Below are 57671 nucleotides of genomic sequence, written 5' to 3' on the forward strand. Positions count from 1 at the left end.
TTCATCACATGAATCGTTATTATCGTTACAGCATATACAAAATGTTTTTTGAACAAATAAACTAACTTCACTATTAGAACCTTCCTGCTTTGTAAGAGTAAGACTTTGAAAATCTTCAACTTGAAATATTTTTGTTTGAACAGGTTGTAATGTAGTAGTAATTGGTACGCTAGATCTTCTTGTTAGAATAGTTACTTGAACGGGTGCACTCATACCGACAACGAATAACTGAATTAATGTTTTATTATGATTGTTTGTAAAATCCTCAAATACAGTTTGTGGAGCGGTGGTTTGAAGGAAAACAGACACAGGTATATTTCCATTTGCATTTTCTGCAAAACCAGCTATCGTATGAGTTTCAATAAAACAGTTGTTTTTTTGATTGTTGGAATGTGATTGGTTTTTATAATATTTTTTACCATCTTTATAAAAGTAATCAGCCATATGAATTTAAAGCTCCCTTCTTTTAGATATCTATATAGTCTATTTAATAAAGTGAAGTAGTGCTTGTACAACATAATAAAATCCGCTCTCGTAATTACCTAAAAATGTTATTTAGAAATTAAAGAGCGCCTTGAGAGGAAGGCGCTCTGACCAAAACTAATGTTGAAAAAGGATACCCAAGATATTGTATGTATGTTTTTTAGATAGGTGAAATTTTATAACAAAATCTTTATTTAAATAAAAAGAGCGCTAATCGAGAGCGCTCCTTATACCTCATTATAACGACAGTGACGAGCTCACATTATATAGAAAGGCACTATTATTGTATGTCAAAGTATGAGGTTAGTGAATGAATTTAGATAAAATCGTTATTTTAAATTGTTTAGCCCCTTGAAGGGCGCTCCAAGGGGCTAAGATTCGAGAATTTTTAAACTCTTGTTTAATTATATGAAAACTCCCTAAAGATTATCTATGGAATTTTAACACTTAACTGATTATTTTTACAGACATATATTGAAACTCGAATGTTAATAAAAGAAACCCCGTTTATTCACGGGGCTTCTAAGGGTAATTGTCAAGTAATGACGTACTCGACTAAATAACCATATCATGAATTTTTTGGTAAAAATATTGGTAAATGCGTCCAAATGGATGGGAGCATTATTTTAAACAAAAATGCTATTTTGTACTTAGTAAATGACAAAGCAGCTAGCTCAATGAACTAACTGCTTTATCGTCCAAGAAGAACAATACCCACAATACATTGTAACTAAAGGTTACAACTATAGTATGAGCAGAATCTAAAAAGTTATGCAAGAAAGCTAAATAAAAATTTCATTAAGCACAACAAAGCAGCTAGTTAATAAAACTAACTGCTTGCTGTACAAAAGAAATGCTCGCTTACAGAAGTAATTTGTAACTAAGAGTTACAAAAATAGTATGAACAGGATTGAAAAAATTATTCGGAAATGAAAGAAAACCCAACAAAAACACTATTTTATACAATAAAACAGCTAGCGTGATTAGCTAGCTGTCCTGGTAAGAAAAGAAAACGGTGCTTATCAAATGATGCTTTTGTAATTGCGAGTTACAAACATAGTATGAGCAGAATCGAAAATATTATGCAAAAAAGAAAACCAAATAAAAACTTCATTTTACATAACAAAGCAGCTAGCTAATCTAGCTAGCCGCTCCATTGTAATGCACTGAGGAGTCCTACTAAGCATACATATTATGAGTTGTAACAAAAAGTTACAACTATAGTATAAACAAATCACAAAATAGTATGCATGAAAGAAAACTAAATAAAAATTTCATTTTGTAGAAATAAGGAAACTAAAAAAGAGCACCATGCATCAGTGCTCTTTAAGATAGGAGGTAACACTTTGAGCTGGCTCTAGGTTAGAAGTATATGGTGTAAAAAAAGAAATAAGAACAAGATTGTATTAACTCAGTACAAAAAGCAGCTAGCAAAAGCTAACTGCTTCCCACAAGCACTGCTAAAAGGAACTGCTTTGGGGAAAAAGTAGTTTGTACTTAGTGTTACCGGAAAATTGGAGTTTATTCGAGAAAATGAAAAGTTGAAATACTAAATAAAGTCCATATAAAGAGCAGATAGCAAAAGCTAACTGCTTTATCATCCAACAATGACGGTACCACAATACACTGTAACAAAAGGTTACAACTATAGTATGAGCAGAAGCGAAAATGTTATGCAAGAAAGCTAAATAAAAATTTCAATAAACGTAACAAAACAGCTAGCTAAAGTATCTAACTGTTCGGCTCTATAATGTGTAAAAAAAGAATGATGAATACAACATTAAAAATAATACAATTCATCCAATTGTAAGGGCTATGTATTTTAGAGCTTTCACATAAGCTCTGTTAAATAATAATATTGATATTTATCAAAAGAAAAAGAATCATTTTTTGGTTCTAGCTTGTTAGTATCTTCATTTTCTGTCCATCCTAAGCTTTAATATGTATGTTAGACAATTATCCAATTATGTATGGACAATTTTCAAAAAAATATATAGCTAAATATAATGTCGAGAAAAGTAAAGTTATGATGAGGAGTGATTGTTTTGTATCGTCAGCAATGTATTCATGTTCCTTATACCTATGAACAATGTATGATAGATTGTCAAAATGCAGGAGGGTATCCATATGAATGTAAGGTACCCTGTCAACAGTATAAAACCAGACCTTGGTATATATCATGCCCAGCACATATGACATATACACCTTCAGTTCCTACCACACCTTACGGCTTAAGTCCAATAGCGCCAACAGCAGGATTCCCATGGCAAAATGATCCTTGTTATAGCGCATGCAAAAAAATGGGCGGGGATAGTTTGCACTGTTGCTTTAAATGCGGATTCTGTTAATAAACAAATTTGGAACACGAAATATGAAATCCAGCTTAAACTAAGGTGGGTTTCAATTTTAATGAATATATATTTATCTGAAAAAGCGCTTCTCTTGATTTATATGTCTAGCTTTTATATAGGGATTAAAAATATAAGATATTGTGACTGTTGGAGTTTTTTTGAATAGAAGGAAAGTTTGGTATATGTGAATCAGAAGGTATTCAATTACATTATAAATCCTTCTTGATAAGTAGCATGTAAAGGATGTTAGGGCTATTCAGCGAGTATTTTATTTGGAGAAATAGTAGGTTAATTGAACAAAATAATCCTTTTAAAGTAAAACAAACAGAATATAGTCCGGCTAGAAAACTAGAGGACACCAATTCATTAAAGCAGCAATTCAAGCTGTTTTAGGAATAGGTGTCCTTTTTATTTTGAAAAGGGAGATGGAGAAATGAAGGGATTAAAGGATCAGTTACGTGAATGGAAAAAGCAATCGAATCAAGCAAAAAAGAAAAAAAGAAAAGAGAAATTTAGCACTCGTGAAATTGAAGAGTTAATGGGAGTTCATGGACCACGTTATGAACGCAGACGTGGAGCAGTAAGACAAAAATAATAACAATGGAGGAATTAAATATGAATAAACAATTATCATTTAAAATGCCAATCGTGGATGGAAAAAGAACAAAACAAGAAATTGAAAAAGTATTCAACGAGTATCGTACATATTTAGCAACAATGCCATGTGATATGCTGCCAAAAGTGACACCATCATATTCTATTGTTCCTCCATCAACTACAAACGAGTTTAATAGTTCAACTGAAAATATTGCAATTGAAAGAATAGAGTATGAACAAGAAAGAAACAAATTTATGAATTGGTTATATGATGCTGTGAATCGCTTAAGGGATGATGAACGTGAGGTAATTGTGAAATTTTATATGGAAGATGATATTGGATATGATCCAGATATCTGGATGGATTTAGGTATAGGTAAAACAAAGTATTATAAATTGAAAGGACGTGCGATATTACGTTTAGCTTTCAATCTAAAGAAAGAGGTATTTATAAAAACACGTAAACAAAAAGAGGGGCAAAGTGTATGAACATTGTACAGCCAATTCGAGATAAAGAAATAATACGAGAAATAAAAGAATTCTATAAGCAGCAGAATGAGAGGAACTACATTCTGTTTCTTCTTGGTATTAATACAGGATTCAGAATATCGGACATATTACGTTTACGTGTTCGTGATGTAGAGGGCTGGAATATTGTGATACGTGAAAAGAAAACAAGGAAGATTAAAGATGTGAAGATGCCTTCAGAATTGAAGAGAGCTATAAGGAACTATACGGAAGGAAAGCCGAAGAATGAATATTTGATTAAGAGTAGAAGTGGAAAGAATAAGCCAATTACTCGTGCTATGGCTTATTTAATATTAAATCAAGCTGCAGAAGAATTTGGGTTAGAACGTATAGGGACTCATTCACTTAGAAAAACATATGGGTATCATCATTATAAGCAATTTAAAGATGTAGTTGCTTTACAAAAGATGTTAAATCATACAGATCAGAAAGAGACTTTAAGATATATAGGGATTGAACAAGATACATTAAATGATTATCAGAGAAAATTTAAAATATAATGATAAATTTAATTGGTAATTTGTATTCTTAATATTTAGGTTATTTAGTTGCCAAAAATAACTAAAAAGGGTAAAATGGTTGCAAAGGGTAGAACCTTAAATTTAAAATGAGGTGTTGCTTATTATGGATATCGGTGTGCCAATCGATGTGAAGAAATTTATTGATAAAGAGATATCTAAGGGAGTTAGGAGACAAATTGTCCCATTGATTCAGCAGGCCTATGAATTAGTGGATGCTTCGATAAAAGATATTTCTTTTTTTCAATGGGATTTAGGAAAAAAACATATAGGATATCTTGACAATATAGCTGCTCAGTTTACCTTATATGAAGCAGCAAATAAGGGCATACTTAAGGACATTACAACTCAAATAGTACCTAATAAAAACAAATCAGCTTATCATGTCGAACTGCAAACAGAAAATGTAGTTATTACAATAAATAGAGTACAAAGTAAAGATAAGACGGCGAGAAAAGCGATGTACAGATCTCTATTACAAAGAGACAATCAGTATTATATTAATTTTGATAAACAAGAAATTATTGAGGAACCTGGTTATTTAGAGCTTACACACCATCAAATTAATAGAAGAGTTGCTTTTGTAAATTTAGGAGTTCCTGATGGAAGCGGAAAATGGTTTAGTTGTATTGATCTTACTAAAGAATTACATCTAGTTGGCACATCGGAAGAAGATAAACAGAAGAATGAAATTTCAAGAGAACAATTAGTTAGATTTAAAAATTTTGCCCAAGGAGTGCACGAAAATGGGGGTAAGAATTAACGTAAATAGATCCTTTTGTCCTGATAAGTTAAAAGAGGGCCGCGAATCAAGAGGATTAACAATAAGAGAACTATCAGAGAAAATTGGGTTGAGGACTCATCAAGCTCTCTCCAAATATGAAAATGGTAAATCAATACCGCCTGCTGAAGTTCTATTAAGCATCATGAATATATTAAATCTTCCATATGATTACTTCTTTGAAGATGGATATAGGCAAATAGAAAAAGAAATCGTGTATTTTAGAAGTAAAGCTAACGCAACAGCAAAGTTAAAAAGAATTCACGAAATCAAGATTTCATGGCTAATAAGTATATTTGATTATTTGGAGACAATATTAGAATTTCCAAAATCTGATCTTCCAGAAACGAATATAAACCATCAAGAACATTTTATGCCTACAGATTTTAATGATATTGAAAATATAGCATCAGAATTAAGAAGGCAATGGGATTTAAATGAGGGGCCGATTTCAGATATTACACATTTATTTGAAAAGCATGGAATAGTAGTAAGTCTGATAAAATCTGAGGACTTTGCAATAGATGCCTGCTCTAGGTGGATTGGAAATAAACTTTTTATACTTGTTGGTAATGAAAGGTCTACTCCTTCAAGAATAAAGTTTACATTAGCGCATGAATTAGGACATTATCTATTACACAAACATGTAAAAAAAGAAGACTTTAATAAAAAAGAAGTTTATAAGCGTATGGAGGATGAAGCTAACTATTTTGCATCTTCGTTTTTAATGCCTGCTAAATCCTTTTCAGAGGAACTTATTAGTCATACATTGGATTATTACTTACTTTTAAAAAAAAGATGGCAGATTTCTATACAAGCTATGATATATCGTTCAAGAGAGTTAAATATAATAAATGATTATCAAGCAAGTTATTTGTGGAAGCAAATAGCGAAAAAAGGTTGGAGAACTCAAGAGCCGTATGATGATTTATTACAAAGTGAATCACCATTATTATTAAAAGAAGCAATTGATTTAATTATAGATAATCACGTTAAGACGAAGAAGCAAATTTGTGAGGAAGTTAGATTATGTCAATCAGATATAGAGGCTATAGTAAATTTACCTGTAGGATATCTAGATGAAAACAAAGGAAAAGGAACGGTTATTTCTTTTAAAAAAATTTAATCATGAAGATAAAGGAAGAGGATTGAATAAAAGGTTTATAATTTTATTCAATCCTCTTTTTATTGTGTAGATAATTTGGATTTATATAAACGTAATTAAAATTGAGTAAAGTTTGTGTGTACGCTTACTTTTTCGGAATTAGCTACAAAAGAAAAGTGTCAAATTCATTTTTATAAAATACGAAAAAGATTGATATATCTAAGGTGAAACGGAATAGGTGAATTTAACACAATCCAGATTATAGCTAATTCATTTTCAAGGATTAAAGAACATATTTATTCAAAACTATGCGAAAAGAGGCTGAAAAACGATGTGAAAAAATACAAAAATAAAAAACGCGAACTATTTGTGAACTATCTGCGGACTATTTGCGAACGATTTACGGACACGTTTTGGTTTTTAACATGATATATTTGTATTGTGAGAAGTGACGGAAAACACAACTCATAATGTTCCTTTATAATCTATATGTTGTCTAAACGGTTTCATAATGATGGCACATAAAATCCGAAACCAGCAGATGGTAATGATTGAATGGTACCGTTGTTAGGGAGAGCTTTTGCTCTTCTTCCAGTTACTTAAGAATGTTGAAATGAATGTATTGATATTAGGTAATTGGAAGAAGGTTAAAACTTCATTTACCGCAATTGAAGTATTAGTTAATAATTGCAACTAAAAGCATCTATTTGGATGTTTTATTTTAATTTATTAAGTATCCTAATTATTTATCGGTAAACGTTGTTTTGATAGTATAATTAGTTGTATATTTTACCAAATGATTAGGGGGATTGGCTGGTTTTGAAAAAGCTGAGTGATATAAAAAAATATAAAGATAGCTATTTTTTAATTAAGTTTTTAGAAGAAAAGTATCTTAAAGATTTACTAGAAGGTAAATTTTATATGAAGAATCTTGGTTTTTTTATAGACTTGGAGAAGAAGAAAAAAAACAAAGGGCAAGGAGATAAATATGAAGGTGCTCTTGTGAGAAAGCAGCAGGATACTCAGCTTGTTATTAATGGAAAGCATGTTATTAATGCCCAGCAGTTTACTGAGGTGAGGAGGTATAGAGATGTAAAGAAAATGCCTGTGTTTTGTTGTACAATCTTTAGAGCCTCAGATTTTGAAGTGGTTAATGAAACAGATTTAGCGGTATATGTAAAAATTATATTGAACGAACAACAAAAAAATAAGTTATTAGATGACTTTGGTAAAAAGGCAGTGCGTCTTCCAAAGGGTTTAATGGATAGAGTGGATGTAGAGTTAAGTAACCTAGGGTTAAGTGGGGAATATGGACCTGTAAAATATATAGATAATAATATAGGTTATATTGAAAGGGAGAAAGCGTTTAAAGAGTCTCAACCAGATATGTTATTTTGGAAAGATAAATATTTTGAGTATCAAAAAGAATATCGGTTTGTTATCACGGGTAAATTTATTGAAGACCATTGCATATTAAATATTGGTGATATTAGTCAAAGGGTAACTGTAATGGATACTACAGAGTTCTTTGAAGCATTAATTGAATTACCAAAATAAAAGCACCCTTTGGGTGTTTTTATTTTTGGTTTATAACAAGCATAATCAATAAGTCGATGGATAATTTGATAGAGGGTAATAAGGGGGGAAGGAATGGAATTGAACAAGATTGAAAAGGGAATAGTTATCGGAATAATCCTTCGTGCTTTTCGTAGTAGAAAGAAAATAAAACAGTATGTTGGATTAGAGCGATTGCCAGATGTAATCAAAGTGTTAGATGAATTACAAGCGAATACAACACTTGAAGAGAAAGAAGAAGCTATAACAAGTGTAATCAATAAGTTGATGGATGATTTGTTAGAGAAAGGTAAGGGGTGAGGTAATGAAGATTGATATTGAATTACTTCAGGAAGCCTTTATTAAGTTAGCAACTGAAGTGTATAAGAGAATTGTTCAGTTTGTTTCAGATTACTGGGAACAAATTGAAGAACTTACAGTAAAGTATATGGAGTATAAGCTAGAACAACCGCAACCGAAAGTATATGGATACGTTAAACATAAAGTAATGAAGTCACAGATTATAGATCGTAAGCCTAGATGTATAAGAGCAAGGACGGTGTGTTAACGATGGACTATATTAAGCTCATAAGAGAAGGTAAGCTTATGAAGTTCTATAAGTCTAAAGAATGGAGAGCACTAAGACTCAAGGCTTTACAGCGTGATAATCACGAGTGTCAAATGTGTAAGTCGAAAGGTAAATATAAAGCTGCTGAGAATGTGCATCACCTTAAAGAAGTGAAGACACATCCGTACTTAGCAATGGACTTAGATAACTTACAATGCTTATGTATTCGATGTCATAATGAAGTGCATGATCGATTAGATAAGAACGAGAAGAAGTTACCTAAGTTTGTTAATGAGGAACGGTGGTAGCTATGATAATTGTGGATGGTAGTTGGACATTCGATACCGATTTAATGACTCAATATGCTGATACTGGTAAGGATGAACGTACTTCATATGAACGTGACATGCTCACTCAGTTCAGAAAGTATTCTTATTGGCGTTATTGTCAGATAAGAGATTGCGTAAATCCAAGAAAGTGCAAACGTCTTAAACTTACTGATGTGAGAGAAAGATTACAAGAAGTGGAGAACTTAATATTCACAACAGACATTCTAAAGATTTCTAGTGAAGAAGTCTTTTTTATTTTGGATTTTATTGAAACTTATTTTGAATTAGTTTCTTAAACACCCCCCGGTCAAAAAGTTTGGCTTTTAGTAGGAGGACCATTCAACGGGGGGAGGAGAGCGGTTAAAACATTTTTGCGAATTAAAAAGTAAGAGGGGGGGTACTTGTGCGGAAACTATCAAAAAAAGCACAGATAAAGCAAGATTTATTACAACAATTGGAAAACAGTGATTTGCATGGCATGCACTACATTGATCTTGTTGATGACTACATGACGATGTTTGATGCAAAAAATAAATTAGCAAGAGAAATGAAAAAGAATGGACCAATGATTGAATGGAAAAATAGCGAGAGTCAAAAAGGGGTCAAAGCGAATCCAGCTACAAAAGAATTTCGTGAGACAAACAAGCGCATGACAGAATTATTAAAAGTGCTTGGTTTGAAAGAATCAGTATATGAAGGTAATGATGATGATGACGATATCTAGAAATCCAACTACATATAATTATCATCCTTACATCGATGAGTATATGCGGATGGTTGAGAGAGGAGAAATTCAAAGTTGTGAAGAACAAAAGCTACTTATGAAGTTTCTTCGTTGGAAGTTAGATCAATCGGATGTGGTAATTGATGCGGAAGCTATTGAAAAATCAGTGGAGAAGCCAGCCCCTTATTTTCCTTTTTCACTTTTTGCTTGGCAAAGGTTTTGTAATGCATTTTTTTACGGTGTACGTTATGCAGATGGGCGTCTTATGTTTGATAGGTATTTGCTATTACTTGGACGTGGTGCAGGTAAAAACGGATATATAAGTTATGACAGCTTTTATATGATGAGTGGACACCATGGGATTAAAAATTATGATATAGACATTGTAGCAACATCCGAAGATCAAGCTAAGACATCATTTCAAGATGTTTACGATATTTTAGAAGCACCAAAATTCGCGAGGAAGTTAAAAAAGGTTTTTTACAAATCAAAAATACTTATAAAACATTTAAAAACAAAATCAAAGTTTGAATTTAACACATCAAATGCTCGTACAAAAGATGGTAAGAGAAGTGGAGCTGTTATATTTGATGAGTTACATGAGTATGAAGATTATTCCAATATTAAAGTTTTTACATCTGGTTTAGGTAAAAAGAAAGACCCAAGGATTTTTTATATTACAACCGATGGAAATGTCCGTGGTGGAGTGCTAGATGATATGAAAGAAGAAGCTCAAATGGTATTAAATAAAGAATTACCAGACTCCACACTATTTCCTTTTATATGCAAACTTGATAATGAACAAGAAGTTCATGATGAGTCTATGTGGGAAAAAGCTAATCCTTCATATAGGTATAACGAAAATTTACAGCATAAAATGCGCAAAGAATACCACGATATGAAACGGAATAGCGCATTACGAATTGAGTTCATGACGAAAAGAATGAATTTACCTGTTGAAGATACAAGGAAAGAAGTTGCTACTTATGATGAACGATTAGCAACAAATCAACCATTCCCTGAAAATGTCCAAGGGATAGAATGTATTGGAGCAGTTGACTTCGCGCAAATTCGTGATTTCTGTTCAGTTGGAATCTTATTTAAAAAAGATGGGAAACGATATTGGAAGCAGCATACGTTTATGCATCATACAGCGCCTAAGTTGCAAGATATTAATCCAGATATCATTCGAATTGCAATTGAAAAGGGATTACTTACTGTTGTTTATGACAAATCAATTAGTGCGGAACATGTACGAGATTGGTTCGTAATGATGAATAAAGAATACCGTATAAAAAAAGTCAGTATGGATTTATATCGTTCAGCTATTTTAAAAGAATCGCTTGAAGAGGCTGGCTTTGAAATTGAAATTGTTCGTCGTGGTCCAGCGACGCATAGTAAGCTTGCTCCACTTGTAGAAGAAGTTTTTATCAAACATACTATTATTTTTGGTGATGATCCGTTAATGCGTTGGTATGTTGGAAATGTCTATAAAGAAGAAAAAATGAATGGCAATATTGAATATAAAAAGGTTGATAAAGAGAAGCGAAAAACAGATGGTTTTTTCGCTTTTTTACATGCACTTAATTGTGACGGTGAGTTAAAAGAGGCAAATACTTTAACAAAAGAAAATGTTAGAAAGATATTTAAATCATTTAGTGTATAAAAGGTGGTGAGAATGTGGGATTAAGAGATTGGGTAAGAGGTTTTTTTGGAAGCAAGAAGACTCTGACTTTAGATTCATGTTTTTATGAGTTAGGAGTTGACTATTTCTATAAAAAGCTTGCTGTAGAAAGTTGTATAGATTTAATTGCAAATGCTTTAACAAGGTGTGAATTTCAAACTTTTGAAAAAGGGAAAGAAAAACGTGGTGAAAATCACTATTTATTAAACGTGCAACCAAATCAAAATCAAAATGCATCGGAATTTATGCATAGTTTGGTAAATCATTTAATCATGGAAAATGAATGTGTAGTTATTATGCAAAATAAGCAATTGTACATTGCAGATTCTTTTAATGTTAATAAGTTTGCATTAAAAGAAAATATATACAAGGACATAACTGTTGGTGAGCTTACTTTTGACAAATCATTTAATGAATCAGAAGTGTTTCACTTTAAACTCAATGATCGTAATATTATGCAAATTATAGATGGAATGTATAGTAGTTTTGGAAAATTGCTTGCATCTTCAATTGATTATTATAAAAGAAAGAATAATAAACGTTTGTTAATCAAAGGTGATTTTTTAAGGCCGCAAGATCCAGAAACGCAGGCAGCAATCGATGAAATGTTCGAGGGGCAGTTAAAAAATTGGTTTAATGCTGATAAAGTGGGTTCAGCTTTTCAATTACAAGATGGCTATACAATTGAAGACATGAGTGATAGTAAAAACGGTGTAGCAAATAACAGTACGAGCCGTGATATTAGTGATTTGATCAATGACATATTTAACTATGTAGCAGTTGCTTTTCATGTCCCAATAGGAATTTTAAAAGGTGATGTAGCGGACATTGAAAAGCAATTAGATTCGTTCTTAGCTTTTTGCATTAATCCAATTGCTGAATTGATCCAAGATGAATTTAACCGGAAGATGTACAGCAAAAAAGAATATATAGACCGCACATATTTAAAGATTGATACAACAAAAATTAAGGTTGTAGATATTACGAAACTAGCAACAGCATTAGATAAGCTCTTTGCAATCGGTGGTTTATCTATTAATGACATCTTAATTATTCTTGGTAGAGAGCCGATTGAAGAAAAATGGGCAAACAAGCGCTTTGTTACAAAGAATTATCAAGAAGCTGATTCATTGGAGGGAGGTGAAAAGAATGAGACGTTACAAAAATGAACAGTATAATCATCTAGCTAATGTCCAACATGCCTTTAAAGCAGAAACAAAAGCTGATTCGCTGGACATAACGATTTATGGTGATATTGGTGAATCATGGTGGAGTGATTCTACATCCGCAGTTGATATTGAAAGAACATTGAAAGCTACTTCAGCAAATGTTATTAATATCAATCTGAATAGTCCTGGTGGGGATGTATTTGATGGGATTGCGATTTATAATCAACTTAAAAACCATCCGGCAAAAATCATCATTAACGTAGATGGACTGGCAGCAAGCGCCGCATCTATTATTGCGATGGCAGCAGACGAATTAATTATGAATACAGGTTCTATGTTAATGATTCATGAAGCTTCTACATGGACGTGGGGGACAAAATTAGATATTCGTAAGACATTGAATGCTCTTGAGGGAATTGACAAATCGCTTGCGGATATTTATATGACCCGTTATCAAGGGGAACGTTCAGAAATTGAGACAATGATTGCGAATGAAACATGGTTTACCGCCAATGAGGCAGTAGAGATTGGATTAGCTCATAAAGTAAATGAACATGTAGAAGATGACGATGTGGTAGATCCAGAGGAATTTAAAAATAATGTACTTCAGAAATTCCGAAATAAAAATAAACAGCAGAATGAACCAGTAGCAGCAGGTTCAACTGAAAATATACTTAACAAATTTAAGCGCGCGTAAAGCAGTGCTTTTTTTATTGTCTTAAAAACAGGAGGGAATAAGATGACTATTAAAAATTTAGATCGTCCGGTAATCGAAAATAAAGATCAACAAATTAATAATGTAAAAGAGGCGCTTGAAACAGGTGATGCACAAGCGGTAGCGGCACGTATTGTTGCAAATATGGAGAACAATATGCAGCATTTTCAGGATATGATGAACGATGTAATTAATGAAGCACAACAAGCCAAAAATGAAAATTGGGATGCTCAAGTGTTGGCCTCTCGCGGTGTGCGTGTTTTAACAAATGAAGAAAAGAAATTTTATAATGCAGCAATTGAAGTTAAATCATTTAGCGAAACACATCAATTGATGCCGCCCACTGTTTTCGAACGAGTTTTTGAAGATTTAGAAAAGGAACATCCATTACTTTCTCTTGTTAATTTCCAAACCGTAGGAGCAAAGACACAATGGGTTGTTAGAAAAGAGGGCACTACGACAGCGTTTTGGGGTGATGTATGTGACTCAATTAGAGAAATGATTGACGAAGGTTTTGAAACAATTGAAGAAGGAATGTACAAACTTAGCGGGTTTTTAGTTGTATGTAAAGCTATGTTTGAACTAGGTCCTGAGTGGTTAGATAAGTATGTGCGTGCATTTATGAAAGAAGTTGTAGCAGAAGAATTAGAAAAAGTTATTGTTATGGGGACAGGGAAAAAACAACCAATTGGTATGATCAAAGATTTAAAAGGATCAGTAACAGATGGTATTTATCCAGATAAAAAGAAAGTTGTTTTAGAAGACTTTACTCCTGTAACAATCGGTAAAAAAATCTTAGCTCCTACTACTAAAGGAGGAACGAAACGCTATACAGGGGTAACGCTTATTGTGAATCCTTTGGATTATGCAACAAAATTTTTCCCGATTGGTGCAAAACGTAAAGATGATGGTACTTGGACATATGATAATTTTGGAGTGCCAGGTTTAACGATGGTCCAGTCGCCAGCCGTCCCATTAAATACAATGATCTCTGGTAAACCGAAAGATTACTTTATGGGAGTTGCTTCAGAACAACGTTTAGAGTCAGACGATACAATCCGTTTAATTGAAGATCAACGTTTATATCTAGTTCGTCAACTTGCAAATGGTCGTCCGTTAGATCCTGATTCGTTCACTGTATTTGACATTACAGCGCTAGAAGTGAAAGAAGGCACTACAACGCCCTAATCCATCCTCTCCTGTTGAAGAGAGGAATTATTCAGCATTAACGAAGGTAGAGATTCAGTCTTTATTAGATCAAAGTGGTATTGAATACAAGTCTAATGCAACAAAGGCTGAACTAATCACTTTATTAGAAGGTGATGCGAATGGATGAGCTTTTGAATGAACTAAAAGATGTTCTTAAAATCACCTGGAATGAAGAGGATGCTAGTTTAATAAAACTTTTAGAAAAAGGAGAGGCGTATTTGTCAGGGTTAACAAATGCGTCTTTTGATTTTTCAAAAGAGGTAATACCGAAAGATTTGCTGTTAGAACGGTGTCGGTATGTTTATAACAATGCAGGTGATGAGTTTGAAAAGAATTATAAAAATGAATTATCCAGGCTTATTTTAGATGTGGCTTTAGGAAAAGTTGGTGTAATCAATGGTTCAAAAATCGTATAGAGAGGCCTTAAATGACGGGTTTCTACAATATGGATATAAAAAAACAGAGCGTTCAGAAGAGGGGAAAAGAATAGGTGAGAAGTTTCGTGAAGAAGGAAAGCTTGCCTATAAAGTGATGTCTTTACGGGACAGTGATTACAAAATGGTGGGCGTTTTAACAACGGGATTAGATTTAAAAGTTAAAACACTGTATCCACCTTCTTTTAGAAAGATAAATAAAAATAAACTTAAGGTATTAATGGATGGAATCGAATATGACGTGATTAAAGCGGATCATGATTCTAACAAACAATACCTTTTCTTTTATTTGCAGCAGGCGGTGAAATCTCGTGAATGAAAAATCTAAAAAGCTTATGAAGGAGCAGAGAAGTGGTATTAAAAAAGCTCTTGAAGACGGATTTAAGCTTTTAGTTGTTGAGGATGAACTAGCAGAAGATGAGGAATCGCAATTAACAGAAGAGGGATACAACTGTTTTATTTTGGAATATGGTGAGTTTCAACCGTCTTCTAATGATCGTACAATTTCTCAAAGCATATATGTTAGTTATTTATCGGAAAATCAATCGAATTTAGATGAGCAGGTCATTGATATTATTTCGTGGGTTGGCAAGGTGAAAATGGTATCCTTTGTAGTTTCTAAAAGCGATCGTCTTCAAGTGAAAGATACAGATCGTTTTATTGATCGTGTTGTTTTTACGTTTAAGAGGGTGATTCCAATTGAGTGCATTTGAGCTTGATTATGAAGCGATAGAAAAGCTTGAAGAAAAAATGCGGTTATTACCAAATAAGATGGAACCTACAATCAATACCATTCTCCACACGGAAGGTATACGAATTGCAATAGAAGAGATTACAAAGCTTATTCCGGTATCTCGTTCTAAATGGAGTGTTCGAAATAAAACCCATGCCAAAGATAGCAACTGGTCCAAAAGCGAAAAGATGGATTTAGGTTTTAGGATATTAGCCCGTGGTGGGGCAGCTAATAAAAAAGGATCGTTTGGTTATCTAGTATTTCCGAACGAAGGAAGAGGTTCACATAATCCCTTAGAACAACGATTTGCGGAGCGTGGGATTGTAAACGCTAGACCAAGAATTTTAGCAGAACTACACAAAGGTGTAGATAAAGTATTGGAGGAGGAATTTTAAATGGTTAAAGTAATTGAAGAATTTGATTCCGTGTCGATTGCGAATGCAAGTATTCAATTTAAGAAGAAAGGAACGCAAGAGCCAGGAACGAAATTTGGATGTGTAGGATCAATTGAAGGGGAACCAGAAAACAAGGAAATGAAAAAAACATGTGGTGGCGTGACGTTGAAAAAGAAATCGAAAACCACGGAACTTAAAGTAACTGTTTCAGCGCATATTCCTGTTAAAGTAGCAAGAGATTATTTTGGTTTTAATACAACTGGATTAAAGCCGGGTGTATGGGCGTTCGGTAGTGATTCAAAGGGATATGATTTTGTATTTACGGCTGATGTAGTAGATGAGTATCAAGATGTTGTAAAACTTATTGCGTTTCCGAATTGCTCAAACTCCACTGGTTTTAAATTTGCTATTGCGAATGGTGAGGAAGAATTAGCAATGATGGAATTGGAATTTACAGCCTTACCAGATGATTTAAAGAATTTCTTCTATGAGGCGTTTGTGGATGAATTAGCAGATGCGACAGTTGCTCAAAAATGGCATACACAATTTAATTCAGCTCTTGTTAAAGGAACAACTTCAGCTTAAAGCCCTAGTTTCATACAGGGCTTTTTCTTTTGGATTTAAATGAGAAGAAAATGAAAGTGAGGAAATAGCAGATGAAAGTACAAAAAATAACATTAAAAGAAGTCGAATTTGTAGAAGTAGAAGGTGAGTATGAAAAACGTTTTATTAATAAACAGAACTATCCGGCGTTTTTAACCAATTACGCTTTGAAAAAAGGGCAAGAAGAAGGGCTTATTACTAGTTCAATTATTGCTGATATCGTGAAATTCCAAGCATTAGATGGATTAAGAAATGAGGATAATAAAGATTTATCAGCTTTAGAACAAATCGATCAAACAAGTATTCATAAAGTGATTTATATGGCGTTTAAAGGCGCAAACCCAAAAGAAAAGTTAACATTTGATGATTTCTTACAGAAGTATCATGATTCATTAGCAGAATCTATGGAACTATATACGAAGCTGGTTGTTGATGTAATTAGTCAAGATCCAAATCAATTTGCCGCAGCACTGAAAAAAAGTACAAATAGCGGCGGTAACGGTGAAAAAAAGTAAAAAATCCAGACATTAAAATTGAATGTGTGGAAGATAAATACGTCTTGTATTGTCTAGTTTCTGGAATAGATCCAGAGACTTTTTGGCATGAGCCAATTTCGTCTGTTGAGCGTATTTACGCAGGGATTACAGCGTTTGAAGCATGGCGTAACAATCCCAAGTAAAGGTAGGTGAGATAATGGCAAGAAATAATTCGGAAGTTGAAGTTATATTTAAAGCGCAAAATAAAGATTTTAATGATGCTATGAAGGGCATGAATCAGGAAACTAAAAAACTTCGTCAAGAAATGAAATTACAAGAAGAGCAGATGAAGTTAAATGCTACTGATTCAGAAAAACTACAAGCAAAGCTTCAAAACCTTTCCCAACAGTATGCAGTTGCACAAAGGGCGACGCAAGCAACGGCGGAACATTTACAACGTGCTAAAGAATTGTACGGAGAAAATTCTACTGTTGTAGCAAAACTAGAGTCAAAATTACGAAGTCAACAAATAATAGAACAACAGTTAGCGAATAGTATTAAACAAACTTCTGAAAGCTTAAAACAGGCGAGAGATGCTGAACAGGAAAGAACAAGTGAAACAGCTAAAGCGGCTCAAAAACTAAAAGAGCTAAAAGGACAGGAAGAGCAGTTGCAATCTTCTCTTTCTAAGTTGAATGCTCAATACGAATTACAAAAAGCAACGCTTGGTGAGAATGCTTCAGAAGTAGAGAAGTTACGTTTAAAAATAGATAACCTTGGAGAGCAACATACTGTTGCAGCTAGTAAAGTACAAAACTATCAAATACAGTTAGATCAAGCCAAACAGAAGTATGGCGAAAACGCTAGTGAAATCCAAAGATATGAAACGCAGCTTATACAAGCTCGTACAGCAGAACAGCAGTTGCAGAATCAATTAAGTGCGACGAATAGAAGTTTGCAGGAACAAGAAAACGCAACAAAACAATTAAAAACATTTTTTGATGCGACTGAAACGAGCGTAGACCATTTTGCAAATGCATTAGGGAATAACCTTACAAACGCAATACGAAACGGTACAGCGACCGCTAGGCAGTTAGAACAAGCGATTCAAATCATCGGTCGTGAAGCGTTAGGTTCAGAAGCAGATATTGAGAAATTACAGCGATCTCTTCATTCTATAGATGATGGGAACTCATTACAACAAGTTCGAAATGATTTGAGAGACCTTTCACGGGAAGCAGAAAGAGCATCGCACAGTTTTAAAGAATTAGATATCGGTTTAGAAAATATTCTTGGTGGATTAATGGCTGGTGGTGGTATTTCAGGAGCTATTGAGCAAGCGCTTGATACTTCTAAATTAAAAACAAAAATTGACGTTTCTTTTGAAGTTCCAGCATCCTCTAAAAAATCGGTAGAAGAAGCGGTTCGTGGTGTAGAAGCCTATGGTGTTGATGTAGAGGAAGCACTGGAGGGTACACGTAGACAATGGGCGTTAAATCAAACTGTCAGTGATAAAGCTAATGCTTCCATTGTAAAAGGAGCAGGAGCCATTGCAAGTGCTTATGCAGGTATAGATTTTACTGAGTTAATTCAAGAAGCGAATGAAATTGGTAATGAATTAGGGATAACTAGTGATACGGCTTTAGGGCTAACGAATCGTCTGTTGAAAATTGGCTTTCCTCCTGAGCAATTAGACATTATTGCTGAATATGGTGGGCAGCTAACACGAGCGGGTTACAATGCTGAAGAAGTACAAGCGATTATGGAGGCTGGTGTTGATACAGGTACCTGGAATTAGATTATAGTTCCCTTGTATGGCGACATACAATGAAAAACTCCTTTAATTCAGTGGAACTCTCAAATGAGACAATACTGAGCGAAGCCTTTTAATTAAGGAACGTGCAACGACTAGTCGAGAGACGTAGGGTGTAAGCAAACGACACTCGAAACGGGGAGCAACTCAAGTAGTTGAAGATATAGTCTAATCTATGCGGTGACGTATAGCAGTTCATAAGAGAACGAGCGTGATGTTGCGAATCACGTTGACTACAAATGATTGATAATCTCTTAGATGGATTAAAAGAAGGCCGTGTTAAAGCGGCTGAATTTGGTCAAGGTGTCGACAAGTCTATGAAAGAAGCTCTTGAAGGTACTAAAATATCGGCTGATCAGTTAGAAAAGTGGGGGCAATCTGTCGCTAAAGGCGGTAAAGAAGGTTCAGCAGCTATGACAGAGATTGCTAAAGCATTGGCTAGTATTGAAGATGAAACAAAGCGAAATGAGATTGGTGTTAAGCTTTTCGGAACGATGTATGAAGATCAAGGCCAGAATATCACCAATACACTTATTGGCGCTCAAGATAAAGTTATAGATTTAAACAAGAATCAAGAACAGCTAAATGAAATGATTAAGAAAATGGATGCCAGCCCAGCTGTAAAGTTTCAAAAAGCTATGAATGACTTAAAAATGGCACTTGAACCTGTTTTGGGAGTCATTGCTGATGTAATAAGTGCTTTTGCGGGCTTCGTTTCGGAACACCCAGCGTTATCAGCAGCTATAACAACAATTGTAACCGCGCTCGGGATTCTTGTTGGAGCATGTATGGCGTTAGCCCCAGTATTTGTCACCTTATCCAGTATAGCTGGTATATTGGGTGTAAGTATTGGGGCTGTTGCTGGTCCAGTTGCATTGTTAGTTGGGGGAGTAATAGCCGCATCCGCAGCTATTGCCGGATTGGTCATTTGGATGCGGAATTTGTGGCAAACCAATGAAGGGTTCAAAAATAGCATTACGAGTGTAATTGAAAGCGTTCAAAACTTTGGACACGCATTATCTTCACTAGGTAAATATCTATTCTATACGGCTGTTGATGGAGATTATTTAAATGATTGGATTACTCATTTGCCAAAAGGATTTCAAGATGCGGCTGAAATGATAGGATTGGCAGTTAGTAAGATACGTGAAGCATGCCTTCATCTTTTTGATGCAGTAAAAGCGGTCTTTTCGGGAGATTTTAGCCAGTTAGGTGAAATTTTTAAGATGATTGGCCCTACAATCGCAGGAGCAATTATTGGTGGGCTTCCTGGTGTGCTCGTCTCGGTATCTCGTTATTTACCAGCTATAGCGGAGTATTTGAATGCAAACTCAGGGATTATTCTTGAAACTATTACAAATATTTTTACCAATATAGCTAACTTTGTAACAACAGTATTACCGCAATTTCTAGAAGCGGGATCACAAATGATTTCAAACCTCGTGAATGGCTTGGTTGTAGCGGCTCCAATTATCCTAGAAGCCATTGTTGGGATTATAAATACAATTTCACAGATGATTGCTACCTATCTCCCTATGATTGTTCAAACGGGAATACAGATCATTCAAACTTTGATTTCTGGAATTGTACAAGTCTTACCTACACTGATAGAAACAGGACTTCAATTGATTTTAACCTTAATAAACGGAATCATGCAGATGCTTCCGCAGTTAATCCAAATAGCTGTAACGATTATTCAAACGATTATTAACGGAATTATGTCATTTTTACCACAGCTAATTGAAATGGGAATAAATTTATTAGTCTCATTAATTACAGGAATCACACAAGCTTTACCGATGATTGCTTTAGCGATTATTACAGTCATTACAACTTTAATTGAAGCCATTACAGCGAATTTACCTATGATAATTGAAGCTGGTGTTAAGGTTTTAACTAGCTTAATAGACGGAATCATTAAAATGCTACCGCAACTTATTGATTTAGCGATAAATCTTATAACCAAAGTAGCAGATACTTTATTAACAAACTTACCTAAAATAATTGAATCCGGTGTAAAGATTTTAATGGCCATTATTGATGGAATCGTACAAGTGTTACCACAACTTATTAATGCAGCATTAGATTTAATTGTCAAAATAGCATCCACATTAATTGCGAACTTGCCGAAGATACTGGAAGCTGGTGTGAAAATTTTACTTATGTTGATTGCTGGGATTGTAAAGGTGATACCGGAATTAATTGCAGCAGCATTAAAGCTAATTGTTACTTTAGCGGGAGAGTTAATTAAGAATCTACCTAAAATCCTTGAAGCTGGTGTTCAACTGATCTGGGCTTTAATAAAAGGTATCGTGAGTATGGTTGGAAAATTAGGTTCTACAATCGTGACAGATATTGTACCGAAGATTGTTGATACATTAAAGAAAATTGATTTATTCAAGATAGGTAAAGATATTATAAGTGGATTGATAGACGGCCTAGGTAGTATGGCTGGTAAAGTGTTAAATAAGGTGAAATCTATTGGTAACGATATTCTTGACGGTTTTACTTCCTTCTTCGACATCCATAGTCCATCTCGAAAAATGAGGGATCAGGTTGGTAAACAAGTTGGTGCTGGGCTTGCTGTTGGTATGGAACAATCAATGTCAACAGTTCTTGCGGCAGCTAAAAACTTAGCAAATTTAGTGTATACGGTATTAGAAACTACGTTAAATACTTTCAATAGCTCCACTTTAAACGACATGAATAATAATAATCCTCTTCGGAGTTATTTTGAGGCAATATTGGAAGATGGTGACTATCTTAATGATTGGATTACCCATTTACCCGTAGACATGAGGGATGCGCTTAAACAAGTTGGTAAAGAGCTTGAAGGTTATGATGTTAATAGTGGTATGAGCGAAAATAATCCTGTTGCTCGTTATATTCGTAGTGTATTAGAGAGTGGAGATCCTTTTCAAAAGATATTAGAAGAGGAATTTGTAGAGTCTGGAAAGTGGTTGGAGATAGGTAAGAAAGTAGCTGGTTTCAGAGAGCAGATTTTTAAAGATTTTTATAATGCACCAAACCAAAAGTCAACCAAAGGTAATGTGTTACAATCCGCACTTAATAACATTTCAAATATGGTTGATGATACTTTTAAAAAGTTAAATTTATATGGAATAAATAAACAAGATAACATCGCTTCTAATCTGTCTACGTTAGCGACAAGAGCAGTCCAACCGATTGTTCAACAAATTGACAGTGGTCCTGTAGAAATTAATTTTTATAACACAATTAATAATGAACGTGATGTGGATCGTATGTTTGAAAAAGCAAATGATTGGTTTGCTGAGCGTGGCCGTAATGTAAAAATAGGAATAGGGAGGACTTAAATTGCTAGACATAGGTATCGATAATCAGTTAGCAAGTGACTATGGAATATGTATGGTAGAACGCCCTGTTATTCCTACAGCAGAACAGGAAGTAGAACATATTGAATTGCCGGGTAGACATGGTTCACTTACAAAAAAAGGGGCGTTTAAAGACGTCCCTTTAAAAATAAAATTCAATATGCTTGAAGAAGAGAATATTAAGCCATTAGTTCGGCGCATGAAGGCTTGGTTGATGAATGGCAAGACACTATATTTTACAGATGATGATGTGTATCGAAAAATTAAACATGTTGTAGTAGGTGATATTGCGAATGAAATAGAAGAACACGGTGAGTTTGAAGTCGACTTTACGCTTGATCCGTTTGAGTATACAGAAAATGCAAACATAATGTTGAGTACTCCTGGAACTATTTATAATCCAGGTACAATGGAATCAACTCCAATGTTGTTTGTTGCAGGGAATGGTACATTTCGAATTTTTATTAATGATGTTTCTTTTCAGATTAAAGATGTAAATGGTTCTGTTGTAATAGATTCAGAATTATTAGAGGCATACAGTGGTACAGTATCAATGAATGATAAGATGATTGGTGGTTTTCCAGAATTCCAAATAGGAGAAAATAAAATAGAGTGGTCAGGTGCTATTCAATTTATTTCAATTCAACCAAGATGGAGATATAAATAATGATTACTTTATATAAACCAAATGAAACAGATTTTACGCATAACGGAATTGGTGTTTTAGATAAACATATTTATAGTGCAACTGTTGAGGAAGAACTCAACGGTTTATTTGTTTTTAATTTTAATTATCCTTTATTTGCTCCATATGGAACGAAGATTGACGGAATGAGCATCATAAAAGTTCCTACTCCTGATGGGGATCAGTTATTTCGCGTGGTGACTCCTAAAGTGAGCATGGGAGAAATCAAAGCGGTTTGTTATCACATTTTTTATGATTTAACGGAAAACTTGATTGAAGATATATTTATTCAGCCCACAAATGGTAGTGCGGCTATGGCTAGGTTATCATCAGGTTGTCAATATAAGCATCCTTTTACTTTTTATTCTGATGTAACAAATATATCCACCGCACGTATTGTTCGAAAGAATCCAGTTGAAGCAATGTTGGATACGAGCCAAGATAACTCATTCGTAAATCGATGGGGTGGCGAATTAAAAAGAGATAACTTTGATGTAAAGATGTTGAAAAGCCGAGGATCTAACCGTGGAGTAGTTATCAGGCATAAAAAAGATTTGTTAGGGTATGAGGGAAGTGTGGACTGGAAAAGCCCTACTACCAGAATTATGCCACAAGGGTTTGACGGATTGTTATTACCAGAAAAATATGTAGATAGCCCACTAATTAATAAGTATCCGCATCCAAGAATACGAGTAATTGAGTTTAATCATATAAAAGCGGCTATTGGTAAAAATGCGAATGATGAAGACGCAGTACCTCTAGAAGAAGCATATAAAAGGTTACGTCAAGCCGCTAAAAATATGTTTGATATTCAGATGGTAGATCAACCAAAAGCGACTTATAAGGTTGAATTTCAAGAGTTGTCTCAAACAGAGGAGTATAAGGAATATAAAATTTTACAGCGTGTCTGGATGGGGGATATTGTTACAGTTAAACATGAGGAAGATGGTATTGATATTCAAGCAAAAGTCATTGCGTATAAATATGATCCAATTAAAAAGGAATATATCAATGTAACCATTGGTAACTTTAAAGAATCTTTTACAGACGTTACAGGTAAAGTGGATCAAATTCAACAAGATTTATCCAATATGCCAGGATCTTTACTTGATGCGGCGAAAGAAAATGCAACAAAACTAATTAATTCAGGGTTTGGTGGAAATGTACGTGTATATCCAGACCGAATTTTAATTATGGATACCAAAAATGAAATGACAGCTTCAAAAGTGTGGCAGTGGAACATAAACGGGTTAGGTTATTCATCAAACGGGGTAAATGGTCCGTATGAAATAGCAATGACAAAAGATGGGCGTATTGTTGCGGATTTCATCACTACTGGAGTATTGAATGGAAATTTGATTCGAGGCGGAGAAATAACAGGAACCACTCTTAGAACTGCCAATGATTCCAATTATGTTTCTATTTCCAAGCAATTTATTAGATTAATGGAATCGTATATCACTCGGATTTTCATGGGCTATTATATAAATAATAATAATGTCATGCAACCCACTATTGTATTAGGTGGCAACAATGATATAACAGCCACGCAAGGTGCAGTGTTAGTTTATCAGCTAGATGGTTCTCCGAAGTCAGGGGGAATCGGAATATCGAATGGGTATCAAAATGGTGACCTAACAAGGGTCTATTTCTCAGCATCTCTTGCGTTTAATAAAAATGGCCATGCGGAACTAAGTTCGGATCAAAGCTTAGAACTCGAGTCAAAAGAATCCTATGCTTCTTTGAAGTGTCAAAATAATCTTTTTCTGGAAAGTAAAGCAGGTGGCGCTTATTTTACTGCAAAAGAAGGGTTTAACTTTCGCCAAAATGGAGATCGAATTGTGGATTTGAAGTTGACACCTGGTGGAGATAGTGACATCGTATTTCAGAACATCTTATTACGGAATAATAGAAATTATGAAAGTACCTATGTGCAAGTAAAAAGTGGTGGAGGAACTTATTTTAACGGTGTATTAGCAGCAGATTTTAAAGTGTCTTCAAAAAAGAAATATAAAACCAATATACGTGATATTAAATTTGACGCGTTAGAGAAGGTAATGGGGTGGGAGATTAAACAATATAACCTTAAAACAGAAATGGCTCAATTATATGATATGCGTATGAACCGTAAAGAAGGAGATCCACTCCTTACAACAAACGATATTACAACGCACTATGGAGTTGTACTTCCGGATGAATCAAAAGAAAATGGTGTTGGCTTATATGGAATGATTGCGCAGACTGTTAAAGCATTTCAGGAGTATGTAGCCAAAACAGATGCTAGAATCGAAGAATTAGAGCCAATAAAACCTAAAGGAAATATAAAACACAGGAACAAAGTAAAACGTCAAAGAAGACCGCCTAGACGCGTGAAAAGGAATAGTTAGAGAGAGGTGTAGTCATGCGAAATGAGGAAATTATTATAGATTTAGCAGATCCTGTGTTTACCAAAATAATTCGTTCGAGACAAAATGATAAAAACGGGTTGAAGATTACTGTATATGTAAGAGAGAAGGGGCAAAATGTTGATTTAACAGGGTATGCAGTGAAGTATGAAGCGATTAATCAAATTGGACTGTTCGTTCGGGATGATGCTCAAATAGTTGACGCAAAGAATGGCGTATTTTCATACACATTGTCCTCGCAAGCTGTTTCCACATCGGATGATTGGACAGCTTATTTTGTTATGGAAAAAAGTACAGAACGAATGAGTACACCAGACATTCGGATTACATTAAGGCGAGATGTGAAAGAAGGAAATATTAAAATTGAAAATTATATTTCTGAGTTTGAAATTATTAAGAAAACGTTGGACGAGTTACAACAGAAATTAAATGCTATGGATGTTGTTAAGAAAAGCGGCGATACGATGCCTGGCAACCTCTTGTTTGACAGGGCGGGTACAGCCAATACTAACAAAATAGCATTCTCTACGGCAGGAGTTGAAGAGCTCAACTTCTACCAAACAGGGGATGGTTATTACGGGATTAGGGATGTTAAAGGAAATCAAGGCGTTTGGGATTATAATCGTTACAATAAAACGTTTAATGTTTCCGCTAATACAAACCTTGTTAAGAAAGCTGGCGACATCATAAATGGATTACTTGAATTTAAGATTGATAACGCAATTGTGCTGGGAAGTCGTTCTTATAAGACAGTCATTCACAAAGGGGCGCAGGGAGAGCTGATTTTTGCTCCTTCTACAAAGGAACAGGGGGATACTTGGGATTGGTCTAAAAAAGTGGAATTTCGGACTGACGGTACAGTAAAACAAGCAACGGATACAGGATGGATTAACCTTCCTACAACTGGTGTAGAGATCATTGCTGATAGGATAATGAAGTACAAGAGAAGTGGGGAGCAGATATCTGTCATTGGATCAGTTAAAAATCCGGCAAATACAACTGTATTTGCAACACTTCCAGTTGGCTTTCGACCTGTGCAAAATATCGCTTTTCCGGCACTGGCATATGGAGCTGTACCAACAGTTTGTGAAGTTACAGTTAAAAGTGATGGTGGAATTTTCGTAAATGGTGTTCAGAGTGGAAATACCATTCATATTGCAATGAGCTTTTTAATTTAATTATTACAAATGAAGCGTGCATAAGCAGGTTTTTTATTTTGTATAAAATAGGGCTTTTGTATAAAAATTAGCCCATGCATTCACTTAAAAAAGGGTTGTCTCATACTATTTAGAGATTGCTTTATTAAGATTTCAAAAGGATGTGAATGTATGGAAGACGTATATGTAAAAGTCGACAGCCTAAAAGCAGAACAAAAAGAAATCATGCGAGATATTCGTAATTTGGAAACTCGTACGACGATAAATGAAAAAGATATTTCTACCATCAATAAGCAATTAGAAAAAATCAGTCTAAATACCACATGGATTTTACGTATTGTTATTAGTGCAATAGTTATGGCAGTTTTAGGTTTGATATTCAAAGGTTGGATTTAGGGTGTATATATAAAAGTATTTGTGAAAGAGGGACAAGTGTCTCTCTTTTTTATTTAGAAGAAGGAGGAAAGAATGTGGATCGCATTGATGTATTACTGAAAGCATTTATAGCTACGTTTGGTGGCTTCTGTGGGTATTTCTTGGGGGGATGGGATGCAACATTGAAAATTTTAGTGACGATGGCAGTTATTGATTATTTAACTGGCATGATTGCAGCAGGATATAACGGAGAATTAAAAAGTAAAGTTGGTTTTAAGGGCATCGCCAAAAAGGTGGTGCTTTTTCTTTTGGTCGGAGCGGCTGCTCAACTAGATTCAGCACTGGGAAGTAACAGCGCAATTCGTGAAGCGACCATTTTCTTCTTCATGGGCAATGAGTTACTTTCACTTTTAGAAAATGCTGGACGAATGGGTATTCCACTTCCACAAGCCTTAACAAATGCAGTTGAAATTTTAGGTGGCAAACAAAAACAAGAAGAGAAAAAAGGAGATGTTCAATAATGGGACACATTGTAGATATTTCAAAATGGAATGGTGGTATTAACTGGCCTATAGCCAAACAATACATTGATTTCATCATCGCTCGTGTACAAGATGGTTCAAATTATGCAGATCCATTATATAAGGGATATGTACAATCCATGAAACAACATGGCATTCCTTTTGGTAACTATGCATTCTGTCGTTTCGTTTCCGAGAATGATGCACGTGTAGAAGCTCGAGACTTCTGGAATCGTGGAGACAAGAGTGCAACAGTCTGGGTTGCTGATGTAGAAGTAAAAACAATGGATGATATGAGAGCGGGCACGCAAGCGTTTATCGATGAACTACGCCGATTAGGTGCTCAAAAAGTTGGTTTATATGTTGGCCATCATATGTATGCTCCATTCGGAATGGCAAATGTAAAATCTGACTTTGTATGGATTCCTCGTTATGGCGGGAATAGACCAGCTTATCCATGTGATATCTGGCAATACACTGAAACAGGAAATGTACCTGGTATTGGAAAGTGTGATTTGAATGAATTAATTGGAAGCAAGTCGTTAGATTGGTTTACAAATAAATCGTATAAAGAAGAAGGAGTGGAGATTATCGTGAGCAAACATAATAAGGTGGTTACTTATGAATTTGGTGTAAATTTAGTTCCTGAAATGATTCAAATGATGGATAAGCTTGGGTACACTTCAAAAATTGTTTCCCGCGGAGATCGTCAGGGGCTTGTTTATTTTGAGTCGGATTATCGTCAAGGTAGCGAGCTAGATAAAGCAACAGCGTGGTTAGATGCTAAAGGATTAAATTATTACTATACAAAAGAATAATTTTATGAGCAAAAATAAGTGCCGCCCTGAGGCGGCTTTTTTAGTTTATATCAACTAATTAATCGAATTTAAATTCCATATTTAAACCGAAAGCATCTATACAGTATACAGTTTCCAGCTTCGGTTCGATATGTAATACATTTATGTACATTTCTTGGACAACTCCTTCACGATAAACGGAAAACTACCAGCGATCCATTCCTTCACCATAACAAAATATAGGGAAAAGAAATTGGAACAACTGGTAGCCAAATCTGACGTGTTTATAAAAGTATCTGTAATAGAAGGATTTTAATCACAAACAAATAGGTAGATATATATATAAATAGAGAGTGGAAATAATTCGTACACTTACTACAATGGTCACATAGTTATGTTAAGGCTATATTGTACCATAAGTTGGTGTACCAAGAGAAACCGGTGCCCATTGTGCAGCGGTGCTTCCATCCTCTTCTTTGATACAGAACCAAAGTTTAAACGATTTTTCGCGATTTTTAGAGTCATTAAAGTCAAAAGTGACGAGCAAATCACCAGGACATCCATCTTTTGGTAGAGCTCCCAGGTCATTTGGAGTAAGACGAACTTGAGCTCCTTTGCTTGATTTAAATACACCACCACGCCCGGTTCTTTCTTGTGAAATTCCATAAACCCCAATGCCTTTCTCACTTTCACCATAAATACCAGTTCCTAATCCATTAGCTGGATCAATAAATGAATCGTAAATTGTAGGGTTTATGCTTGCATTACTTGTCCCAACAACACCTAGTCCTCCTAACTTTACAGCGCCAACTACGCCAGCCCGGTTTTTTCTGTTATGTTGACCAACAACCCCAACAATACCCTGAAAACCGTCTCCGAATACACCGAAATTCTCGCCGCGCCCGCAAACTCCAATTCCTGGTACAGGGGTAAACCTATCGTTACTTGGATTAGTGAAGCCCTCACCATAAACCCCACATTGCTTCCCCTGTACATTTATTCCATATTCCATCTTTATTGTTTTTGTAGAAAATGCAGCGAATGGAAATCCAGATCCAGCGAGTGGCGGGCCTACGGCAGTATATTGATCGTCATGTGGCATAAATAGTCCTCCTAACATTGTTTTGAATGCATCATGAATATAGTGACCTTACTTGTTATTCACTATCCCCCTAAAAATAAAAATCTACGGAAATAAATAAAAAATTAATATGCATTCAAGAATTTAAAAAATCACTAAGTAAGAATACAAATAGGGAGGACAATATGCCTGTAGAAGGATAAGACATAAAGAAATTCTAATTACATTAACATTTAAGTGGCTAATAAAATCAGCCACGAATTAATAACAAGTAGTGAAATCGTAGAAAAACGTTATCAGATAAACGTACATTTAATAAGACGTGTGAAACGAAATGAAACGAAATGAAACCATATAAAACGAAGGTGTATTTTTAGATCATATGTACCAATTGGGTACATAATCAGTATATCAAGAAGGAATGTGTGTATTATCTAAACAAAAAAGTGCTAACAAGTTTGCAAACGAACTTGCTAACACTTAAACAGAATAGACATAAATTATCGCCGATATGTCATCTTTGAAAATAGCTTTAATCAGTTACATCATACTTATACGAAATGTTCATAAAAACAGTCTTAATATCAAGAATATAATCATCCAGATATTCCTTTACTTTTCAGACGAAAACGAGGGATGATATTGATTTCTACCCCAGAGTTTGCATCAAATAATAAAAAAATACGGTTTGTAAAACTAAAAATGCAACAAGCTACAACCGGCATGAAATGGATTAAGATATTTAGAAATTTAAAAGATGATTTTCAAATAGGTGGAGATTTGGATTTAGACCATATTCTCCAATATCCGAAAGATTATATTGTCGGGGAAAATAAAAGGGTGTTATTTCCATACAATGAAAGAATATATAAAGTCCAAGGTACTAAAATAGAACCAGGTATAAAAGTAAAGGAAAGAGAGTATTTATTTAAAGAATTCCAGCGTAAATTCTCTTATTTCACAATACTTCCAGAATGTAAAAAGGTAGCAACAAATAACAAAAATGAATTATTTCCTTTATTTGCACCAAAAGGATTAGAGACATTAACATTAGAAGTTTGGTCTGAAAATATAGCGCTGGAAATAGAACAAGCATTACTTGATAGCGAAATTGTTTTGACTAAAATTGGTGAAAATTCTTATGTATTGAATACAGATTTCCCAGTATTATTAAAGATTGTGAGATACAATATTGAAAAGGTGTTACAAAATCCATATAAAATGCAATATTGTCAAAAATATAAAACAAATCTTGTAGATGATGTTACGAAAGCTGTCTATGCTACCGCGGGTGAGCGCAGTGATGCGACATTAGCATTAATCGCAATGAAAAATTGTGATGGACGCGAAAAAATTGATCCAAAACAAATCATTAGAGAGGGATTTGCACGAACAAATCGTATTTCAACATTTATTAATTTATTTATAGGCCAAAGTGTATCTCGTAAAACAATTGTAAATAGTGTTTTTAGTCTATTAGAACAAAAAGGATTTTTGAAGCGTAGTTGGAATAAGATAAATTTACCTTGTACATATGTTAATTTATCAATTGAACGAATATCGAAATTTGATTTCTTACCTATTCTTTCAAAAATAAAAGGAAAAGAAATTTTATATAAATTATATGGGAATACAGAGTGGCAAAAGATTGATTACGTATTATTAAATATAAATAAACATAATGCATTTTTATCACAACCATCAAAGAGAAATGATATGGGGGCTCTTTTTAAACAATATGTTTTCGAAACATTAATGGAAATTGTACAATATGCAAAAGAACAAAATGAACAAGTTTACTTCATTGTAGATGCAAATTTGAGAAAATATTGGATAAAAGAGTTACAAAATAAAGAAATTAATACAGATATTTTACCTGATATTGTTCCAGAGGTATTAAAGGTTCCCAACTTAAATATTATTAGAATAAATACAGGTTTTGATGTACCAAGCTACGGTGTAATAGAATGTGATGATGCTCTAGATAGAATAGGCTTATATGCAGATCAAAAAGGGATGTATTATAGCACTGGTGAATATTCACTTAATTGTAGTGAAGTTTTTCAGCGATATATAATTGAAATTCTACCATTAGGTGTAAAACCTGTAGAAAGGGATTATATCGCTAAAATGATACATTACATGTGCTGTAATTCTAGTATGCTTTCGAAAAAGAATGTACACATGACATATTCCGTACATATGGAAAAAGTAATAAAGAGTTATATTTCTGACATAGATGCAAGAGAATTTAAAGAATTTGATGATGAATTGGATGTAGATGTAGTAAAAGTAGAAAAGAAAGATTCAATTATTCTACTTTAAATACTAGTAAACAAATCCTGCTCGTTATATCGATCAGGATTTGTCATTTTTTTATGCAAATAAGGATATCATTTGTCAAGTATCTTTTCGTTTACATATTTACTTTATGTGCAGACAGGATTAATATGTTTTTTAGAAATACAAAAACTATACCAAATGGAAAAGCGATTTTTATTAATTGAAAAAATTTGAAAGGAATGGGGAATGGTGAAGAAATTAGATGTGCTCTTAATGCTACTGAGCGTCCTCTTTCCAATTGCAGGACTTACAAAGCAAATCCCTCTAGAACAATCTGTATATATTGGAGGGCTTTTATTTTTTACTAGTTTCGGTAGTTATTTTGCTAAAAAGATGTATTCACGTATATGCAGCTGGATAGCGTATGCGCCATTTATAACATTACTGTTAGTTATTTGGCATCAGGATATTACAACAAGCTCAATCATAGTAAATGCGAAAATTGCTGCATGTGTCGCGTTAATTCCATGTTTATTTCGTTTTCGTACATATGGACTTACTTTGGGATTATTCTCATTATGGGCCGCTTTACTATGGGATATAAAAGAAGTACAGTCGTTAGTCATACTTGAACGCATGACGAGTTTAATGACAAGCCATTATGTATATATATTACTATTAATTGGAGGACTTGTATTAGGAGGATTACTTGCGATGTTCATTCACCGCAAAGAGAAAGATAATAATAAAGAAAATATAAATCTACTTGGACCAAAAAAGAAACGCAAAAGATTATCATTTAAGATTCGTCTTCCGAGATTACCGAAATTAAAGATGAAACTATTTAAGTTTGGTGGGAAAGAATCTAAAAGTAAAATTCCAGAAAAGATACATGAGCATAAGTACGAAGAACCAGTTGCAACATATAAAATGACAGAGAAAATAGATCCATACAAAGAAAATGAAGTTCAAGGTCAAACAAGGATGGAACGCCGAAGAAATAGGTTTAATGCATAATGAAGTTTAATAACCCCGTAATGACTTATCTTAATATTGATAAATCATTACGGTTTTTTTATGTAATTAAATAAAGGTTGCTAATGAGGGGGGGATAGCATATTTTATAGGTGAGAAGTTAAATAAAATAAGGGGAGGATAAAATGCTTATCATTACATATATATCTGCTTGTATATTATTCTTAGTTAGCTTTTTACATGTATATTGGGGTTTCGGAGGTAATTGGGGGACAAATAGTGTTATACCAACTAAATCAGGGGAAAAGGCGTTTACACCTCGTGCCGGAATGACATTGTTCATTGCATTATTATTAAGTATGGCAGCGATAATTTTGTTGCAACAAGCAAATATTGTTCATTTTGCAGTTCCTAATGTTATTATTCAAGTCGGTTCCTGGATTTGTATGATCGTCTTTTCTATTAGAGTAATTGGTGAGTTTAATTATTTTGGTATCTTTAAACGACAAAAAGATACGCACTTCGCTAGAATGGATACTGGTTTATATATTCCACTTTGTGCATTTTTATCTTTATCTTTCTTATTAGTAATAATTTTGTGAGTAAATAATAGTAGTTTCTTTTCTCAAAATATATGTAAACGTGAGAAATCCAAGAGTAAATAAAAAAGGGTGTAAGCGCCTTCTTGTCGAAATGTAAATTATTATGAAAGGCGGTGACACTATGAAGTATGTAAAAGTTAGTATGAATGGTGGAAGTGAACACAAATTTTCAATGACTTTAGATCGGTTTGAAGAACTTATTACTACAGAGAATGGGATATTAGAAAATAAATTAGTATGTATTGAAAATGTAATGATTAATCCTACTAATATATCTTCTGTAGTTGAAAAAATTGGTGTACCGGCTAAGTTTATGGAAGCTTAAAATCGTTAGATAAAAAACATCCCCAATGGATGTTTTTTAATTTATAAATATGAAATTGTATAGTGAATATTTGAGTAGATTTTTTTAGCAATGACTATGCATATATTAAGTACCTGAACATGGTGCTTAATATATGCACGAAATAATAAGTACAAGCATATATTATGTAGTAGGACAAGATCTTCGTGTCCTACTTAATACTCAGAAAAAACCTCTAATCACATAAGAGCATCCAATTGCAGGGTGCTCTTATTTTTGTAAAAATTTACTGCAAGCCTTATTTTATAGTAGGATGCAAGAATAAAGGGCTATTTTTAAATAATGTTCTTTAGCCTTTAATGTTAAATTTATCTTTAACATTAGTAAATATTAAAAATAATATGATAGCAGAAATTAAGTTAGATAAGTAGAAATCTTGATGAAACAGTAGTTCGAAGATGACATAGAAAGTAACGAATAAGGCGATAACAGGTAGTATGCAAATAAATATAAATCTCCAATTTTTTAAGTAATGTCTATAATTAGTAAGTACTTTCTCCATAAATGTAGCTCCTATATTTTTGTTTTTATATAATTATACATTTAGATACAAGGATTTTCAAAGTAAAAATATTTAGCAATTCAAAAATATAAGGAAAGTATTTGTTGAAAATCCAGATTGCTCTAGCAATCTGGATTTGACTTTAAAGAACTATACTAAAATGATACACTATAATCTACGTTATTTTTGAAATGAATAGAGGGATTTGTGTGATAGATAAAATTAAAAATGCTGTAGAGGATATGTACGAGGATGAGGTTAAAGATTTACTTCAAAGTATTCTCATACAGTTAAACTTATTAGAAGAAAACTATAGTGAAGATACAATTAAAAATTTGATGGATATTCCGAAACAATTAACGAGTAATCCTACTTATAAAAGAAATGTAAAAGAAAGTACGCACGTACATATTGCTTTTGATGATTCAACGGCTGGTTGCTTAACATATATGTTAAGTCAAGAAGAATTATTTGAAGAGAGTGTTGTTGCTTTTTCTGAATTCTTTTCAATTGGACCGATATATAAGTTGCATACGAATGGGGGGCAACTAGCAAGACAGAAGTGGTTAATAAATAATTTAACTGCTTATGATAGTTATTTTGAAGAAGAATATTTATCAAGATTTATAGCAACTATAGAAGAACTACATACTATTCCTGTTGAAACGCCTATTACAATTTGGAAGGCTGATAATGCACATGAACATGTAGGCCTAAGTTTTGTAATGGCACAATTAAAGGATAAGAAAAACATTCGAGTTATTAATACATCTGAAGCAAGTCGAGAAATATTAAAACAAGAGTATGATATTCGTGGAACTGGAGAATTACCACCTGAAAGTTTAGCTCTATTCCAAAAAAGTTTTGCAAAGTTACCTTATTTAACTGAAGAGAAGCGAATGAAGTTTGAACATGAATGGGATAGAATATCGGGAAGCGTAGAATGTTTAAGAGTGTGGAAAGAAAATGAAGTATATTCTGTACAAGAAGATTATTTTGATCAATTTATAATTGAATGCGCGAAAAGTGTGGGTGCTGATCGAGAATTCCTCAAAGCTCCTAGAGTAATTGGTGAAGCACTTGGTCTTGTTGAACAATTGGTTGGAGATACTTTCTTAGAATATCGCTTGAAACAATTAATTAAACAAGAAGTATTTGAATTTGAAGGTTCGTTAGATGAAATGCGTTTTTATAGTGTGAAGTTAAGGAAATAATAAACACCTTCTATTTTTGAAAGGCTCGTATTTTTAATAATACGAGCTTTTTAAGTTGAATTTGGGCTATAACATAAGCTTCCCAGAGAGGGCATATCACATATAAATGTTAAAGGTAATGAATGAAAAGTAGGTGATTTGTTAATATGTATAACCAACAAAATTATCCATATGATCAAGCGATGTATTATAATCCACAAAACTACGGGTATGAATCTGTAGATGAAGCGAGAGATATGGAACAAGAAGATTACAGACCAGATGATGCGGAAGATGCTCCAACGTCACCACCGCCGTCGCAAGCTCCGTCGTTACCGTCTACCTTTGCGTCTCCATCTCAAGCGGGCAATATGAAATCATGGATGTGTAATTGTCTAGGAAGATGGGGCTATTTACGTTTACATCGTCCTGGTCCTTTCGGAAGGGACTTATGGTTCTTTCCGACTGAAGTGAGAAGAAACGGAGTATCAGGTTACACTTGGCAAGGTGGTCGTCGTCGTAAAGTAAGTTATCGCTATCAACAAATTAGTAATTTTATGTGCTTCGCATAAAGAGTAGTGGGAGAGTGAAACGATTTTACTCTCTCACTTTTTTATTTTTCAATATAGGAAGTAAGATTTTGGTTAAAAATTTACAATTTTCACGTTTTTATTAGAGTATAATGCATATGTTGGGTTGGTTTTCAAAAACAAATGAGAGTGAGGGAATACAATGTCAATGAAAAACAAGGTTGGACTAAAAATAGAGGAGGGCATTAATTTAGCTTCAGCTCAATTTAAAGAAGATGCGTATGAAATTTATAAAGAATCTAGAAAAATGCAACCTATCTTATTTGTGAATAAAACTGAACTAGGTGCGGAATGGCTTATCACAAGATATGAAGATGCTTTGCCACTTTTAAAAGATAGTCGCTTAAAAAAAGATCCAGCCAATGTATTTTCTCAAGATACATTGAATGTGTTTCTTACTGTTGACAATAGTGATTATTTAACTACTCATATGTTAAATTCAGATCCACCTAACCATAATCGTTTACGATCACTCGTACAAAAAGCTTTTACACCGAAGATGATCACGCAATTGGAAGGAAGAATACAGGATATTGCAGATGATTTGTTAAATGAAGTCGAGCGAAAGGGTTCATTAAATCTTGTTGATGATTATTCGTTCCCTTTACCGATTATTGTAATAAGTGAAATGCTTGGCATTCCAAAAGAAGATCAAGCGAAATTTAGAATTTGGTCTCATGCTGTCATTGCTTACCCAGAAACACCAGAAGAAATAAAAGAAACTGAAAAGCAACTATCTGAGTTTATTACATATCTTCAATATTTAGTTGATATTAAACGAAAAGAGCCAAAAGAAGACTTGGTGAGTGCTTTAATACTTGCAGAGAGTGAAGGGCATAAACTTAGCGCTCGGGAACTATATTCAATGATAATGTTACTAATTGTGGCGGGACACGAGACAACGGTAAATTTAATAACAAATACGGTATTAGCGCTCCTCGAAAATCCAGATCAATTACAGTTATTAAAAGAAAATCCAAAATTAATTGATGCCGCTATTGAGGAAGGACTACGATATTATTCTCCAGTTGAGGTTACAACTTCAAGATGGGCAGATGAACCTTTTCAAATTCACGACCAAACAATCGAAAAAGGAGATATGGTTGTCATTGCCTTAGCTTCTGCAAACCGTGATGAAACTGTATTTGAAAACCCAGAAGTATTCGATATTACTCGGGAAAATAATCGTCATATTGCCTTTGGTCATGGTAGCCATTTCTGCTTAGGCGCTTCACTTGCTAGGTTGGAAGCAAAGATTGCTATTACTACTTTGTTTAATCGAATGCCTGAACTACAAATAAAAGGGAATCGTGAAGAAATTAAATGGCAAGGTAACTATTTAATGCGTTCTTTAGAGGAATTGCCTTTAACTTTCTAGAATAGTAAAAGGAGACATGCATACATCGAAAATGATTTACATAGAGTATGTATGTGTTATTTAAATTCGAAACGGAAGGGTGAAGACATCCCAATGATCAACTAATTCTATTTGTAAGAGATCTTCGTTAAAAAACGAAATATTCTTCTGAATAGGGTTAGTCTGTACATTTATAGAAAAGGGATGTATTTCGCTCTGCGAATATATAGTCTTTTTATATGATTTGTGCTGCCTCCTGTTCAGAACATGAAATAGGAGGCTTTTTTATGTCGACAAATGTAGTAACGAAACAAAACAATGGGGTATCACAAGTATTAAAAAATCGGTTTGTTCAAGGGATTTTAGCATCAGCATTATTTTTACAAATAGGAATATGGGTTCGAAACTTTGCGGTATTATTATATGTAATGGAAATGACAAAAGGTGATGCTTTTGCTATTTCGATGATTTCAGTTGCTGAATTCGCTCCAATTTTTATTTTTTCATTTATTGGCGGTACTTTTGCTGATAGGTGGAAGCCAAAGAAGACAATGATATGGTGTGAGACGTTAAGTTCCATTTCAGTATTCGCTGTATTAATTACGCTTATGTTTGGAACGTGGAAAATTGTGTTTTTTGTGACACTCATCTCTGCAATCCTTTCACAGTTTTCACAACCATCTGGAATGAAGTTGTTTAAACAACATTTATCAACGGAACAAATTCAATTAGCAATGTCTATATATCAAACGATATTTGCAATATTTATGGTATTAGGACCAATCCTAGGGACATTTATCTTTCATAGTTTTGGAATTTATATTTCAATCATCATAACAGGCATCTCGTTTTTACTTGCGGCAGTTGTATTGTTATTTCTTCCGAAAGATCTTGAAAACGACGTAGAAAAGAAAGATATCACTCTGTTGCAGGAGATGAAGGATGGTATTAAGTATGTCAAAAAGAAAAAAGCATTAACTTTGCTAGGGCTTTGTTTTATGGCTGCAGGACTAGGTATAGGATTAATTCAGCCATTAGGTATATTTATTGTGACTGAGCAGTTAGGATTATCAAAAGAGAGTTTACAGTGGCTACTAACAGTAAATGGTGCGGGAATGATTGTTGGCGGAGCATTAGCGATGGTATTTGCGAAAAACGTTGCTCCGCAAAAGATGTTAATTATCGGTATGCTTGGTCAAGCAATTGGTATTAGCATTATAGGGTATTCTACAAATTTATGGGTTACACTTACAGCGCAGCTTTTTAGTGGTTTAGCTCTTCCTTGTATCCAAATTGGTATTAATACGCTTATTATTCAAAATAGCGATACCGATTTTATAGGTCGTGTAAATGGTATTTTAAGTCCACTATTTACCGGTTCAATGGTAGTAACGATGAGTATAGCTGGCTCATTAAAAGAGATGTTTTCATTAAGTATGATGTATGAAGGGACGGCTTTACTTTTTATAATTGGATTATTGTTTATTATACCTATATACAATTTAAAGCCAGTAATAGCGATAGAAAGTGAAATAAGTGGTAAAGGAAGTGCTGTACAGAATGAATCCTAATCCAAATATTAAATACCCTATTGAAGGAAATCAAAACGTTCAATTTATAAAAAATACAATAACAAAATCTAATATACTTGTTGGTGACTATTCTTATTATGATGCGAAAGATGGAGAAAAATTTGAAAATCGAGTATTACATCATTATGAATTTCTTGGAGATCGCCTTATTATTGGAAAGTTTTGTTGTATTGCATCTGGAGTTAACTTTATTATGAACGGAGCCAATCATCGGATGGATGGATTTTCGGCATATCCATTTAATATATTTGGAAATGGGTGGGAGAAGTATACACCTAGTTTGTCTGATTTACCTTACAAAGGTGATACAGTTATAGGAAATGACGTTTGGATTGGTATGGATACAACAATTATGCCCGGAATAAAAATAGGGGATGGTGCAATCATTGCAGCTAAATCTGTTGTGACTAGAGACGTCGCACCATATACAATTGTTGGTGGAAACCCTGCAAATAAAATAAAAGAGAGATTTTCAAATGAAACAATTCAAGAATTATTGCAAATTCAATGGTGGCATTTTGATATTGAAAAAATAACTGGAAATATTGATGCTATTGTACGCGGAGATATTGAACCATTAAGAAAGCTAAAAAGGGAATAAAAAATGGATGACAAATAGTATCATACCTCCGAATTTTGTTAATGATAATAGAACAAGGAGGTGTGATACTATGGCACAAGACGTTTTATGTGAAGTAAACAACTGTAAATTTTGGGCGAACGGTAATAAATGTAGTGCAGAGGCAATTTACGTAGTAAGTCATAAAGGTAAACATGCATCTACAACGGAAGAAACAGATTGCAAAACATTCGATCCAGAAGTGTAAATTGTTTAAGGGTAGCCAAATCGTGGTTGCCCTTTTATTAATGATAGTATTGATAATAAATATCATTTTCATTCATTGATTTTAGCTTTTTTTTTTATTTTTTCATATTTTCTTCATAAGTGATGTAATCCAACTCAATTCATGTTCAATTCGTGATTTACTAAATTCAATGACTTCAGTAATAAAGGGTGAGGTAACCTCTAGAGACTGGATAGCGGTAAGTTGATTATGTAGTACGTTTTGACGTACAGTCAAAATCTCTTTTCTAGCTTCATATTCAAGTTTTTCAAATAGTGCGATACGAACAAGAAATTCTGCATTATTTGTCGCAAGTTTTTCGGGAAACTCTCGTAACATTTCAGAAAAAATTTCTTCTCCTGTTTCTGTTATATCGTACATATTTCGATTTGGTTTTCCAACTTGTTTATGTATTTTTTTCGTTATAGCACCCATATTTTCAAAGCGCCGAAGGGCAGGGTAAAGCATGTTGTGATTTAATTCAAAATTCTCACCTAAACGATTTTGAACATTTTTTTTGATTTCATATCCATGTTTTGGTCCTGTCGTTAATTCTGCTAGTAGTAAAATGTCAACGTACATAAAAATCCCCCTTATATATTTCTCAAGTTCTCTAATGAAAAATCTCCTTTAGTATATGTTAAAATAACATATGATAGTTTATACAACTTTGAACTGCCGACCTATCACTTTTATTGTAAAAGAAAAGGGAGGAAAGAACTATGGCTTCACCTGAAAATGTTATTTTAGTTCATGAAATTTCAAAGCTGAAAACAAAAGAAGAATTATGGAATCCATATGAATGGTATCGTTTGATGAGGGATAATCACCCAGTTCATTATGATGAAGAGCAGGATGTATGGAATGTTTTTTTATATGATGATGTAAATCGTGTTTTATCAGATTATCGCTTATTTTCAAGTAGAAGGGAGCGCAGACAATTCTCAATCCCTCCATTAGAAACTAGAATAAATATAAACTCTACAGATCCACCAGAACATCGCAATGTACGTTCCATTGTTTCTAAGGCATTTACTCCAAGAAGTCTAGAACAGTGGAAACCTCGAATACAGGCTATCGCAGATGAACTTGTACAGCATATCGAAAAATATAGTGAAGTTAATATCGTTGAACAGTTTGCTGCACCTTTACCTGTTACCGTTATTTCCGATTTATTAGGAGTCCCTACAACAGATCGTAAAAAAATTAAAGCATGGTCTGATATTTTATTTATGCCGTATAGTAAAGAAAAGTTTAATGATCTGGATGCGGAGAAAGAGATAGCATTAAATGAATTCAAAGTATATCTTCTACCGATCGTTCAGGTAAAGAGATATCATTTAACTGATGATATCATTTCCGATTTAATTCGAGCTGAATATGAAGGCGAAAGATTAACCGATGAAGAAATTGTAACCTTTTCATTAGGTTTACTAGCGGCTGGGAATGAAACCACTACAAATTTAATTATTAATAGCTTTTATTGCTTTTTAGTAGATTCACCTGGAATTTATGAAGATTTAAGAAAAACCCCTAGCTTAATTTCAAAAGCGATTGAGGAAGTATTACGCTATCGCTTTCCTGTTACATTGGCCCGGAGGATTACAGAGGATACAAATATATTTGGCCCTTTAATGAAAAAGGATCAGATGATTGTTGCGTGGGTTAGTGCAGCGAATTTAGATGAGAAAAAATTTTCACACCCCTCTCAATTTAATGTACATCGAATAGGAAATGAAAAGCATTTAACCTTTGGGAAAGGTCCTCACTTTTGCTTAGGAGCACCACTTGCACGTTTAGAAGCTGAGATTGCATTAACTACCTTTATAAATGCTTTTGAAAAAATAGAGCTATCTCCATCTTTCTGTTTAGAAAAATGTATATTGGAAAATGAACAAACATTAAAATACTTACCTATTCGATTGAAAGCCAAATAAAAATCTCAACAAGGTGCATACATTTGCATCTTGTTTTTTGTTTCTCAATTGTGAGTTTCAGGTAATTACCTTAATATGGAGTTGTATAAAACGTAGAGGAGGATTCCTATGTTGACTTGTAATGGAAGTAAATCATTTCAAAAGTTTATTAAAGGTGTTACAGATCTTATGGAAAACGGTTTATTTGAAGAAGAAATAGTGTGTGGCATTGAAAAGTTACTAGAAGAACTTTTAGAAAAGAAAACATGGCTTCCGTTAGATAAACAGAAGGCGAATTCGACTCAATATGCACGACATTTATTGTATGAGGATCCGCTCAAACGTTTTGAAGTACTAGCTCTCGTATGGAAAGATGGACAATCTACACCTTTACATGATCATGACGGCACATGGGGGGTAGAAGGCGTCTTTTCAGGAAGGATAATGGTGCAGAACTTTATACAAACGAAACAACTTGGAAATTCACTTGTTTATTTAACACATACAGGAAATCTATATTTGGGAGAAGGAGAAACCGATAAAGTCATTCCACCTGCGGATTGTCATATTCTTGAAATTAGCAAAAAGGAAAGCGTTATCACAATTCATATCTATGGAAAACGGTTAGAAAAGTTTAAAGTATATATCCCAACTGAAGAAAAAAATGTGTACATGTGTGAGACAAAATACATTAGTTATAATTCATAGTTTGAAATCCAAAGCTTTTTAAAAAGAAAAGCTTTGGATTTTATTTTTAATTATTTCTTGACCTGAAACGCTTTTCATAAATTATAAATAAGAAGTACCTCACGAGGATTGTATGAAAACGATACCTAATAATTAATTAGAACTCGTGTATTTATAGAAAGTGGTGAAGAAATAATGAAATTAATCGCAATTGATTTAGATGGAACTCTTCTTTCGGGGAATAAAATGATTAGTAAAGAAAATGCAGAAGCAATTCGAACATGTCAAGAAGCTGGCCATGTTGTAGCAATTTGTACTGGACGTTCTATTGTTGATATTGAACGATTATTGTTAGAAGTTGATTTAGAGTGTCCAATCATTGCGGAAAATGGTGCGCTTATATATAAAGATAAGAAAATGATGAAGAGATATCCAATTCAAAATATGCAGGCACTTGAAATTGTGGAATATCTTGAAGAGAATGGTTTATATTATCAGCTTTATACTGATAAAGGTGTGTATGTACCGGATTATGGAGTAGAGAGTGTACGTAATGAAATTGAGTATGTGAAGAATTCAAAAGAAAATTTCGACTTGAAAGAGTTAAAAACAATCGCAGCATTATATCTTGAGCATACAGCGTTTCATAGTGCGGAAAGTTGTAAGCCAATTGTAGAAACAGATATACATGTGCATAAACTATTACCATTTTCTTATGATATTGAGAAATTAAAAAAACTAAAAGAAACATTTATTCATAATACAGATTTAGCAATTACATCTTCATATTGGCACAATTTAGAGATTAATCATAGAGATGCTCAAAAAGGGAATGGATTATATACTTTAGCAGAATATCTTAATATTCCAGTTGAAAACACTGTAGCGATAGGTGATGGGCTAAACGACGTTTCTATGATGGAAAAAGCGAACATATCAATTGCGATGGGTAATGCAGTTGAAGAAATAAAAACAATCTGTAAATACGAAACGTTATCAAATGAAGAACATGGTGTGGCACATGCTTTATATAAATATGTAATGTAATTAAAAAAGAAAAAAGAATCCAAAGGGATTCTTTTTTCTTTTTTATTAGGGGTAAGGTATTCTATGAGATTCATAGAAGCCTTATTACATTTCATTATATAGAATATATTGGAATAAATGTTTATATTTTTCGTGAAATTTGTGAATATTTTATGAATTTTATACTTGTTGCATTTTTATACCGTTATTAGTGACGCGTATGACCCTCAAGGAAAAATTCAGTGAATGTAAGGAGGAATGAACGAAATATCTACTAATTAAAGGTATATTCAGTATATACATTCTTTTCTTATTTTAATTGAAAAATAAAATTTGTGCGAATAATTATTCTACAGCTATATACCTACACTAGCTTTCTTCGTATAATGGAGAAGTATGAATTTTAGATTTGTATTAATTTTACATATTGAGGTGAAAAAGGAATGAATTCGCGGCTAATGGAACTTATTGATGTGAGTACAATAGAAACCATGGCAGAACAATTTTATAAATTAACTAACATATCACATCAACTTCTTGATGCTGAAAAAGAGTGTATTTTTTCATTCGGAATGAATGAGATAATTAAGAGTAAACTTCCAAAGATTGAAATCCCCATTTTCTTATACAATCAACATTTAGGATCTTTTGTTGTATGGTCCAAAAAAAGCGAAATTTTCAGTTGTCAAAAATACTTTGAAATGCTCTCAAGTTTAATTTTAGATGGCGCAATAAAAGTAATTCAAAGTAAAAAAACAACGTTGCTTTCTCAGAAAGAGGAGGAACTACATACGATTTTACAAAACATGCCTGTTATGGTCGATGCGCTTGATTATAATGGAGATTTTGTTTTGTGGAACCGAGAATGTGAAATTGTAACAGGTTATACCGCTGAAGAAATAATTGGAAATCCAAATGCACTTCAATTATTATATCCTGATCATAGTTATCGCCAGCAAATACAAAAGAAATTTTTAACTTGTGGAAAAAATTTCAGAGATTGGGAAATGCACTTAACATGTAAAAATGGTGAAATCAAAACAATAATGTGGTCTAATATATCAGAACAGTTTCCTGTAACAGGATATAGTTATTGGGCTGTTGGTGTAGATATTACACATTTAAAAGCGATAGAAGAGCAGTTAAAACAACAAACATCTGAACTGGAATTAATATTTAAAGCTTTACCAGATTTATGTTTCTTAACAGAAGATGATGGCACAATTATAGATTACAAAGCAGGATCTCCTACAAAGTTTTACGTACCCGCAGAAGCTTTTATGGGAAAAAAGTTTTACGAAGTATTACCATCTTCAGTAGTACAGCAGTTTCAGGAAGCCATTAATCAAGTGAAGGAAAAAGGAACGAATGTAATTGTAGAATATCCACTCACACTTAATGGAAGTATTGATTTCTTTGAAGCTAGGTGCTTACCATTATTACATGATAAAATTATGATTATTGTACGTGACATTACAGAGCGAAAAAAGACAGAAGAATTGCTAAACAAATCAGATACGCTTGCAGCAATTGGTCAATTAGCAGCTGGGGTAGCTCATGAAGTAAGAAATCCCTTAACTGTAATTAAAGGTTTTATACAGTTATTCCAAATTAATAAAGAAGATCAAGAAAGATATTTTGATCTTATGCTTTCTGAAATTGAAAGGATAGAAGCGATCCTGCAAGAATTTTTGTCAATTGCTAAAACAGATGAGATAAATACAGAAAAGAAAAATATTTATCAAATTTTTAAAAATGTCGTATCGTTAATGAATACAAAAGCAATTATGACAAATATTCAAGTTGAACTATTTACGGATGACAAAGATATAATTATTGAATGCTCGGAAAATCAATTGAAACAAGTATTTATTAATATTTTGCAAAATTCAATCGAAGCTATGCCAAATGGTGGGGAAATTTCAATTCACATAAAAGAAATAAATGATGATGGTGTCATCATTCATGTAATAGATGAAGGAATAGGAATACCTGAAGAAAGAATTAAGAGATTAGGTGAACCTTTTTATAGTACGAAAGAAAAAGGGACTGGTATTGGATTAATGTTAAGTTATAAAATTATTGAAAGTCATCAAGGGACAATTAGTATCATGAGCGAGGTTGGTGTCGGGACAACAGTAACAATTTACTTACCGAAAGTACAAAGTAAACAATCTTTTTCTAATTGTGACGATAAATGTATAGCAATACGCACTAGTAGTAATTCTTAAATCAATTAATACCCAATAACAAAGCGATTAGTGAAAGCTAATCTTTTTGTTATTGGGTATTTTTTATATTTAATTTAGTAAACTTTATCTTTTCTTTACATTTGTTTTAATTTCTATTAAGTTTTAAACATTATATTAATATTTGTACAAAGCAATGTATAAAAATTGTACATTACTTTTAATATAGAAAAGTGATTATTATTTGGAATATTGTAAGGAGGAGATTATGACAAGGTGAAAAAACAAGAGAAGAAGAGTGGTAGAGTAGTACCTCTCCGGTTAAATATTTTATTCCTTTGTGTTTTTTTATTATTTTCTGGCATCATTATTCAGTTAGGAAAAGTGCAAATCTTTGATGGAGAAACATATAAAAATGAAGTAGAGAAGAGAGAAAATGCAACCGTGGGCCTTTCTGTACCACGTGGGAAAATATTTGATCGTGAAGGAAATCCAGTAGTTGATAATAAGTCTTTACGTACGATTACATATACAAAGGTGAAAGGTGTAAAACAAGAAGAAATATTAAAATCAGCAAGACAACTTGCAGACATTATTGAAATGCCGCAAGAAGATATAGATAAGTTAACTGAGACTGATAAGAAAGACTTTTGGATGCAATTAAATCCAGAACTTACTCAAGACTTAGTATCAAAAAAAGAAATAGATAAGTTCCGAGATAAGGATATTACCGGAAAAGAGCTAGACAAAAAAATAGAAGATTTAAAAAGGAAGCGCGTTACAGATAAAAATCTTCAAGAACTAACGGCTAAAGATATAGAAGTGTTAGCTATTAAAAGTAAAATGACCTCAGGTTTTCAGATGGCACCTCAAATTATTAAAAAGGACGTTAGTGAACAGGAATATGCGGTGATTAGTGAAAATTTAGCGAAACTTCCAGGGGTAGACGCATCAGTTGATTGGGAGAGAATCTATGTAAATGATGGTCTATTTCGTTCCGTTCTTGGTAACGTTTCAAATGCTGATGAAGGATTGCCACGTGAAAGATTAGATTATTATTTAGTGCGTGATTATAGCCGAAATGATAGGGTCGGCAAAAGTTATATCGAACAGCAATACGAAGATGTACTTCATGGTACGAAAAAAGAAGTAAGAAGCATTGCTGATAAACAAGGCAATACAATGAGAACGGAAACGGTTTCGGAAGGAAAAAGCGGTAAAAATTTAACTTTAACCATAGATATGGAATTGCAAAAAAAAGTAGAGGAGAGTATAGAAAAAATATTAAAACAATATAAAGGATCAGAATCAATGTTAGACCGTGCTTTCGTAGTGATGATGAATCCTAAAAATGGCCAAGTATTATCAATGGCTGGGAAAAGGCTTGTAGAAAAAGATGGGAAAATGGAAGTAGAAGATTATGCTTTAGGCACGCTGACAAGTTCATATGAGCTTGGATCAACGGTTAAAGGTGCGACAGTGTTAACAGGGTTTGAAACAAATGCAATAACTCCTGGAACACATTTTTATGATGCACCTATGAAGTTTAAAGGAACTAAGGAAAAGAAGTCTTGGAAAAATTTTGGTGATATAGACGATCTAAGAGCGTTACAAGTTTCTTCAAACGTTTATATGTTTAATATAGCATTAAAAATTGCTGGTGTGGATTATGTGAAAAATAGTTCACTAGATATTAAACAAGAATATTTTGATAAAATGAGATATTATTTCAGGCAATTTGGACTAGGCGTACAAACTGGTATTGATTTACCGAATGAAACTGCAGGACAAATTGGAAGAAAAGATAATCAGCCTGGTTTCTTATTAGATTATTCTATTGGACAATATGATACATATACACCACTTCAGCTTGCACAATATATTTCGACTATCGCAAATGGAGGGTATCGAATGAAACCACAAATTGTTCAAGAGATTAGAGAACAAACCGTTCAAAAAGATGAGGTTGGTAAAGTAGTACAATCAATAGAACCCGTTGTTTTAAATAGAATCGATATGAAACAAGAATATATTAATCAAGTAAAAGAAGGATTTAGAAAAGTATTTCAAGAAGGAGATGGAACGGGAGTAAGAGCGTTCCAAAAAGCACCATATAAACCAGCTGGTAAAACAGGGACCGCACAAACTGTATATGGTGGAGAAAATGAAATTGGGCGAAATGCGAAAGGCGATCGTAGAGAATGTTATAACTTAACATTAGCTGGATATGCGCCATATGATGATCCAGAAGTAGCATTTTCTGTTGTAGTACCGTGGGTTGAAAATGATAAATCGGGCATTAACTCCGATATTGGAAAAGAAGTTTTAGATGCTTATTTTGATTTGAAAAATAAGCGATTAACTGGTGAAGCGCCAAAAACAGATGCCTCTAAAGAGAATTAAAATGGACGAAACGTCTCTAGCATTCATGTGAACTAGAGGCGTTTTTATCTGGGAATAGATTAGAAATGAGGTATATATGAAGCCGTTTATTCTAAAATATTGGAGGAACATATGTAGCTACATCTTAATTATAATAGGGGTTATTTTTATTAATAAGTCATTTTTATTTTGTATGGTAGAAGGAATTTCGATGCAACCTACTTTGAATGAAAAAGATTATATACTTGTTAATAAGGTAAACGTCTGTTTATCGTCTTTTCATCATGGAGATGTTGTCATTATAAAAAAAGAAGACGAGCCTACTTACTATGTGAAACGAATTATTGGATTATCGGGGGATAACATACAACTAAAAGAGGATGAGGTATTTATTAACGGTAAAAAGCGTGATGAATCGTATATACATTTAGATATGTCACAAGTATCCAATCGTTTTTCAAATTTGAGAGAAATAAAAGTTCCTACGCATAAATTATTTGTGTTAGGGGATAATCGTAATCATAGTAAAGATAGTAGGAATACACTTGGACTTATTGATGAGTCAAATATAATAGGTAAAGTAGAAATGGTATTTTATCCATTTGATCATATAAAATGGATAAAATAATTCTATTAACTATTCACGTTTTATAAAATAAATCATATATTGATAGCATAGGACAAGCAGAGAAGCTTGTTCTAACCTCACAGAACACTCCTTATCACGGTTAGGCATCTACATAGGTAGATGCTTTTTTTATGTTGATGACTGAAAATTATTTATCAACATAATGTAGCAAGCATTTTAGGACTATTAGGGGACGATTACATGTACAAATAACAGTATGCTTTAATTAAAACAGTGAAATGTAAGGAGTGAGGAATAAGTGCTAAATATTTTAGTAGTTAATTTTCCAGCAGAGGGACATGTAAACCCTACATTAAATTTAGTGAAAGCCTTTACTGAACGAGGGGATAACGTACATTATATTACAACTGCAAACTTTAAAGATAGGATTGAAGATTTAGGAGCTACTGTACATACACATCCGGATCTATTAAAGGAGATTTCTATTGATGCTGAAACCTCATCTGGGTTAAATGCTTTCTTTCATGTGCATGTTCAAACTTCTTTATATATATTAGAAATTACGAAACAATTAAGTGAAAGCATAAATTTTGATTTCGTAATTTATGATATATTTGGTGCGGGAGAGTTAGTAAAGGAGTATTTACAAGTTCCAGGTGTAGTGTCCTCGCCTATATTTTTAATTCCTTCAGAGTTTTTGAAGACATTACCTTTTCATCCAAATGCAGATATACCATTCCAACCAGAGGAGATCTCTGAAAAATTACTAAACCAGATGGAACATGAATTTGGAGTAAAACCAAAGAATAATCTTCAATTTATGAATAATAAGGGTGATGTTTGTCTCGTATACACAAGTCGTTATTTCCAACCTAATAGCGAATCGTTCGGAGAAAATAACATTTTTATTGGACCGAGTATTTCAAAGCGTAAAACAAATATAAAGTTTCCACTGGAATCACTTAAAGAGAAGAAAGTTATTTATATTTCAATGGGAACACTGCTTGAAGGACTCGAACCATTCTTTAATACTTGTATTGATACTTTTTCAGATTTTGATGGGATAGTTGTAATGGCAATTGGTGATAGAAATGATATTTCTAAAATTAAGAAAGCACCAGATAATTTTATAATTGCTCCATACGTACCTCAATCAGAAATATTAAATGAAGCGGATGTTTTTATTACACATGGCGGCATGAATAGCGTACACGATGCCATTCATTATAATGTCCCATTTGTAATAATACCGCATGATAAAGATCAGCCTATGATAGCGCAAAGATTAACTGAACTGGAAGCAGCGCGTAGACTATTGAAAGAACATGTTAATGTGCACACTTTAAAAGAGGCTGTAACAGATGTTCTTTCAAACGAAAAGTATAAGCATGGTATACGAAAACTTAATGATAGCTTTTTAGAATGTGGTGGTTCAAAAGAAGTAATTGCAGTTATTGAATCTCTTTTAAATAAAGTGAAACTTTAATCGTTGGGGGTTTTACTGCCCGTAAATAGCGGGGGAAATAGTCGTAACTATATACAAGCATAGAGGTTCGTACCTTTATGCTTGTATATTCTTATCCAGCAAATTGCACAGCAGTATTTGCATGTAAAAAAGCAGTATCAAAAACGGGAACAGTAAGATCATTTTGGGAGATGAGTAAAGGTATTTCAGTACAGCCTAATAGTATACCTTCAGCGCCGTTTTGAATTAATGACTTTGTAATTTGTAATAGCTTTTCTTTAGATGCTTCTGAAATGATCCCTTTACTTAATTCATCTAATATGACATGATGGATAACTGTTCTTTCCTCTTCATTTGGGATAATTGTCTCAATGTTATATTTCGCTAATCGTGATTTATAGAAATCTTGCTCCATCGTTTGTTTTGTTCCTAATAGTCCGATACGTTTTATATTTTGTTTTACCATTTCTTTAGCACTTACATCGCCAATGTGAAGAAACGGGATAGAGATTGCTTGTTCTACTTCTTCGGCAAATAGATGTACAGTATTTGAACACATTAATAAACAGTCAGCCCCAGATTTTTCAACCTTCTTTGCAACCGTGACTAGTTCATTTTTTACTTCTTCATATTGATGGTTTTGTAATAAAGTAGTTACTTCTCCAAAGTCCATACTATATAAAACTAGCTTCGCATTTTGATCGTATTGAGAGAGTGTAAGTGTATTAATATGTTTATAGTATAATGATGTAGATTCCCAACTTAATCCCCCAATTAAACCAATAACTTTCATAATGCATTCCTCCCGAAACGATTTTGAATTTATTATTTCATAATTCCGATAAGAATACAATGATTTAAATGTACTATTTAACGAAAAATAAAAATAGTTAGAAAAGTATTGAAATTTATGCTTTTTAGTGCCATAATACGAATTACAAATTAATACTTATCCAGAGAGGTGGAGGGAACGGCCCTAAGAAACCTCAGCAACCCCTATGCAATTTTATAGGAAGGTGCTAATTCCGCAGAGGACACGATGTGTTTTTTGAAAGATAAGAGGATTCTTGAACGTGAAAGAAAATGACCTCTTATGTAAGAGGTCATTTTTTTGTTGTATAGAAAGGAAGTGTCGATGCATAATTCATTTTTAAAATAAATATAGAATAATAAAAGTTGACCAATATGAGAGGGGAATTGTAATGAATAAATTATCAACAAAGTTAGTAGTAGCAATCGGGATTGGAGCAGCCTTATACGGGATATTAGGACTTTGGGGATTTTCTATTGCACCGAATACATTTATTAAACCAGCATTAGCTATATTAACTGTTTTTGGAGCATTATTTGGTCCAGTGGCAGGACTCTTAATCGGACTTATCGGTCATACCGTAACAGATACGATTGCTGGCTGGGGGATTTGGTGGGGCTGGGTTATTAGTTCAGGGATTATTGGTTTTTCAATGGGTCTTATTCAAAAAAGAGTTGGTTTTAGTGTGAAAAACGGGTCATTTAACAAGGGAGATATTTCTTATTTGGCAATTACTGGGTTAGTTGGTATTGTCATTGCTATTATATTTGCTGGGGCATTCGATATTATTGTGATGGGAGAACCATTTGACAAAATTGTTATACAAGTATTAGGAGCAACAATTTCCGATGTTATCGTATTCTTAGTTCTTGGATTGCCACTTACAATTGGCTTGGCGAAATCCAATAAGAAACATGCACATTTAAAAATTGAAAAGTAGGGATGTTAACATGCAACCAATTATTTCGTTTGAACAATTCACCTTTCAATACGGGCATGCTGCGCAGCCTACTTTAAGTGATATTACCTTTCATATATACCCTGGGGAAAAAGTGCTAATTGCTGGACGAAGTGGTTCAGGAAAGTCGACATTAGCTCATTGTATCAATGGGCTAATTCCATTTTCTTATGAAGGGATTAGTACAGGTAACGTATTAATTGCCGGTAAAGATCCGAGGGAAGGCAGTATTTTTGAACAGAGTAAACATGTGGGAACAATTTTGCAAGATCAAGATGCTCAATTTATTGGTCTGACAGTAGAAGAAGATGTAGCTTTTTATTTAGAAAATGAATGTGTAAATCAAGAGGATATGAAAAAGATTGTTTCGGACTCATTAAGAAAGGTGAAGATGCATACGTTTCATAAACAAAGTCCACATGAATTATCAGGAGGTCAAAAGCAAACAGTTTCTCTTGCTGGTTTATTAACAACAAATGCGGATATATTATTGTTCGATGAACCGTTAGCGAACTTAGATCCGCTAAGCGCATTACATACGATAGAACTTATGAAAGATATACATGAGCAATATAATAAAACGATTGTTATTATCGAACATAGGATAGAAGAAATTTTAAAGCTGGATTTAGACAAAGTTATATTAATTGATGAAGGTAAAGTCATTGCAATAGGAACACCAAAAGAAATCTTAGCGTCAAATATATTACCATGTATTGGCTTAAGAGAGCCTATTTACATCGAAGCATTAAAGAGATTACATTTTGATAGTAATAATGACGTAATATATCCAATGGAAAACCTTCAAAAGGAAAAGGTAAGCAACGTTATAAGAGAGTGGATGGAGAAACAAGTCATATTAAAAGGTAATACTAAAAACAAGGAATTACTTAAAGTGGAGAATTTATCATTTTCATACCCTAATAAACAAAAAGTATTAGAAAATGTAAACCTTTCAATATATGAAGGAGAAATTGTGGCACTGTTGGGACATAATGGAGCAGGGAAATCAACATTAGCTCATAGTCTTATAGGCATAAACAAAATGAAAAATGGGGAAATCTTGTTAGAAGGTGAAGATATTAGTTCTTGGTCTATTCGTAAACGTGGGGAAACCATATCTTACGTGATGCAAAATCCAAATCATATGATTACACAGCCCACTGTTTTTGAAGAAGTTTCATTTACATTAAAATTAAATAATTTTTCTAAGGAAGAAATTAAGAATAGAGTAGAAGAAACTTTAAAAATTTGTGGTTTATATCCATTTCGTAATTGGCCAATTCAAGCGCTAAGCTATGGGCAAAAAAAGAGAGTAACAATCGCATCTGTATTAACAATAGATCCCAAGCTTATCATATTAGATGAACCGACAGCGGGACAAGATTATTATCATTATAAACAATTTATGTCGTTTATTAAAAAACTAGCTAAAAAGGGAATCTCATTTGTTTTTATCACTCACGATATGAATCTCGCACTAGAATATGCAGACCGTGCAGTAGTTCTACATGAAGGGAAAATTATTGCGGATAATACAGTGTCTAATGTATTTGGTGATCAAGAAACCTTACAAAGAGCCAACTTAAGAGAGAGTTCTTTAACCAAGCTTGTTAAATTTAGTGGGATTGTATGTCCAGAAAAATTTATGGAGCTTTATTTAGACAGTAATAGGAGGGAGGAAGGTGCATAGTACATATTTTCATCGTATGGATGGGGTAGTAAAATTGTTTTTATTTATTTTTTGTATGACGATTACTTTTTTGTTTTTTGATTTTAGGTTGTTGCTAATTTTATTTATTATTGGGTGTATTGGACTCGGAATTGCTAAAATTCCATTTCGTAAAATTTTAATTGTTTTTAGTGTCATATTTACATTTAGTTTATTAAACTCTGTCATGATTTTATTTATTACACCCACTCATGGATCTGAATTAACTGAATCATATACCTCGTTTTTACATATTGGATATGCAACAATTACATATGAAACATTATTTTATGCAGCTACACTTTCATTAAAGTATTTTACGTTATTACCATTTACACTTCTTTTTATTTACACGACAGATTCAAGTGAATTTGTAAGTAGTTTAAGTAAATTTGGTATTCATTATAAGATTACATATGCAATAAATATTGCACTGCGTTATATTCCTGACATCCAGTCTGAGTATAAAATTATTAAACACGCGCAAGAAGCGAGAGGAGTGGCTTTTGAAAAAGGAGAAGCAAGTTTATGGGTTCGTATGAAGAACCGTGTTTTAATTTTCTGGCCACTAATCATTCATTCTCTAGAAAGAATAGATACGGTTTCAAATGCAATGGATTTAAGAGGATTTGGAAAGAAGGATAAACGTACATGGTTTTATACAAGTAAGGCGAAACGTGAAGATTTCATCGCTTTATTTGCCGGTGTTTTCATATTCATTGTTGCCGTATATTTAAAATTAAACGTATTTCAAAACTTTTGGTATCCATTTTAAAGCACTCTTTAAACGAGTGCTTTTACTTATTTTTATGTAGACATGCTCAAAAAAAGGGATATACACATAATGTATAATACGAACCAGTTAAAATGATCAACTACCTATTAGTTTTCAAACCAAAAGGAGGAGAAAATATGAGTTACGGTGGTTCTTGTGGTTTTGGTGGAGGTTTCGCTTTATTAGTTGTGTTATTCATTCTATTAATAATTGTAGGATGCAGCTGCTGGGGCGGAGGATACTAATTTTTAATTAGTCTTCACAAATGTAAACTAAAAAACATTGAAGATACTTATGTATCGAAACAAATAAAAAAGGAGCGACTATGCTCCTTTTTTATTTGTTTTAATGCGTATTCTTACTATATTTTGGGAACGTAATCGTTAAAGTTGTTCCTTTACTAACGATACTTCGGATTTTTAAACTTCCATACATCGTCTCAATAATCTTAACAGCAACCATCGTACCTAAACGGGTGCCTTTCGTTTTTGTACTAAAATACGGTTCACCGAATCGATGTATTTGCTCCTGTGACATTCCAACTCCGCTATCTTCAATTCGTATTTCAACTTTACTATTATTGATAGATGAGGAAATATTTAAGGTACCACCATTAGGCATTGCTTCAATACTGTTTTTTATTAAGTTTAAAAAACATTGTTGAAAGTGTTGTTTATTACCAACAATGGTTGCCTCAGAAAAATCCTGTGTAATATGTATCGTATTCATATTACACAATGGCAATATCATATTAATAACTCGATTTAACTCTTGTTTTACTGAAATTTGATCTAATTTTTCTGGAGAAGGTTTGGCAAACGTTAAGTAATCATCGATAATTTCTTGGGCACGATTTAACTCTTCAAGTATATGTTTAATATATTCGTCTCTTGATTCAGGAGTTAAATTTGGTGTTTTTAAAAGCTGTGTAAATCCTTTTACAACCGTTAAAGGATTCCTTACTTCGTGCGATATACTTGCAGCGAGTTGGCTAACAATCTCCATTTTTTCCATTTTAATTAATTTTGAGCGCATTAATACAGCATCTTTAATAACTTCATTTATATAAACAATAAATAACATTAAAGTAGTCGGTAATACCATGAAATAAATAATATACAAATTATTCACTTCAAAATCTGATAAAGTTAATACAATTACAGTTGTAAATATTGCTAGGAAAAAGGTTAAAAACATGGAAAAAGCTACTTTAAGCTTTCTATTATATGTATTAAATTTTGAAGATGCGAGTGCTGTAACGATGAACATTATTCCGTAAACAACGACTGTTAGCATATTAAAGCCATAAAATATAAATCTTGTAATTAATAAAATTGTAAACAATATGATACCGACAGGGAATCCACCATAAAGCGTACCTATTATGACCGGAATTTGTCTTAAATCATGAATACAACTTTCATCCATATAGATAGGGTATCGCATACATAAAATAAGCGGGATACTAGAACAAAGGGTAATCAGTAATATTTTGTATTTTTTCAAATAATGCCTGCTATCATATATGAAATAAAAAACAAATATACTACATAAAATGTATAGAAGGTTATTTAATACGTTTTGGTTAATATAAACAAAGTCCATAATATTTGCCTCGTTATTCTGAATTTACTTAACATATGTATTATACATGATAACATGTGTTAAGCTGAACGAAACTTTTTAATAAAAAATTCACTTGTTTTCGCGGTATTTCTAGAAAAAAATTTTGCTTAACTGCTAGATTTAAAGCTGTTTTTAGTATCCAATGCAATAGGAGAATGGAATTATTTAAAATACCATTATCTAGTGCTGATTTATACCATTCTTGAATGAGCATAACATTTAATTTCTGAAGTGCAATCATCCCTATGTTAGTTATAACATGGTGGGTCATGTTGCTACTATAAGAAACGTAGATATTCTTTTCTATACGCGTCATTTTAATTTTTAACCACTGAACCAGATAGTCTTTTAAGGCAAGCTTAGACGGCTCCACAAAAGTCCCTTCATTTAACTCCGTAATTTTTTTCGGCTTCTTTTTTGTCTTATAACTAGTAAACCACTTTTATCTTCTTTTTCCTGTCTCTGGATCAGGACCGATATCAATAACAATACAATACTTATTTCTTCTTTTTCGAATATGTCCTTTTACTTAAAACACTCCTTCATTTTATTTTGAATCAGGTTGTATTAGTCTAGTTGTAATTTTACTGCTATAAAAATTACATGTTGGTACATATTAGCGATGGGTATATTTTACCATATATGAACAGAATTGATTATTTAATATATTGGTTGTTTTTTTACAAAAGTTAATTTTATAAGAGAATTTTGTATATTTAAAGCAGTATTTTTATTTAAAACATTTTATTTGGAATAGTACATCTTATATATATCATATTTTGTACAATTAATATTTTCTTAATTGAGGAATGATTTTTATTTGGAGTAAGATATATGGAGAGGAAAAAATGGGAAGGATTAAACTTTAAAAATCTATCTGCTAGTTCACTGGATTCGAGTTTAATAGGCCCCACATTGCAACGGATTTCCTCATTTACTCTACCAACAGGTCCAACGGGATTTGAATCTGCATTCAGAGCTTTCAAATCTACTGATCAGTCCGTTACTGCTAATACACTGTCTATAGTAACATTTGAAACTACACAATTCGATTTAAATGGTGAATATGATGGTGTATCAACATTTATACCGCAACAAGATGGAGTATATTTAATTATTACTACTATAATTTTTTAGTCCTACTGATGATACTCTAAATTATGTGACGGAAGTATTTATAACAGTTAACAGTGCTTTAATAGCAGGAGATGATAGTTTTTTTTGGTGGAAATACTGGGCTTTTAAATGCGGTAACAGTTTCTACCATTGTACAATTGAATGCAGGGGATATGGTGCAAGTCCAAGCCGGTACTACCATAGATGGCGTTATTGCATCTCCGCTTCTTACAAATTTTCAAGCTGCGAGGTTTCCATCACCAGTTCCAAATACACTTTTCTTGTTAAATAATTTATCTGCAGATTGGAGTAAAAGGCCGTTTAGTAGAAAAACATAATTATGTTCATTTTAAAAATAGTGTGAAGAAAATGATGAATTTAAATTTTGGGATATACCTTAGAAGATATCACTCAAATGAATATTTCTAAATTAGCAATAAGATACTCAGAGAGATTTAGTCGTGAAGCTAGTCAAAATCGTAATAAAAAAGAGCCATGAGTGAAGTGACCCCTAAAAGTTAGACACGGTTATTTGATTAGGCAGCTTGATAAAAGTGAGTCCGGTATTGTACCGGGCTCATTTTTAATTTTGCCTTAATCCGTTTCGTATTATAATAATCTATATATTTTTCTAATTCTATTTTAAAGTGCTCTACATTTTCAAATTCTTTTATGTAGAGGAACTCCGATTTCATAATCCCAAAGAAATTTTCTATTACTGCGTTGTCGTAACAGTTGCCTTTTCGAGACATACTCTGGACGATAGCTCTTGATTCTAGTGTACGGACGTATTGTCTCATTTGATAATGCCATCCTTGATCCGAATGCATCAGTAGCTGGTGCGTTTCAGGTAAACGTTCCAATGCTTTCTCTAACATGTCTGAAACAAGCGAATACGTCGGTCTAGAACCAATTGTATAGGTAATAATTTCACCATTATACAAATCTAATACAGGTGATACATACAGTTTTTC

General features: G+C 33.3%; 59 protein-coding genes, 4 pseudogenes and 1 riboswitch (1 of these 64 running past the window's edge). Of the genes and pseudogenes, 54 read left to right on the forward strand and 9 right to left on the reverse strand.

The window, feature by feature from the left end; genetic code table 11:
• A partial coding sequence (locus ACYFX0_RS29450; protein ID WP_460272034.1) for an exosporium protein D occupies window positions 1-444 on the reverse strand: 444 nt, incomplete at its 3' end.
• 2823 nt (window positions 445-3267) lie between these two features.
• Between ACYFX0_RS29450 and ACYFX0_RS29455 the strand changes: the two genes are divergently transcribed.
• The 30 genes and pseudogenes from ACYFX0_RS29455 (at window position 3268) to ACYFX0_RS29600 (ending at window position 28083) form a co-directional block, all read left to right on the forward strand.
• Entirely contained in the window at window positions 3268-3429 is a 162-nt protein-coding gene (locus ACYFX0_RS29455) for a hypothetical protein (protein ID WP_086396578.1), read from the forward strand.
• A gap of 20 nt (window positions 3430-3449) precedes the next feature.
• Window positions 3450-3920, forward strand: a complete 471-nt coding sequence (locus tag ACYFX0_RS29460) for an ArpU family phage packaging/lysis transcriptional regulator (protein ID WP_001041474.1) — start codon at window positions 3450-3452, stop codon at window positions 3918-3920.
• Window positions 3917-4459 (forward strand): tyrosine-type recombinase/integrase, encoded by a 543-nt coding sequence (locus ACYFX0_RS29465; protein ID WP_242315335.1) that lies wholly within the window; start codon window positions 3917-3919, stop codon window positions 4457-4459. The genes ACYFX0_RS29460 and ACYFX0_RS29465 overlap by 4 nt, the downstream gene beginning before the upstream one ends.
• A gap of 124 nt (window positions 4460-4583) precedes the next feature.
• Complete coding sequence (locus tag ACYFX0_RS29470) at window positions 4584-5240, forward strand: hypothetical protein (protein ID WP_000351126.1); 657 nt, start codon at window positions 4584-4586, stop codon at window positions 5238-5240.
• Window positions 5224-6384: a helix-turn-helix domain-containing protein gene (locus tag ACYFX0_RS29475; RefSeq protein WP_000538961.1), complete on the forward strand. Its 1161-nt coding sequence runs from the start codon at window positions 5224-5226 to the stop codon at window positions 6382-6384. Before ACYFX0_RS29470 ends, ACYFX0_RS29475 begins: the two co-directional genes overlap by 17 nt.
• A 798-nt stretch (window positions 6385-7182) precedes the next feature.
• Complete coding sequence (locus tag ACYFX0_RS29480) at window positions 7183-7920, forward strand: hypothetical protein (RefSeq protein ID WP_086398279.1); 738 nt, start codon at window positions 7183-7185, stop codon at window positions 7918-7920.
• Between the two features lie 93 nt (window positions 7921-8013).
• A complete protein-coding gene (locus ACYFX0_RS29485; protein WP_063264043.1) occupies window positions 8014-8238 on the forward strand; it encodes a hypothetical protein in 225 nt (74 codons plus the stop codon).
• Between the two features lie 4 nt (window positions 8239-8242).
• Window positions 8243-8485, forward strand: a complete 243-nt coding sequence (locus tag ACYFX0_RS29490) for a hypothetical protein (protein ID WP_086398280.1) — start codon at window positions 8243-8245, stop codon at window positions 8483-8485.
• Between the two features lie 38 nt (window positions 8486-8523).
• Window positions 8524-8793, forward strand: coding sequence for an HNH endonuclease (locus ACYFX0_RS29495; protein WP_240519821.1), 270 nt, complete (start codon window positions 8524-8526; stop codon window positions 8791-8793).
• A 2-nt stretch (window positions 8794-8795) separates the two neighbouring features.
• Window positions 8796-9110, forward strand: a complete 315-nt coding sequence (locus tag ACYFX0_RS29500; protein WP_086398281.1) for a helix-turn-helix domain-containing protein — start codon at window positions 8796-8798, stop codon at window positions 9108-9110.
• A 107-nt stretch (window positions 9111-9217) separates the two neighbouring features.
• On the forward strand, window positions 9218-9538 hold the full coding sequence (locus ACYFX0_RS29505; RefSeq protein WP_088350549.1) for a P27 family phage terminase small subunit: 321 nt from the start codon (window positions 9218-9220) through the stop codon (window positions 9536-9538).
• On the forward strand, window positions 9522-11204 hold the full coding sequence (locus ACYFX0_RS29510) for a terminase TerL endonuclease subunit (protein WP_088350548.1): 1683 nt from the start codon (window positions 9522-9524) through the stop codon (window positions 11202-11204). The genes ACYFX0_RS29505 and ACYFX0_RS29510 overlap by 17 nt, the downstream gene beginning before the upstream one ends.
• A 14-nt stretch (window positions 11205-11218) precedes the next feature.
• Entirely contained in the window at window positions 11219-12391 is a 1173-nt protein-coding gene (locus ACYFX0_RS29515; RefSeq protein WP_088350547.1) for a phage portal protein, read from the forward strand.
• Complete coding sequence (locus ACYFX0_RS29520) at window positions 12372-13088, forward strand: head maturation protease, ClpP-related (RefSeq protein WP_176399940.1); 717 nt, start codon at window positions 12372-12374, stop codon at window positions 13086-13088. Before ACYFX0_RS29515 ends, ACYFX0_RS29520 begins: the two co-directional genes overlap by 20 nt.
• Window positions 13089-13130: 42 nt before the next feature.
• On the forward strand, window positions 13131-14294 hold the full coding sequence (locus tag ACYFX0_RS29525; protein ID WP_109140635.1) for a phage major capsid protein: 1164 nt from the start codon (window positions 13131-13133) through the stop codon (window positions 14292-14294).
• 37 nt (window positions 14295-14331) lie between these two features.
• Window positions 14332-14442: pseudogene (locus ACYFX0_RS29530) on the forward strand (hypothetical protein); the annotation flags it as partial.
• Window positions 14435-14731 carry a hypothetical protein gene (locus ACYFX0_RS29535; protein ID WP_098506485.1) on the forward strand — a complete coding sequence of 99 codons (297 nt, stop codon included), beginning with the start codon at window positions 14435-14437 and terminating at the stop codon, window positions 14729-14731. The pseudogene ACYFX0_RS29530 and the gene ACYFX0_RS29535, both read left to right, overlap by 8 nt.
• Complete coding sequence (locus ACYFX0_RS29540) at window positions 14712-15068, forward strand: phage head closure protein (RefSeq protein ID WP_088350544.1); 357 nt, start codon at window positions 14712-14714, stop codon at window positions 15066-15068. The genes ACYFX0_RS29535 and ACYFX0_RS29540 overlap by 20 nt, the downstream gene beginning before the upstream one ends.
• Window positions 15061-15462, forward strand: coding sequence for a hypothetical protein (locus tag ACYFX0_RS29545; RefSeq protein ID WP_001003327.1), 402 nt, complete (start codon window positions 15061-15063; stop codon window positions 15460-15462). Before ACYFX0_RS29540 ends, ACYFX0_RS29545 begins: the two co-directional genes overlap by 8 nt.
• Window positions 15449-15877, forward strand: a complete 429-nt coding sequence (locus ACYFX0_RS29550) for a hypothetical protein (RefSeq protein ID WP_088350543.1) — start codon at window positions 15449-15451, stop codon at window positions 15875-15877. The genes ACYFX0_RS29545 and ACYFX0_RS29550 overlap by 14 nt, the downstream gene beginning before the upstream one ends.
• Entirely contained in the window at window positions 15878-16462 is a 585-nt protein-coding gene (locus ACYFX0_RS29555) for a hypothetical protein (RefSeq protein WP_000241450.1), read from the forward strand.
• 71 nt (window positions 16463-16533) lie between these two features.
• Complete coding sequence (locus ACYFX0_RS29560; RefSeq protein ID WP_000867964.1) at window positions 16534-16995, forward strand: hypothetical protein; 462 nt, start codon at window positions 16534-16536, stop codon at window positions 16993-16995.
• A gap of 178 nt (window positions 16996-17173) precedes the next feature.
• The gene (locus tag ACYFX0_RS29565) at window positions 17174-18754 is read left to right on the forward strand and encodes a hypothetical protein (protein ID WP_460272035.1); all 1581 of its coding nucleotides are present in this window, start codon (window positions 17174-17176) and stop codon (window positions 18752-18754) included.
• A gap of 509 nt (window positions 18755-19263) precedes the next feature.
• Window positions 19264-22104, forward strand: a complete 2841-nt coding sequence (locus ACYFX0_RS29570) for a phage tail protein (RefSeq protein WP_460272043.1) — start codon at window positions 19264-19266, stop codon at window positions 22102-22104.
• A 1-nt stretch (window position 22105) separates the two neighbouring features.
• Entirely contained in the window at window positions 22106-22789 is a 684-nt protein-coding gene (locus ACYFX0_RS29575) for a phage tail protein (RefSeq protein ID WP_460272036.1), read from the forward strand.
• Window positions 22789-25194: a phage tail spike protein gene (locus ACYFX0_RS29580; protein WP_460272037.1), complete on the forward strand. Its 2406-nt coding sequence runs from the start codon at window positions 22789-22791 to the stop codon at window positions 25192-25194. Before ACYFX0_RS29575 ends, ACYFX0_RS29580 begins: the two co-directional genes overlap by 1 nt.
• Before the next feature lie 14 nt (window positions 25195-25208).
• On the forward strand, window positions 25209-26390 hold the full coding sequence (locus tag ACYFX0_RS29585; protein ID WP_460272038.1) for a BppU family phage baseplate upper protein: 1182 nt from the start codon (window positions 25209-25211) through the stop codon (window positions 26388-26390).
• Between the two features lie 150 nt (window positions 26391-26540).
• Entirely contained in the window at window positions 26541-26765 is a 225-nt protein-coding gene (locus tag ACYFX0_RS29590) for a hemolysin XhlA family protein (protein ID WP_460272039.1), read from the forward strand.
• A 74-nt stretch (window positions 26766-26839) separates the two neighbouring features.
• Complete coding sequence (locus ACYFX0_RS29595; RefSeq protein ID WP_086398294.1) at window positions 26840-27265, forward strand: phage holin family protein; 426 nt, start codon at window positions 26840-26842, stop codon at window positions 27263-27265.
• Window positions 27265-28083 carry a GH25 family lysozyme gene (locus ACYFX0_RS29600; protein WP_086398295.1) on the forward strand — a complete coding sequence of 273 codons (819 nt, stop codon included), beginning with the start codon at window positions 27265-27267 and terminating at the stop codon, window positions 28081-28083. The genes ACYFX0_RS29595 and ACYFX0_RS29600 overlap by 1 nt, the downstream gene beginning before the upstream one ends.
• 58 nt (window positions 28084-28141) lie before the next feature.
• Here the strand turns inward: ACYFX0_RS29600 and ACYFX0_RS29605 are convergent.
• Window positions 28142-28264 (reverse strand): annotated as a pseudogene (locus tag ACYFX0_RS29605) (YolD-like family protein); the annotation flags it as partial.
• Here ACYFX0_RS29605 and ACYFX0_RS29610 point away from each other — a divergent pair.
• Window positions 28259-28378, forward strand: a pseudogene (locus ACYFX0_RS29610) (replication-relaxation family protein); the annotation flags it as partial. The pseudogenes ACYFX0_RS29605 and ACYFX0_RS29610 overlap by 6 nt on opposite strands.
• Window positions 28379-28465: 87 nt before the next feature.
• Here the strand turns inward: ACYFX0_RS29610 and ACYFX0_RS29615 are convergent.
• Window positions 28466-29164 carry a hypothetical protein gene (locus ACYFX0_RS29615; protein WP_098902563.1) on the reverse strand — a complete coding sequence of 233 codons (699 nt, stop codon included), beginning with the start codon at window positions 29162-29164 and terminating at the stop codon, window positions 28466-28468.
• 621 nt (window positions 29165-29785) lie between these two features.
• On the opposite strand from ACYFX0_RS29615, the gene ACYFX0_RS29620 reads away from it, so the two are divergent.
• From ACYFX0_RS29620 to ACYFX0_RS29635, 4 genes are all read left to right on the forward strand, one after another.
• Complete coding sequence (locus ACYFX0_RS29620) at window positions 29786-31468, forward strand: RNaseH domain-containing protein (RefSeq protein WP_460272040.1); 1683 nt, start codon at window positions 29786-29788, stop codon at window positions 31466-31468.
• Window positions 31469-31675: 207 nt separating this feature from the next.
• Complete coding sequence (locus tag ACYFX0_RS29625) at window positions 31676-32443, forward strand: DUF3959 family protein (RefSeq protein ID WP_074790193.1); 768 nt, start codon at window positions 31676-31678, stop codon at window positions 32441-32443.
• A gap of 143 nt (window positions 32444-32586) precedes the next feature.
• Window positions 32587-33003, forward strand: a complete 417-nt coding sequence (locus ACYFX0_RS29630; RefSeq protein WP_000905578.1) for a DUF3995 domain-containing protein — start codon at window positions 32587-32589, stop codon at window positions 33001-33003.
• A 121-nt stretch (window positions 33004-33124) separates the two neighbouring features.
• On the forward strand, window positions 33125-33328 hold the full coding sequence (locus ACYFX0_RS29635) for a hypothetical protein (protein ID WP_000878369.1): 204 nt from the start codon (window positions 33125-33127) through the stop codon (window positions 33326-33328).
• Between the two features lie 328 nt (window positions 33329-33656).
• Here the strand turns inward: ACYFX0_RS29635 and ACYFX0_RS29640 are convergent, their stop codons facing one another.
• Window positions 33657-33869 (reverse strand): hypothetical protein, encoded by a 213-nt coding sequence (locus ACYFX0_RS29640; protein WP_000416837.1) that lies wholly within the window; start codon window positions 33867-33869, stop codon window positions 33657-33659.
• A gap of 209 nt (window positions 33870-34078) precedes the next feature.
• On the opposite strand from ACYFX0_RS29640, the gene ACYFX0_RS29645 reads away from it, so the two are divergent.
• The 6 genes from ACYFX0_RS29645 to ACYFX0_RS29670 all read left to right on the forward strand — a co-directional run bounded on the left by ACYFX0_RS29645 (window position 34079) and on the right by ACYFX0_RS29670 (window position 39428).
• Complete coding sequence (locus ACYFX0_RS29645) at window positions 34079-35083, forward strand: DUF1835 domain-containing protein (protein WP_016098570.1); 1005 nt, start codon at window positions 34079-34081, stop codon at window positions 35081-35083.
• A gap of 146 nt (window positions 35084-35229) precedes the next feature.
• On the forward strand, window positions 35230-35634 hold the full coding sequence (locus tag ACYFX0_RS29650) for a hypothetical protein (protein WP_000282691.1): 405 nt from the start codon (window positions 35230-35232) through the stop codon (window positions 35632-35634).
• A 160-nt stretch (window positions 35635-35794) separates the two neighbouring features.
• Complete coding sequence (gene cypA / locus ACYFX0_RS29655) at window positions 35795-37030, forward strand: cytochrome P450 (protein WP_106082201.1); 1236 nt, start codon at window positions 35795-35797, stop codon at window positions 37028-37030.
• Between the two features lie 266 nt (window positions 37031-37296).
• Window positions 37297-38580, forward strand: a complete 1284-nt coding sequence (locus ACYFX0_RS29660) for an MFS transporter (protein WP_000106398.1) — start codon at window positions 37297-37299, stop codon at window positions 38578-38580.
• A complete protein-coding gene (locus tag ACYFX0_RS29665; RefSeq protein WP_001069207.1) occupies window positions 38570-39202 on the forward strand; it encodes a Vat family streptogramin A O-acetyltransferase in 633 nt (210 codons plus the stop codon). Before ACYFX0_RS29660 ends, ACYFX0_RS29665 begins: the two co-directional genes overlap by 11 nt.
• Window positions 39203-39272: 70 nt before the next feature.
• A complete protein-coding gene (locus tag ACYFX0_RS29670) occupies window positions 39273-39428 on the forward strand; it encodes a DUF1540 domain-containing protein (RefSeq protein WP_000046095.1) in 156 nt (51 codons plus the stop codon).
• A gap of 102 nt (window positions 39429-39530) precedes the next feature.
• Here the strand turns inward: ACYFX0_RS29670 and ACYFX0_RS29675 are convergent, their stop codons facing one another.
• Entirely contained in the window at window positions 39531-40028 is a 498-nt protein-coding gene (locus ACYFX0_RS29675; protein WP_000289121.1) for a PadR family transcriptional regulator, read from the reverse strand.
• A 140-nt stretch (window positions 40029-40168) separates the two neighbouring features.
• Here ACYFX0_RS29675 and ACYFX0_RS29680 point away from each other — a divergent pair, with 140 nt between their 5' ends.
• The 7 genes from ACYFX0_RS29680 (at window position 40169) to ACYFX0_RS29710 (ending at window position 49721) form a co-directional block, all read left to right on the forward strand.
• Window positions 40169-41383, forward strand: a complete 1215-nt coding sequence (locus ACYFX0_RS29680) for a cytochrome P450 (RefSeq protein WP_106082202.1) — start codon at window positions 40169-40171, stop codon at window positions 41381-41383.
• Window positions 41384-41491: 108 nt separating this feature from the next.
• Window positions 41492-42070: a cysteine dioxygenase family protein gene (locus ACYFX0_RS29685; protein WP_000954440.1), complete on the forward strand. Its 579-nt coding sequence runs from the start codon at window positions 41492-41494 to the stop codon at window positions 42068-42070.
• A gap of 174 nt (window positions 42071-42244) precedes the next feature.
• Complete coding sequence (locus ACYFX0_RS29690; protein ID WP_000766389.1) at window positions 42245-43096, forward strand: Cof-type HAD-IIB family hydrolase; 852 nt, start codon at window positions 42245-42247, stop codon at window positions 43094-43096.
• A 422-nt stretch (window positions 43097-43518) separates the two neighbouring features.
• The gene (locus tag ACYFX0_RS29695; RefSeq protein ID WP_001088546.1) at window positions 43519-45306 is read left to right on the forward strand and encodes a PAS domain-containing sensor histidine kinase; all 1788 of its coding nucleotides are present in this window, start codon (window positions 43519-43521) and stop codon (window positions 45304-45306) included.
• Window positions 45307-45540: 234 nt separating this feature from the next.
• Window positions 45541-47667, forward strand: a complete 2127-nt coding sequence (locus ACYFX0_RS29700; protein ID WP_000743779.1) for a peptidoglycan D,D-transpeptidase FtsI family protein — start codon at window positions 45541-45543, stop codon at window positions 47665-47667.
• Between the two features lie 76 nt (window positions 47668-47743).
• Entirely contained in the window at window positions 47744-48274 is a 531-nt protein-coding gene (gene lepB, locus ACYFX0_RS29705; protein ID WP_002162782.1) for a signal peptidase I, read from the forward strand.
• A gap of 259 nt (window positions 48275-48533) precedes the next feature.
• Window positions 48534-49721 (forward strand): macrolide family glycosyltransferase, encoded by a 1188-nt coding sequence (locus ACYFX0_RS29710; protein ID WP_000932151.1) that lies wholly within the window; start codon window positions 48534-48536, stop codon window positions 49719-49721.
• A 91-nt stretch (window positions 49722-49812) separates the two neighbouring features.
• On the opposite strand, the gene ACYFX0_RS29715 is transcribed toward ACYFX0_RS29710, so the two are convergent.
• Window positions 49813-50493 carry an aspartate/glutamate racemase family protein gene (locus ACYFX0_RS29715; protein ID WP_074790154.1) on the reverse strand — a complete coding sequence of 227 codons (681 nt, stop codon included), beginning with the start codon at window positions 50491-50493 and terminating at the stop codon, window positions 49813-49815.
• Between the two features lie 153 nt (window positions 50494-50646).
• A riboswitch (SAM riboswitch) is annotated at window positions 50647-50762 on the forward strand.
• Window positions 50763-50902: 140 nt separating this feature from the next.
• Between ACYFX0_RS29715 and ACYFX0_RS29720 the strand changes: the two genes are divergently transcribed.
• From ACYFX0_RS29720 to ACYFX0_RS29735, 4 genes are all read left to right on the forward strand, one after another.
• Window positions 50903-51451: an ECF-type riboflavin transporter substrate-binding protein gene (locus tag ACYFX0_RS29720; protein WP_001038209.1), complete on the forward strand. Its 549-nt coding sequence runs from the start codon at window positions 50903-50905 to the stop codon at window positions 51449-51451.
• 10 nt (window positions 51452-51461) lie between these two features.
• The gene (locus ACYFX0_RS29725; RefSeq protein ID WP_001182502.1) at window positions 51462-53162 is read left to right on the forward strand and encodes an ABC transporter ATP-binding protein; all 1701 of its coding nucleotides are present in this window, start codon (window positions 51462-51464) and stop codon (window positions 53160-53162) included.
• Window positions 53155-53955, forward strand: a complete 801-nt coding sequence (locus ACYFX0_RS29730; protein ID WP_000556366.1) for an energy-coupling factor transporter transmembrane component T family protein — start codon at window positions 53155-53157, stop codon at window positions 53953-53955. The genes ACYFX0_RS29725 and ACYFX0_RS29730 overlap by 8 nt, the downstream gene beginning before the upstream one ends.
• Before the next feature lie 137 nt (window positions 53956-54092).
• Window positions 54093-54200 (forward strand): YjcZ family sporulation protein, encoded by a 108-nt coding sequence (locus ACYFX0_RS29735; RefSeq protein WP_000120182.1) that lies wholly within the window; start codon window positions 54093-54095, stop codon window positions 54198-54200.
• Between the two features lie 100 nt (window positions 54201-54300).
• Here ACYFX0_RS29735 and ACYFX0_RS29740 read toward each other — a convergent pair whose 3' ends face one another.
• The gene (locus ACYFX0_RS29740; RefSeq protein WP_460272041.1) at window positions 54301-55560 is read right to left on the reverse strand and encodes a LytS/YhcK type 5TM receptor domain-containing protein; all 1260 of its coding nucleotides are present in this window, start codon (window positions 55558-55560) and stop codon (window positions 54301-54303) included.
• A gap of 94 nt (window positions 55561-55654) precedes the next feature.
• Window positions 55655-56098: pseudogene (locus tag ACYFX0_RS29745) on the reverse strand (tyrosine-type recombinase/integrase); the annotation flags it as partial.
• 317 nt (window positions 56099-56415) lie between these two features.
• On the opposite strand from ACYFX0_RS29745, the gene ACYFX0_RS29750 reads away from it, so the two are divergent.
• Together ACYFX0_RS29750 and ACYFX0_RS29755 are read left to right on the forward strand one after the other, a co-directional pair.
• A complete protein-coding gene (locus ACYFX0_RS29750; protein WP_098438215.1) occupies window positions 56416-56718 on the forward strand; it encodes an exosporium leader peptide-containing protein in 303 nt (100 codons plus the stop codon).
• Between the two features lie 71 nt (window positions 56719-56789).
• Window positions 56790-57035, forward strand: coding sequence for a hypothetical protein (locus ACYFX0_RS29755; protein WP_460272042.1), 246 nt, complete (start codon window positions 56790-56792; stop codon window positions 57033-57035).
• A 198-nt stretch (window positions 57036-57233) separates the two neighbouring features.
• Here the strand turns inward: ACYFX0_RS29755 and ACYFX0_RS29760 are convergent.
• Window positions 57234-57671 carry part of the coding region annotated (locus ACYFX0_RS29760) for an IS3 family transposase (protein WP_460270783.1) on the reverse strand (this coding region is incomplete at its 5' end). 104 nt of the annotated region lie beyond the right edge of the window, so 438 of the 542 annotated nt are shown.

Source organism: Bacillus sp. NEAU-Y102, assembly GCF_054788175.1.

Excerpts from the sequence above, each read along its gene's own strand:
- ACYFX0_RS29455 (WP_086396578.1), top strand. The coding sequence starts at position 3,268 with ATGAAGGGATTAAAGGATCAGTTACGTGAATGGAAAAAGCAATCGAAT.
- ACYFX0_RS29460 (WP_001041474.1), top strand. The coding sequence starts at position 3,450 with ATGAATAAACAATTATCATTTAAAATGCCAATCGTGGATGGAAAAAGA.
- ACYFX0_RS29465 (WP_242315335.1), top strand. The coding sequence starts at position 3,917 with ATGAACATTGTACAGCCAATTCGAGATAAAGAAATAATACGAGAAATA.
- ACYFX0_RS29470 (WP_000351126.1), top strand. The coding sequence starts at position 4,584 with ATGGATATCGGTGTGCCAATCGATGTGAAGAAATTTATTGATAAAGAG.
- ACYFX0_RS29475 (WP_000538961.1), top strand. The coding sequence starts at position 5,224 with ATGGGGGTAAGAATTAACGTAAATAGATCCTTTTGTCCTGATAAGTTA.
- ACYFX0_RS29485 (WP_063264043.1), top strand. The coding sequence starts at position 8,014 with ATGGAATTGAACAAGATTGAAAAGGGAATAGTTATCGGAATAATCCTT.
- ACYFX0_RS29490 (WP_086398280.1), top strand. The coding sequence starts at position 8,243 with ATGAAGATTGATATTGAATTACTTCAGGAAGCCTTTATTAAGTTAGCA.
- ACYFX0_RS29495 (WP_240519821.1), top strand. The coding sequence starts at position 8,524 with ATGAAGTTCTATAAGTCTAAAGAATGGAGAGCACTAAGACTCAAGGCT.
- ACYFX0_RS29500 (WP_086398281.1), top strand. The coding sequence starts at position 8,796 with ATGATAATTGTGGATGGTAGTTGGACATTCGATACCGATTTAATGACT.
- ACYFX0_RS29510 (WP_088350548.1), top strand. The coding sequence starts at position 9,522 with ATGATGACGATATCTAGAAATCCAACTACATATAATTATCATCCTTAC.
- ACYFX0_RS29520 (WP_176399940.1), top strand. The coding sequence starts at position 12,372 with ATGAGACGTTACAAAAATGAACAGTATAATCATCTAGCTAATGTCCAA.
- ACYFX0_RS29525 (WP_109140635.1), top strand. The coding sequence starts at position 13,131 with ATGACTATTAAAAATTTAGATCGTCCGGTAATCGAAAATAAAGATCAA.
- ACYFX0_RS29535 (WP_098506485.1), top strand. The coding sequence starts at position 14,435 with ATGGATGAGCTTTTGAATGAACTAAAAGATGTTCTTAAAATCACCTGG.
- ACYFX0_RS29540 (WP_088350544.1), top strand. The coding sequence starts at position 14,712 with ATGGTTCAAAAATCGTATAGAGAGGCCTTAAATGACGGGTTTCTACAA.
- ACYFX0_RS29555 (WP_000241450.1), top strand. The coding sequence starts at position 15,878 with ATGGTTAAAGTAATTGAAGAATTTGATTCCGTGTCGATTGCGAATGCA.
- ACYFX0_RS29560 (WP_000867964.1), top strand. The coding sequence starts at position 16,534 with ATGAAAGTACAAAAAATAACATTAAAAGAAGTCGAATTTGTAGAAGTA.
- ACYFX0_RS29565 (WP_460272035.1), top strand. The coding sequence starts at position 17,174 with ATGGCAAGAAATAATTCGGAAGTTGAAGTTATATTTAAAGCGCAAAAT.
- ACYFX0_RS29570 (WP_460272043.1), top strand. The coding sequence starts at position 19,264 with ATGTATGAAGATCAAGGCCAGAATATCACCAATACACTTATTGGCGCT.
- ACYFX0_RS29580 (WP_460272037.1), top strand. The coding sequence starts at position 22,789 with ATGATTACTTTATATAAACCAAATGAAACAGATTTTACGCATAACGGA.
- ACYFX0_RS29585 (WP_460272038.1), top strand. The coding sequence starts at position 25,209 with ATGCGAAATGAGGAAATTATTATAGATTTAGCAGATCCTGTGTTTACC.
- ACYFX0_RS29590 (WP_460272039.1), top strand. The coding sequence starts at position 26,541 with ATGGAAGACGTATATGTAAAAGTCGACAGCCTAAAAGCAGAACAAAAA.
- ACYFX0_RS29600 (WP_086398295.1), top strand. The coding sequence starts at position 27,265 with ATGGGACACATTGTAGATATTTCAAAATGGAATGGTGGTATTAACTGG.
- ACYFX0_RS29615 (WP_098902563.1), bottom strand. The coding sequence starts at position 29,164 with ATGCCACATGACGATCAATATACTGCCGTAGGCCCGCCACTCGCTGGA.
- ACYFX0_RS29630 (WP_000905578.1), top strand. The coding sequence starts at position 32,587 with ATGCTTATCATTACATATATATCTGCTTGTATATTATTCTTAGTTAGC.
- ACYFX0_RS29635 (WP_000878369.1), top strand. The coding sequence starts at position 33,125 with ATGAAGTATGTAAAAGTTAGTATGAATGGTGGAAGTGAACACAAATTT.
- ACYFX0_RS29640 (WP_000416837.1), bottom strand. The coding sequence starts at position 33,869 with ATGGAGAAAGTACTTACTAATTATAGACATTACTTAAAAAATTGGAGA.
- ACYFX0_RS29650 (WP_000282691.1), top strand. The coding sequence starts at position 35,230 with ATGTATAACCAACAAAATTATCCATATGATCAAGCGATGTATTATAAT.
- cypA (WP_106082201.1), top strand. The coding sequence starts at position 35,795 with ATGTCAATGAAAAACAAGGTTGGACTAAAAATAGAGGAGGGCATTAAT.
- ACYFX0_RS29660 (WP_000106398.1), top strand. The coding sequence starts at position 37,297 with ATGTCGACAAATGTAGTAACGAAACAAAACAATGGGGTATCACAAGTA.
- ACYFX0_RS29665 (WP_001069207.1), top strand. The coding sequence starts at position 38,570 with ATGAATCCTAATCCAAATATTAAATACCCTATTGAAGGAAATCAAAAC.
- ACYFX0_RS29670 (WP_000046095.1), top strand. The coding sequence starts at position 39,273 with ATGGCACAAGACGTTTTATGTGAAGTAAACAACTGTAAATTTTGGGCG.
- ACYFX0_RS29675 (WP_000289121.1), bottom strand. The coding sequence starts at position 40,028 with ATGTACGTTGACATTTTACTACTAGCAGAATTAACGACAGGACCAAAA.
- ACYFX0_RS29680 (WP_106082202.1), top strand. The coding sequence starts at position 40,169 with ATGGCTTCACCTGAAAATGTTATTTTAGTTCATGAAATTTCAAAGCTG.
- ACYFX0_RS29685 (WP_000954440.1), top strand. The coding sequence starts at position 41,492 with ATGTTGACTTGTAATGGAAGTAAATCATTTCAAAAGTTTATTAAAGGT.
- ACYFX0_RS29690 (WP_000766389.1), top strand. The coding sequence starts at position 42,245 with ATGAAATTAATCGCAATTGATTTAGATGGAACTCTTCTTTCGGGGAAT.
- ACYFX0_RS29695 (WP_001088546.1), top strand. The coding sequence starts at position 43,519 with ATGAATTCGCGGCTAATGGAACTTATTGATGTGAGTACAATAGAAACC.
- lepB (WP_002162782.1), top strand. The coding sequence starts at position 47,744 with ATGAAGCCGTTTATTCTAAAATATTGGAGGAACATATGTAGCTACATC.
- ACYFX0_RS29715 (WP_074790154.1), bottom strand. The coding sequence starts at position 50,493 with ATGAAAGTTATTGGTTTAATTGGGGGATTAAGTTGGGAATCTACATCA.
- ACYFX0_RS29720 (WP_001038209.1), top strand. The coding sequence starts at position 50,903 with ATGAATAAATTATCAACAAAGTTAGTAGTAGCAATCGGGATTGGAGCA.
- ACYFX0_RS29725 (WP_001182502.1), top strand. The coding sequence starts at position 51,462 with ATGCAACCAATTATTTCGTTTGAACAATTCACCTTTCAATACGGGCAT.
- ACYFX0_RS29735 (WP_000120182.1), top strand. The coding sequence starts at position 54,093 with ATGAGTTACGGTGGTTCTTGTGGTTTTGGTGGAGGTTTCGCTTTATTA.
- ACYFX0_RS29740 (WP_460272041.1), bottom strand. The coding sequence starts at position 55,560 with ATGGACTTTGTTTATATTAACCAAAACGTATTAAATAACCTTCTATAC.
- ACYFX0_RS29750 (WP_098438215.1), top strand. The coding sequence starts at position 56,416 with ATGGAGAGGAAAAAATGGGAAGGATTAAACTTTAAAAATCTATCTGCT.
- ACYFX0_RS29755 (WP_460272042.1), top strand. The coding sequence starts at position 56,790 with ATGATAGTTTTTTTTGGTGGAAATACTGGGCTTTTAAATGCGGTAACA.